The organism is Streptomyces niveiscabiei (assembly GCF_033794345.1).
GTDB classification, from domain to species: domain Bacteria; phylum Actinomycetota; class Actinomycetes; order Streptomycetales; family Streptomycetaceae; genus Streptomyces; species Streptomyces niveiscabiei.
The window spans coordinates 112,548-162,050 of sequence record NZ_JARAYJ010000019.1 but is presented as its reverse complement, the minus strand read 5'-3'; the positions used below and the strand labels follow the sequence as shown (position 1 = coordinate 162,050).

At 73.2% G+C, this 49,503-nt stretch carries 43 protein-coding genes and 2 pseudogenes (1 of these 45 cut by a window edge); 16 read left to right on the top strand and 29 right to left on the bottom strand.

The features are described from left to right. Positions 1-181 precede the first annotated feature (181 nt). Positions 182-1,591 (top strand): aspartate ammonia-lyase, encoded by a 1,410-nt coding sequence (gene aspA, locus PV682_RS25410; RefSeq protein ID WP_055723722.1) that lies wholly within the window; start codon positions 182-184, stop codon positions 1,589-1,591. A gap of 133 nt (positions 1,592-1,724) precedes the next feature. Further along, complete coding sequence (locus PV682_RS25405; protein ID WP_319733687.1) at positions 1,725-3,347, top strand: alpha/beta hydrolase; 1,623 nt, start codon at positions 1,725-1,727, stop codon at positions 3,345-3,347. On the opposite strand, the gene PV682_RS25400 is transcribed toward PV682_RS25405, so the two are convergent. Beyond that, on the bottom strand, positions 3,344-4,438 hold the full coding sequence (locus PV682_RS25400) for a hypothetical protein (RefSeq protein ID WP_319733685.1): 1,095 nt from the start codon (positions 4,436-4,438) through the stop codon (positions 3,344-3,346). The genes PV682_RS25405 and PV682_RS25400 overlap by 4 nt on opposite strands. Positions 4,439-4,549: 111 nt before the next feature. On the opposite strand from PV682_RS25400, the gene PV682_RS25395 reads away from it, so the two are divergent. The 3 genes from PV682_RS25395 (at position 4,550) to PV682_RS25385 (ending at position 8,875) form a co-directional block, all read left to right on the top strand. Continuing rightward, positions 4,550-5,869 (top strand): tetratricopeptide repeat protein, encoded by a 1,320-nt coding sequence (locus tag PV682_RS25395; protein WP_319733683.1) that lies wholly within the window; start codon positions 4,550-4,552, stop codon positions 5,867-5,869. 109 nt (positions 5,870-5,978) lie between these two features. Next, a complete protein-coding gene (mptB, locus tag PV682_RS25390) occupies positions 5,979-7,508 on the top strand; it encodes a polyprenol phosphomannose-dependent alpha 1,6 mannosyltransferase MptB (RefSeq protein ID WP_319733681.1) in 1,530 nt (509 codons plus the stop codon). A 29-nt stretch (positions 7,509-7,537) separates the two neighbouring features. Next, complete coding sequence (locus PV682_RS25385; protein ID WP_319733679.1) at positions 7,538-8,875, top strand: glycosyltransferase family 87 protein; 1,338 nt, start codon at positions 7,538-7,540, stop codon at positions 8,873-8,875. Between the two features lie 83 nt (positions 8,876-8,958). Here PV682_RS25385 and PV682_RS25380 read toward each other — a convergent pair. The 4 genes and pseudogenes from PV682_RS25380 to PV682_RS25365 form a co-directional block, all read right to left on the bottom strand. Then, a pseudogene (locus PV682_RS25380) lies at positions 8,959-9,813 on the bottom strand (D-alanyl-D-alanine carboxypeptidase family protein); the annotation flags it as partial. Positions 9,814-9,981: 168 nt separating this feature from the next. Beyond that, the gene (gene rho, locus PV682_RS25375) at positions 9,982-11,121 is read right to left on the bottom strand and encodes a transcription termination factor Rho (RefSeq protein ID WP_319733677.1); all 1,140 of its coding nucleotides are present in this window, start codon (positions 11,119-11,121) and stop codon (positions 9,982-9,984) included. A 254-nt stretch (positions 11,122-11,375) separates the two neighbouring features. Continuing rightward, a pseudogene (locus PV682_RS25370) lies at positions 11,376-11,718 on the bottom strand (kinase); the annotation flags it as partial. Next, entirely contained in the window at positions 11,715-12,098 is a 384-nt protein-coding gene (locus PV682_RS25365) for a nuclear transport factor 2 family protein (RefSeq protein ID WP_319733675.1), read from the bottom strand. The gene PV682_RS25365 and the pseudogene PV682_RS25370, both read right to left, overlap by 4 nt. A 54-nt stretch (positions 12,099-12,152) precedes the next feature. Here PV682_RS25365 and PV682_RS25360 point away from each other — a divergent pair, with 54 nt between their 5' ends. Then, a complete protein-coding gene (locus PV682_RS25360; protein WP_319733673.1) occupies positions 12,153-12,908 on the top strand; it encodes a class I SAM-dependent DNA methyltransferase in 756 nt (251 codons plus the stop codon). Here the strand turns inward: PV682_RS25360 and PV682_RS25355 are convergent. Beyond that, positions 12,893-14,032 carry a serine hydrolase domain-containing protein gene (locus PV682_RS25355; RefSeq protein WP_319733671.1) on the bottom strand — a complete coding sequence of 380 codons (1,140 nt, stop codon included), beginning with the start codon at positions 14,030-14,032 and terminating at the stop codon, positions 12,893-12,895. The two genes, PV682_RS25360 and PV682_RS25355, sit on opposite strands and share 16 nt — an antisense overlap. A gap of 248 nt (positions 14,033-14,280) precedes the next feature. Here PV682_RS25355 and PV682_RS25350 point away from each other — a divergent pair, with 248 nt between their 5' ends. The 3 genes from PV682_RS25350 (at position 14,281) to PV682_RS25340 (ending at position 19,419) form a co-directional block, all read left to right on the top strand. Then, on the top strand, positions 14,281-17,892 hold the full coding sequence (locus tag PV682_RS25350; RefSeq protein ID WP_319733669.1) for an nSTAND1 domain-containing NTPase: 3,612 nt from the start codon (positions 14,281-14,283) through the stop codon (positions 17,890-17,892). 154 nt (positions 17,893-18,046) lie between these two features. After that, on the top strand, positions 18,047-18,727 hold the full coding sequence (locus PV682_RS25345) for a hypothetical protein (RefSeq protein WP_319733667.1): 681 nt from the start codon (positions 18,047-18,049) through the stop codon (positions 18,725-18,727). Positions 18,728-18,810: 83 nt separating this feature from the next. Further along, positions 18,811-19,419: a hypothetical protein gene (locus tag PV682_RS25340; protein ID WP_319733665.1), complete on the top strand. Its 609-nt coding sequence runs from the start codon at positions 18,811-18,813 to the stop codon at positions 19,417-19,419. Here PV682_RS25340 and PV682_RS25335 read toward each other — a convergent pair. The 3 genes from PV682_RS25335 to PV682_RS25325 all read right to left on the bottom strand — a co-directional run bounded on the left by PV682_RS25335 (position 19,406) and on the right by PV682_RS25325 (position 21,837). Beyond that, entirely contained in the window at positions 19,406-20,380 is a 975-nt protein-coding gene (locus tag PV682_RS25335; protein WP_319733663.1) for an acetylxylan esterase, read from the bottom strand. The two genes, PV682_RS25340 and PV682_RS25335, sit on opposite strands and share 14 nt — an antisense overlap. A gap of 132 nt (positions 20,381-20,512) precedes the next feature. Next, a complete protein-coding gene (locus PV682_RS25330; protein ID WP_319733661.1) occupies positions 20,513-21,106 on the bottom strand; it encodes an Rv1733c family protein in 594 nt (197 codons plus the stop codon). Between the two features lie 59 nt (positions 21,107-21,165). Beyond that, a complete protein-coding gene (locus tag PV682_RS25325; RefSeq protein WP_319733659.1) occupies positions 21,166-21,837 on the bottom strand; it encodes an NUDIX domain-containing protein in 672 nt (223 codons plus the stop codon). Between the two features lie 49 nt (positions 21,838-21,886). Here PV682_RS25325 and PV682_RS25320 point away from each other — a divergent pair, with 49 nt between their 5' ends. Then, positions 21,887-22,651: a DeoR/GlpR family DNA-binding transcription regulator gene (locus PV682_RS25320; protein ID WP_319733657.1), complete on the top strand. Its 765-nt coding sequence runs from the start codon at positions 21,887-21,889 to the stop codon at positions 22,649-22,651. Positions 22,652-22,673: 22 nt separating this feature from the next. Here PV682_RS25320 and PV682_RS25315 read toward each other — a convergent pair whose 3' ends face one another. From PV682_RS25315 to PV682_RS25275, 9 genes are all read right to left on the bottom strand, one after another. Then, positions 22,674-23,585 (bottom strand): squalene/phytoene synthase family protein, encoded by a 912-nt coding sequence (locus PV682_RS25315; protein ID WP_319733655.1) that lies wholly within the window; start codon positions 23,583-23,585, stop codon positions 22,674-22,676. Between the two features lie 57 nt (positions 23,586-23,642). Then, positions 23,643-24,173 (bottom strand): hypothetical protein, encoded by a 531-nt coding sequence (locus tag PV682_RS25310; RefSeq protein WP_319733653.1) that lies wholly within the window; start codon positions 24,171-24,173, stop codon positions 23,643-23,645. Positions 24,174-24,251: 78 nt separating this feature from the next. Beyond that, positions 24,252-24,938: a response regulator transcription factor gene (locus tag PV682_RS25305; protein ID WP_319733651.1), complete on the bottom strand. Its 687-nt coding sequence runs from the start codon at positions 24,936-24,938 to the stop codon at positions 24,252-24,254. Between the two features lie 32 nt (positions 24,939-24,970). After that, positions 24,971-25,369 carry a barstar family protein gene (locus PV682_RS25300; protein WP_319733649.1) on the bottom strand — a complete coding sequence of 133 codons (399 nt, stop codon included), beginning with the start codon at positions 25,367-25,369 and terminating at the stop codon, positions 24,971-24,973. A gap of 164 nt (positions 25,370-25,533) precedes the next feature. Next, positions 25,534-26,214 carry a DsbA family oxidoreductase gene (locus PV682_RS25295; protein ID WP_319733647.1) on the bottom strand — a complete coding sequence of 227 codons (681 nt, stop codon included), beginning with the start codon at positions 26,212-26,214 and terminating at the stop codon, positions 25,534-25,536. 161 nt (positions 26,215-26,375) lie between these two features. After that, complete coding sequence (locus tag PV682_RS25290; RefSeq protein ID WP_319733645.1) at positions 26,376-28,013, bottom strand: S53 family peptidase; 1,638 nt, start codon at positions 28,011-28,013, stop codon at positions 26,376-26,378. A gap of 119 nt (positions 28,014-28,132) precedes the next feature. Next, complete coding sequence (locus PV682_RS25285; protein WP_319733643.1) at positions 28,133-30,898, bottom strand: AAA family ATPase; 2,766 nt, start codon at positions 30,896-30,898, stop codon at positions 28,133-28,135. 109 nt (positions 30,899-31,007) lie between these two features. Then, a complete protein-coding gene (locus PV682_RS25280; protein ID WP_319733641.1) occupies positions 31,008-32,006 on the bottom strand; it encodes a S66 peptidase family protein in 999 nt (332 codons plus the stop codon). 137 nt (positions 32,007-32,143) lie between these two features. Continuing rightward, entirely contained in the window at positions 32,144-32,803 is a 660-nt protein-coding gene (locus PV682_RS25275; protein WP_319733639.1) for a helix-turn-helix transcriptional regulator, read from the bottom strand. A 180-nt stretch (positions 32,804-32,983) separates the two neighbouring features. On the opposite strand from PV682_RS25275, the gene PV682_RS25270 reads away from it, so the two are divergent. After that, positions 32,984-33,337, top strand: coding sequence for a hypothetical protein (locus tag PV682_RS25270; RefSeq protein WP_055719776.1), 354 nt, complete (start codon positions 32,984-32,986; stop codon positions 33,335-33,337). A 6-nt stretch (positions 33,338-33,343) separates the two neighbouring features. On the opposite strand, the gene PV682_RS25265 is transcribed toward PV682_RS25270, so the two are convergent. Then, positions 33,344-34,090, bottom strand: coding sequence for a ferredoxin reductase (locus PV682_RS25265; protein ID WP_319733637.1), 747 nt, complete (start codon positions 34,088-34,090; stop codon positions 33,344-33,346). Then, on the bottom strand, positions 34,083-34,688 hold the full coding sequence (locus PV682_RS25260) for a sulfite oxidase-like oxidoreductase (RefSeq protein WP_319733635.1): 606 nt from the start codon (positions 34,686-34,688) through the stop codon (positions 34,083-34,085). Before PV682_RS25260 ends, PV682_RS25265 begins: the two co-directional genes overlap by 8 nt. A gap of 160 nt (positions 34,689-34,848) precedes the next feature. On the opposite strand from PV682_RS25260, the gene PV682_RS25255 reads away from it, so the two are divergent. Both PV682_RS25255 and PV682_RS25250 read left to right on the top strand, forming a co-directional pair. Then, a complete protein-coding gene (locus PV682_RS25255) occupies positions 34,849-35,769 on the top strand; it encodes an NADP-dependent oxidoreductase (protein WP_319733633.1) in 921 nt (306 codons plus the stop codon). Next, the gene (locus tag PV682_RS25250; RefSeq protein WP_319733632.1) at positions 35,766-36,455 is read left to right on the top strand and encodes a GNAT family N-acetyltransferase; all 690 of its coding nucleotides are present in this window, start codon (positions 35,766-35,768) and stop codon (positions 36,453-36,455) included. The genes PV682_RS25255 and PV682_RS25250 overlap by 4 nt, the downstream gene beginning before the upstream one ends. A gap of 22 nt (positions 36,456-36,477) precedes the next feature. On the opposite strand, the gene PV682_RS25245 is transcribed toward PV682_RS25250, so the two are convergent. Both PV682_RS25245 and PV682_RS25240 read right to left on the bottom strand, forming a co-directional pair. Continuing rightward, positions 36,478-37,227, bottom strand: coding sequence for a response regulator transcription factor (locus PV682_RS25245; protein ID WP_319733630.1), 750 nt, complete (start codon positions 37,225-37,227; stop codon positions 36,478-36,480). A 58-nt stretch (positions 37,228-37,285) separates the two neighbouring features. Then, complete coding sequence (locus PV682_RS25240; RefSeq protein WP_319733628.1) at positions 37,286-37,885, bottom strand: TetR/AcrR family transcriptional regulator; 600 nt, start codon at positions 37,883-37,885, stop codon at positions 37,286-37,288. 175 nt (positions 37,886-38,060) lie between these two features. Between PV682_RS25240 and PV682_RS25235 the strand changes: the two genes are divergently transcribed. Beyond that, complete coding sequence (locus PV682_RS25235; RefSeq protein WP_319733626.1) at positions 38,061-39,656, top strand: alpha/beta hydrolase; 1,596 nt, start codon at positions 38,061-38,063, stop codon at positions 39,654-39,656. Between the two features lie 56 nt (positions 39,657-39,712). Next, entirely contained in the window at positions 39,713-40,339 is a 627-nt protein-coding gene (locus tag PV682_RS25230) for a nucleoside/nucleotide kinase family protein (RefSeq protein WP_319733624.1), read from the top strand. Between the two features lie 3 nt (positions 40,340-40,342). Here PV682_RS25230 and PV682_RS25225 read toward each other — a convergent pair whose 3' ends face one another. The 7 genes from PV682_RS25225 to PV682_RS25195 all read right to left on the bottom strand — a co-directional run bounded on the left by PV682_RS25225 (position 40,343) and on the right by PV682_RS25195 (position 49,038). After that, positions 40,343-41,257 (bottom strand): UTP--glucose-1-phosphate uridylyltransferase, encoded by a 915-nt coding sequence (locus tag PV682_RS25225; protein ID WP_055719782.1) that lies wholly within the window; start codon positions 41,255-41,257, stop codon positions 40,343-40,345. Positions 41,258-41,311: 54 nt separating this feature from the next. Next, entirely contained in the window at positions 41,312-42,073 is a 762-nt protein-coding gene (locus tag PV682_RS25220; protein ID WP_319733621.1) for an SDR family NAD(P)-dependent oxidoreductase, read from the bottom strand. Between the two features lie 60 nt (positions 42,074-42,133). After that, positions 42,134-44,608 carry a CBM35 domain-containing protein gene (locus PV682_RS25215; RefSeq protein ID WP_319733619.1) on the bottom strand — a complete coding sequence of 825 codons (2,475 nt, stop codon included), beginning with the start codon at positions 44,606-44,608 and terminating at the stop codon, positions 42,134-42,136. Between the two features lie 88 nt (positions 44,609-44,696). Further along, entirely contained in the window at positions 44,697-45,518 is an 822-nt protein-coding gene (locus PV682_RS25210; protein ID WP_319733617.1) for a carbohydrate ABC transporter permease, read from the bottom strand. Then, positions 45,515-46,435: a carbohydrate ABC transporter permease gene (locus tag PV682_RS25205; RefSeq protein ID WP_319733615.1), complete on the bottom strand. Its 921-nt coding sequence runs from the start codon at positions 46,433-46,435 to the stop codon at positions 45,515-45,517. The genes PV682_RS25210 and PV682_RS25205 overlap by 4 nt, the downstream gene beginning before the upstream one ends. Positions 46,436-46,437: 2 nt before the next feature. Continuing rightward, the gene (locus PV682_RS25200; protein WP_319733613.1) at positions 46,438-47,619 is read right to left on the bottom strand and encodes an ABC transporter substrate-binding protein; all 1,182 of its coding nucleotides are present in this window, start codon (positions 47,617-47,619) and stop codon (positions 46,438-46,440) included. A gap of 381 nt (positions 47,620-48,000) precedes the next feature. Continuing rightward, a complete protein-coding gene (locus PV682_RS25195) occupies positions 48,001-49,038 on the bottom strand; it encodes a LacI family DNA-binding transcriptional regulator (RefSeq protein WP_319733610.1) in 1,038 nt (345 codons plus the stop codon). A gap of 47 nt (positions 49,039-49,085) precedes the next feature. Between PV682_RS25195 and PV682_RS25190 the strand changes: the two genes are divergently transcribed. After that, on the top strand, positions 49,086-49,503 hold the beginning of the coding sequence (locus PV682_RS25190) for an alpha-galactosidase (protein WP_407705740.1). The gene runs 1,688 nt beyond the window's last position; 418 of the gene's 2,106 nt are visible here — the first part of the coding sequence; the start codon lies at positions 49,086-49,088; its stop codon lies off the right edge, out of view.

Here is a 49,503-nt window from a genome sequence, read left to right as displayed (position 1 = left end):
CCCGCCTGCGCGTAGGTCCCCTCGCCCACCCGGCCCACGGGAAGGACCTGGGCATCCGGACGCCGCGCCCGCCTGTGCGGGGCGCGCGCGGCGTCGGGGCAGGGGCGCGGCGAGTGTGCGCGCCGTACCCCTGCCCCGCTCCTCCACACCCTCACCCACCCGAAAGAGGACACCCCTCACCATGACCGCCGTCACCCGCAGCGAGCACGACCTCCTCGGCTTCCGTGACATCCCCGCCGACGCCTACTGGGGCGTCCACACCCTGCGCGCCACCGAGAACTTCCCCATCACCGGTACGGCCATCTCCGCCTACCCACACCTCATCGACGCCCTCGCCGCCGTCAAGGAGGCCGCCGCCCTCGCCAACGAGGAACTCGGGCTGCTCGCCCCCGAGAAGGCCGCCGCGATCGTCGCCGCGTGCCGGGAGATCCGCGCGGGCAAGCTGCACGAGCAGTTCGTCGTCGACGTCGTCCAGGGAGGTGCCGGGACCTCCACGAACATGAACGCCAACGAGGTCATCGCCAACCGGGCGCTCGAACTGCTCGGGCACGCCAAGGGCGAGTACCAGTTCCTGCACCCCAACGAGGACGTCAACCTCGGCCAGTCGACCAATGACGTCTACCCGACGGCCGTCAAGGTCGCGACGGTCTTCGCGGTCCGTGGACTGCTCAAGGCGATGGCTGTACTCCAGGACGCGTTCGGCCGCAAAGCCGTCGAGTTCCGCGACGTGCTCAAGATGGGCCGTACACAGTTGCAGGACGCGGTTCCCATGACGCTCGGTCAAGAGTTCTCGGCCTATGCCGTCATGATTGACGAGGACCGCAGCCGTCTTGACGAGGCCGTCGAGTTGATCCATGAGATCAACCTGGGCGCCACCGCCATCGGCACGGGCCTCAACGCCCCCGCCGGGTACGCCGAGGCCGCCCGCCGCCACCTCGCCGACATCACCGGCCTGCCGCTCGTCACCGCCGCGAACCTCGTCGAGGCCACCCAGGACTGCGGCGCGTTCGTCCAGATGTCCGGCGTCCTCAAGCGGATCGCCGTCAAGCTCTCCAAGAGCTGCAACGACCTGCGCCTGCTCTCCTCCGGCCCGCGCGCGGGGCTCGGCGAGATCAACCTGCCGCCCGTCCAGGCCGGTTCGTCGATCATGCCGGGGAAGGTCAACCCGGTCATCCCCGAGGTCGTCAACCAGGTCGCCTTCGAGGTCATCGGCAACGACGTCACCATCACCATGGCGGCGGAGGCCGGACAGCTCCAGCTGAACGCCTTCGAGCCGATCATCCTGCACTCCCTCTCCGAGTCCATCACCCACCTGCGCGCGGCCTGCCTCACCCTCGCCGAACGCTGCGTGGACGGCATCACCGCGAACACCGAGCGACTGCGCGAGACCGTCGAGAACTCCATCGGCCTCGTCACCGCCCTCAACCCCCACATCGGCTACGAAGCGGCCACCGACATCGCCAAGGAGGCCCTGGAGACCGGCCGGGGCGTCGCCGAACTCGTCCTGGAGAAGGGCCTGTTGCCGGCGGAGTCCCTCGCCGCGCTGCTGCGCCCCGAAGCGGTCGCGGGAAGCGGATCGCCGCTCGCGTGAGGCGGGGCGCGGACGCGGGGGTGGTACTGGTACCACCCCCAAGTCGGGCCCCAGCATGATCGATCCGGCACGGTGCCGGGCCCGAACATCGAGTCGTACGCCGCGCCGCCTCGCGCGGCAGTGAGGGGATTCGATGTCCAGGTTCTCGGTGTTCTCGGCCTTCCCGGCGGGCTCGCAGTTCTCGGCGTGTGCGCCGTCGACGTCCGGTGTCCGCAAGGGAGCCGCTGTCTTTGGCACGGTGGCCGCAGTGCTGGCGCTGACGGCAGCAGGCCCGACCACGGCCCAGGCCGCCGCGCGGACCGCGGCACACCCCGCCCCGACGGCCGCCCCCCGCGCGCCGATCCCACCCCGCTACACCGCCCAGCGCCTCGACTGGCAGCCTTGCCCCGGCACCCCGGCCCTGGAGTGCGCCCCGATGGCCGTCCCCCGCGACTGGCACCACCCGGGCACCGGCGCCGACCTCACCGTCGAGGTGTCCCGCCACCGCGCGCCCGACCCCGCGAAACGTCGCGGAGTACTGGTCATGGCCGCGGGCGGACCGGGCGCGTCGGGTCTGAACCGTCCCGCCGGGTTCGTGAAGGCGTCACCGGCGGTCGGCGCCGCGTACGACGTCGTCGGTTTCGACCAGCGCGGCGTGGGCAGCAGCACGCACGCCACCTGTCAGACGGACACCGAGTTCCAGGACTTCTACGCCGGCGACTTCCGCGACCGCACACCCGCCGCCCTCCAGGGCGTGATCAACCGTTCCCGTCAATTCGTCAACAGTTGCCTTGATCGCAGCGGCGATCTCGTCAAGTACTTGACCACCGATCAAGCTGTCCACGACATCGACCTGTTGCGCACTCTGCTCGGCGTGCAGAAGATCTCGTACTACGGCCCCTCGTACGCCACCTGGCTGGGCGCGTACTACGCGACCGAGTACCCGCAGCACGTCGAACGCGCCGTCCTGGACAGCAACCTGGCCTTCGACGGCACCTGGGAGCAGGCCGGGCTGGGGCAGCCGATGAGCTTCCAGCGCCGCTTCGAGCAGGACTTCCTGCCCTGGCTCGCGCAGCACGACGCGGTCTACCACTACGGGCGTACGGCGGCCGAGGCGAAGGCCACCTGGGAGGCGCGGCGGGCCGCGCTGCACGACCGCCCGCTGACCGCCGGCGCGGTGACCGTGGGGCCCAACCAGCTCGACAACGCCACGATCCAGGGCATGTACAACGCGGGCTTGTGGCCGTCCCTGGCGTCCGTGCTGGCCTCCCTGGAGCACTGGGACACGGCGACGGCCGCCGAACGGCAGACGGCCGGGAGCACCTTCGCGAACTACCTCTCGCCCGGATTCGCCGCCACCTACTTCCCGGTCACCTGCAACGACACGCCGTGGAACCGCGACCTCGGCCACTGGCTGCGGCAGAGCGCGACGGACACGCGGAAACACCCTCTCGTGGGCGCGCGGGAGCTCGCGTACGCGGCGGTCTGCGCGTTCTGGCCGGAGTCGGACGCCCCGCACGTCAAGGTCACCGGCGAGGGCCTGCCGCCGACCCTCATGCTCAACTCGGTGCACGACCCGGCGACGTACTACGAAGGCGCGCTGCGGGCGCACCGCGCACTGAAGGGCTCGCGGCTGGTCACGGTCACCGGTGCCGGCGACCACGGCCAGTACCGCAACGGCAACGCATGCGTGGACGCCGTCGTGGACGCCTACCTGCTCGACGGGAAGGTCCCGGCGCACGACCTGACCTGCGCCGCCGCACCCGCGCGCCCCTAACGCGCCGTCACCGTCAGGTACGCCGTCCTCTTCACCCGGCCGTGATGCGCGACGACCGTCACCGGATAGCGGCCGGGCGCGAGAGAGGGCCGGACGGTCGCGGTGCCGAGGAAGCGCGGGTCGTCGCCGTCGGCGCCCTTGCTGTCGTCGTGCCGCAGGCGGACCGTCCCGGTGAACGCCGGGGACGTGGCGGTCAGCCGGGTCTCCTCGCCCGGGTCCGGGTACACGTCGTGCCACATGACGGCGACCTGCCCGCCGGCGACGGCCCGGAACGTGTTGTGGGAGCCGTCGGAGTAGCCCGCGCCCGGGTCGAAGAACTCGGGGCCGGACGGCTTGCCCCGGTAGTCGCGGTCGCCCGGCCGGGACGCGCGGACCGTCAGCCGCTTCTCGGCGATACGGCGGCCGTCCGCGCCGTACAGGGTGAAGGCGTATGTGCCGTCCGCCAGGCGGGTCCTCAGCTCCGGGCGGGCCGAGAAGGCGCGCGGGTTGTAGAAGTCGGTGTCGTCGTCGTGGACCAGGCGCACGGGCGCGGGGAGGGCGGCGGACCGTACGGTGAAGCCGGTGCCCCGCTCGCCGGGGTACAGGTCGTCGAAGCCCAGCCACACGGGTTCGCCGGGGCGGGTCGCCTCCCGGGACGCGGAGAGGGTGAACGAGGGCCGCTGGGAGGCGACGACCTTGACGGTGTCGTGGGCCACGTCGCGGCCGTGGACCGCGACCGTCAGGGGGTACGAGCCGGGCTTGTTCGTCATCTTGAGGGTCCCCACGGCCCAGTAGTGGTCGTCCTCCCAGCTCAGCCGCACCGGCCCGGTCAACGCGGCCGACCGCGCGGTCACCGCGTCGCCGCCCCGCGCGCGCGTGACGCCGTAGAGCATCATGTGGACGCGCTCCCCGGGGCGGGCGTCGGTCTGGCCGTTGAGGATCAGCGAGGGCGCGGGAGACGCCGAGGGCGCGGGGGACGCGGGGGACGCGGGCTTGCCCACCGCGCGCGCGGACGGGGCCGTGCTCGGCGCCGTACCGCCGCCGCCCGTGCCGGTGCACCCGCACAGAATGAGGCCGGCAGCCGCCGCGGCCACGGTCCTGGACCACTTCATCGTTCCCCCACTAGGTCGGTCACAGGGGAAGAGGGAGAAATCGCACCATCGGTCACAGCCCGCCGGAAATCCGGTTGAGGACCATCGCCGGCCTCGGGGAGAATCGCACGCATGTTCTCCCGCAGGCCGCGCCGCCCCCAGTCCCCCGACACCCTGAAGGCATGGGAATGCCTGGACCAGGGCGACATCCCCGGCGCGCTGAGGCTCCTGCGGGCCGCCGCCGAGCGCGCGCCGCTCGCCGAGGTCGCCCTGGTCGCCGGACGGGCGGCCGAAGGAGCCGGGTTCGACGACCTGCGCGAGGCCGCGAAGGCGGTCACGGCCGACCCCGGACAGCCGCGCGCGCTCTACGACTTCGGGTACGCGTGCATCGAGCGCGGCGTCGCCGACCTGGCGATCCCCGCGCTGCGCGAGGCCCTGCGGCTGGCGCCCGGCGCGAAGCCCCTGCTGCGCGAACTGGTCGCCGCCTACGAGGACCGCTCGCGCCACCGCGAGGCGGCGGACGTCCTGCTCGCGCACGAGACGCGGCTGGACGACTGGCCCGACCGCTACCTCCTCGTGTTCAACGCCGTCCTCGCCGGCGACCTGCCCCTGGCCCGCCGTCAGCACGCGCTCCTCGGCGACCCCGAGGACGAGATGTGGACCTCCGCGCAGGCGCGCCAGCGCAGGGTCCTGGAGCGCGCCGACGCCGTCGCGGCGGCGAGCCCGCTGGACCGCGGCGACCTGCGCGGCTGGCAGTACGTGATGGGCGGGACCGTCCTCGGCACGCTCTCGCCGTACGGCTACGACGCGGGCATGACCGGGCGGTACGCGTGGCTCCAGGACACCTACGGCCAGTGCCTGCGCGGCCTGCTGCGGCTCAGGGCGGTCCTGGAGGCGGCACAGGTGCGCCCGGCGTCCGTGTCGCTGCTCCCGGACCGGTCGAGCCGCGTCCTCGGGCTCGCCGCGGCACAGGTGCTGGGGCTGCCCGCGCTGCCGTTTGAGGCGGGGCGCGAGGACACCGTCGTGATCGCGTACGACCTGAACGAGACCGCCGAGGCCGAGCGGGGCCCGGAGATCCTGGGCGAGCTGTTCGGCCGCACGGCGGGACAGGTCCTCCATGAGCACGCGAGCTGCTGGACCGACCCGCCCGCCGTCACCCCGGACAGCGTGACCCTGCTGCACCAGTCGGTCGTCGCGCCCTGGGGCGACACCCTGCGCGTGGGCGAGGACGGCGAGGTCGAGCGCGGCGGCCCCGACCCGCGCGCGGAGACCGAGCTCGCCGCCGAGATCGTCGCCGCCGACCCCACACCCGACGAGGGCGACGGCGCGACCCCGGACGACCCGCAGGAGCGGCTCACCGGGTTCGCGGCGGCGATCTGCGGCACCTGGCTGACAGGTGACCGCGCGCGGGTACGGAGCACGGGCCCCGTACCGAGCACCCGGTTCGCCTGAGCCCCGGCGCCAAGGACCGCGCGGGCCGTCGTGAGCCCCGTCGCGGACCTGACGGCACACGGCCGGACCGACGAGGACCCCCCGAACCCGGGGTGAACTCCCGGCTCCCGTGCGGCTCTCCGCGCCGCGATCACGCTCCGGTCACGCACAGACCACCGCCCCGCAGGCGGAACGTCGCTCACCGGCCACCCGGCGTCGCCACGCTGACAGGGTGCTGGCCAAGGCTTTCCCCGTCGCTCTCCGTCGCTGCCAGGTGCTCGGCCTGGCCGGCACCTCCTGCCTGGCGCTCGGCGGCGAGAGTGCCGGCGCCCTGCCCGCGCGCGAACTGCTCGCCCCCTCCTCGCCGCACGCCGTGCTCGGCCTGGTCGGCGTCTACTTCGGGCTGGTGCTGCTGACCGCCGCCTGGGTGCTCCTGGGCCGCAGGGTGCGCGGCGACGAACCGCCCTCCCCGCGCGCGCTGGTCCTTGTCCTCGCCGTCTGGGCGGCCCCCCTGATCGTCGCGCCGCCCCTGTTCAGCCGGGACGTCTACAGCTACCTCGCGCAAGGCGCGATGGTCGACGCCCACATCGACGTCTACTCCTACGGCCCCTCCAGCCTCGGCGGCCCGCTCGCCGACGAGGTCGCGCCCCTGTGGCGGCACACCGGGGCGCCGTACGGACCGGCCTTCATGGGCCTCGCCGGTGTCCTCGCGGGCCTCACGCGCGGGGAGCTGCCCGCCGGGCTGTACGGGATGCGGTGCGTGGCCCTCCTCGGCGTCGCCCTGATGGCCGCCGCCCTGCCCCGCCTCGCCCGGCACTGCGGCGCCGACCCGGCACGCGCGCTCTGGCTGGGGGCACTGAACCCGCTGGTGCTGCTGCACCTCGTCGCGGGCGCCCACAACGACGCGATCATGCTGGGCCTGCTCGGCATCGGCCTGGTCGCCGCCCTCGGCGGACGCTTCGCCCTCGGCGCCGTCCTGGTCACCCTCGCCGCCCTCGTCAAGGCCCCGGCGGCCCTCGGCCTGGCGGCGATCGTGCTGCTCCACTACCGGGAGCACGGCCGGTCCGGCCCGTACGGCGCCCTGCGCGCGGGCGCGAACACCCTCGCCCCGGCCGCCGCCACGACCGTCGCCGTCACCGCCGCCACCGGCACCGGATACGGCTGGATCAGCGCCCTCAGCACCCCCGTCTCCCCCCAGAACTGGGCCCTCACGAGCCTGCTGGGCCGCGCCACCGGCGCCCTCCTCGAACACGCCGGCAGCGATCTCGCACCGCTCGCCGTGCCCGCCTGGCACGCCCTGGGCCTCGCGATCACCGCGGGGCTCGTCGCGGCCATTTGGTGGCGCCTGCGCCCCCGCCCGGTGTACGCGCTCGGCCTCAGCCTCGCCGCCGTCGCCGCCTTCGGCCCCGCGATCCGCCCCTGGTACGCGCTGTGGGGCCTCTTCCTGATCGCCGCCGCCGCACCCGACACGTCGGTACGGCACCGTACCGCCGTCGCCGTGGCCGGCGTGCTCGCCCTCGCCGTCCTGCCCGACGGCGGGCCCGCCGACGCCGGACAGGTCCTGCTGGCCGTCTCCGGTGGCGCCCTCGCCGTCGTCGTCCTGTGGCAGGCCCGCCTCGCCACCCGCGCCACCGGCCTCCAGCACGGCCGCACGGCATGACCCCCCGCATCCCACGAGCCCCGAGGACCATGAGACTCCCCGAGACCGACCGCGGCCGGCTGTTCCTGCTGATCGCGCTCGCCACCGCCGTGACGGCGTTCACCGCGACCGTGCCGCTCCTGCGGGACTGGTTCGACCTGCGCGTCTACTGGGGCACGATCGACCACTGGGTCCACCACGGCGGACGCGTCTACGACTACCGCGTCCCCGGCACCCCGTACGGCTTCACCTACCCGCCCTTCGCGGCCGTCGCGATGCTCCCGATGGCACTGGTGAGCCTGCATACGGCGATCGCCGCCGCCCTCCTGCTCAACCTCGCCGCCCTCGCCCTGGTCCTGCGCCTGCTCGCGGGCCGCGAGTGGAAGCGGCACGGCTGGTACGGCGTCGGCCTCGCCCTGTGCGTCCTGGCCCTCTTCGAACCCCTGCGGGACACCATCAGCTTCGGTCAGGTCAACATCCTGCTGCTCGCGCTCGTCCTGGTCGACGCCCGCCTCCTCGCGACCGGCCGCGACCGCTGGGCGGGCATCGGCATCGGCCTCGCGGCGGCCGTCAAACTCACGCCCGCGCTGTTCATCGGACTGCTCCTGGTCACCCGCCGCCGGCGCGAGGCCGGGATCGCCACGGCCGTCGCCGCCGGTGCCACCGCCCTCGCCGCGCTGGTCGCCCCCGGCGCGTCACGGTTCTACTGGACGACCGCCCTGTGGGACACCACGCGCGTGGGGCGCCTCGACTACGTCTCCAACCAGTCCCTGCAAGGGGTTCTCGCGCGCCTGGGGATCGAGAGCAAGGCCGTGTGGGCGCTGGCCGTGCTGGTGGTGCTCGCCGTGTGGGTGTGGCGGGTGCGGGGCGCGGGGGAGTGGCGAACGGCGTTCGCATTGACCGGGTTGACCGCTTGTCTGGTCAGTCCGGTGACATGGGTGCATCACTTGATCTGGTTGATTCCATCGTTCGTTGTGTTGATTCGATCCGGATATGTACGGATCGCGTCAACTCTGTACGCCGTCATGTGCACCAGTGTTGTATGGATCTGGTTCCACGACGCGTCCGGCCTCGACGGGTTCCTCGGCAGCAACATGTACGTGTGGATCACCCTCGGCCTCCTCCTGTGGCTGCCGACCGGTCAACGCCGCCTCCCCGCGCGCAGCACGAACGACATCCCGCCCGCCCCCAGCGCCGCCGCCCCGGCGACCATCGCCGCCTCCGGCCAGCCCGGCCCGTCGTCCCCCGCCGGGACGGACGCCGCGACCGCCGGACGCACGTCGGGACCCGGCCGGGGCCGCACCCGCAGCGCGTCCAGCGAACCCACCGGATCCACCCGCCCCGCCGCAGCGAACCCCCAGTCGAGCAGGTCGCGCGCCTCCTCATAGACCGCGAACCCCCCGCCGGCCTGCGGGTTCATCACCGTCACCACCAGCGTCCGGCCCCCCTTGCGGGCCGCGGCGACCAGCGTGTTGCCGGCGTTGGAGGTGTAGCCGTTCTTCACGCCGACGAGCCCCGGGTACTGTGCGACCCCGTCCTCGCCGGTCAGCAGCCGGTTCGTGTTCTCGATCTCGTACGACCAGCCGCCGCCCCCGGGGAACCGGGCCCGCGCGAGCCCGCAGTACCGCGCGAAGTCCGCGTTGCGCAGCCCCGCGCGGCCGAACACGGCGAGGTCGTACGCCGACGACACCTGGCCCGGCGTGTCGTACCCGTCCGGGGACAGCACGTGCGTGTCCAGCGCGCCCAGCGCCCGCGCCTTGGCCCGCATGCGCTTCGCCGTCGTCTCCCAGCCGCCGTTCAGGGCGGCCAGGACGTGCACGGCGTCGTTGCCCGAGTTCAGGAACACGCCGCGCCACAGGTCGGCGACCGTGTACGTACGGCCCTCCGCGACGCCGACCAGGCTGCTGCCGGGGCCGATGCCCTCCAGTTCCCGGGGGCCGACCCGGTGCCGGATGCCGGCGGGCAGGACCGGCAGGACGGTCAGCGCGAACAGGGTCTTCAGGGTGCTCGCCGGGGGGAGCTTGCGGTGCGCGTCGGAGGCGGCGAGGACGGCGCCGCTGTCCGCGTCGGCGACGACCCAGGACAGCGCCGAGACGCCGGGGAGCGCGGGGGCGCCGGGACGCAGGCGGACGTGGGTGCCGGGGCGGTGCAGGAGAGCGGGGGAGGGGGCGCCGGACGCCTGGGGACGATCGGGGGACGACGTCCGGTGCGGGTCGGGGGCGCTCGGTCCGGCCGACGCGAACGCCACGGGCCCCGCGGCCAGGGACACCACGGCACACAGCGCGCAGGCCGACACGGCGGCGCGGGAGGAAAATCCGATCGTCATACGGTCAACGTAGAAACGATCATGCGCATCGGCGTGCTGCCCGTGCCGATGGGAGGCCGCCGAGCACTCGGATGCCGTACGCGTGCACGCGCGGGGCGGCGCGAACGTCTCGCGCGTGCGTGCGGCGATCCTGTGCGGCACCCCTGTGCAGCGACCCGTGCGGCCCGCCTACTCGCCCGGCAGCGTCGGCTGTACCTGCCGCAGGAACGTCGCGTTGTCCGGCGTCTTGCGCATCCGCTCCAGCAGGGTCTCCAGGCCCGTGCTGGTGTCCCGGGAGGCCAGTGCCCGGCGCAGGCCGCGGGTCGCCGTCAACTCGGCCGGGGTCAGGAGGAGTTCCTCGCGGCGGGTGCCGGAGGCGTACAGGTCGACGGCGGGGAACAGGCGCCGGGCCGCGGGCTCGCGGTCGAGGCGCAGCTCCATGTTGCCGGTGCCCTTCAGCTCCTCGAAGTAGTAGTCGTCGGCCCGCGACCCCGTCTCGACCAGCGCGGTCGCCAGGATCGTCAGGGAGCCGCCCTCCTCCAGGGCGCGCGCGGCGCCGAAGAACCGCTTCGGGCCGAGCAGGGCGGCTGCGTCGACGCCGCCGCTGAGGGTACGGCCGTTGCCGGGGGCCGCGTTGTTGTGCGCGCGGCACAGGCGGGTCAGGGAGTCGAGGAGGATCACGACGTCCTCGCCGGCCTCGACGAGCCGCTTCGCGCGTTCGACGACCAGGTCGGCGAGCGCCGTGTGCTGGCGGGCCGCGCGGTCGAACGTCGAGGCGTACACCTCGCCGCGCACCGAGCGGCGCATGTCGGTGACCTCCTCGGGGCGCTCGTCGAGCAGGAGGACCATCAGGCGGGCGTCCGGGTGGTTGCCGGCGACGGCCGCGGCGAGCTGCTGGAGCAGGACCGTCTTGCCGGTCTTCGGCGGGGCGACGAGCAGGCCGCGCTGGCCCTTGCCGACCGGGGCGAACAGGTCGGTGACCCGGCCCGCGAGCCCCGACGCGGGGTGCTCCAGGCGCAGGCGCTCGTACGGGTGCAGCGGCGTCAGCTCGGCGAACGTGCGGCGCCGGAGCGCCTCTTCGGGCCTGCGGCCCTCCACCGAGGTGACCTCGGTCAGGCCGCGCCGGTCGCGCAGGCCCTCCACGAGGTCGCCGCGGCGCAGGCCGTGACGGCGGATCAGCGCCGCCGGGACCTGCGGGTCGTCCGGTTCGGCCAGCAGGCCCGGGCCGCGCAGGTGGCCCTTCCCGCCGCCGTCGACGTCGAGGACGCCGGCCACGAGCCGGGCCGGGGGCTGCTGCTGGATCGGGGGGTGTTCGAGAGTGGTGGTCATGGGGGTCGGTCCTTTCGCGGACGGACGGGCATGTGGCATGCGGTGGGGAAGGAGAACGCCGCGAAGAGTTCGGGAGGCGACACGCGCTCCCGGCGGCTGAGAGACACCCCGGCTTTCACGGGGCGGAGAAGAAGGGAATTCGCACCGGCGTCCACGACGGGACGTACACGAGTGCTCTCCGCAATGTAACACCGGGAGTACCCGGGTCTGTCAACCCCGAATGGTTCCCGGGTATTCCCCGACCCCCACGAGTTCGGCTTCGCCGGATGCCCTACGAGGGTCTCTTCGAACGGCACGCCGTGGTAGCGGCAGTACCGGTGGTCCGCGACGGGCTGCCCCAGCGCATCCCCGTAGTGCGCGGCATACAGGACGCCCTCGACGACGGTGTGGAAGCCGGAGTCGAGGGCGTGACGGGTGACAGTGTCGATGAGGCCGATGTTCGCGGAGCATCACGCGGCGGAGGTTGTCCTGGGCGACCAGCGCGATGCCTCGGCCGAAGCGCTCGCGGATGCCCGCCGCGACGGATGATTTCCCCGACGCGGAGTTGCCCCGCAGGACGATGAGGCGTGTCGCGGGGGTGCCGGTTCGCGCGGTCAGCGTGCCGCGTCCGCCGCGATTTCTGCGAACTTGGCCTCCATGGCGACCTGGAGGGCCTGGGCCGCCGACAACGGCCGTACCATCACCATGAGTTCGTCGATCCGGCCCGACTCGTCGACGTGGATGAAGTCGCAGCCGGTCAGCTCGCGGTCGCCGACGCGGGCCGTGAAGATCAGGGCGTGGTCGGGCCCGTCGGTCAACTCCCGCTGGTAGCTGAGCCCTTGGAAGACCTGGGCGACGGCGCGGAGGATCGCGGCGGTGATGGGCTTGCCCCGGTAGGGCTTGTGGACGACCGGGCTGGTGAAGACGACGTCCTCGGACAGCAGCGCGACGGCGGCGTCCATGTCGCCGGACTCGACTGCCTCACGAAACGCGCGCACGGGCATCTCCCTCAGGTCAGGACAAGGACCGCCAGGATAGCTAGGGTGATCCGGATGTTCAGTCCCGAGGGCCCCCGTCTGCGTGAACTCGCCGTCCAGGCGCTGTCGTCCGTCGAGCACGGCTACGACCTGCTCGCGCCGAAGTTCGACCACACCCCGTTCCGTACGCCCGACTCCGTGCTCGACGCGACGGCCGAGGCGCTGAGGGGGATGGGCCCGTACGGCGACGGGCTCGACCTGTGCTGCGGCACGGGCGCGGGGCTCGGGGTGCTCGGCGAGGTGTGCGGGAGCGTGACCGGCGTCGACTTCAGCGCGGGGATGCTGGAGCGGGCGAAGGGGCGGGGCGCGCGGCTCGTGCGGGCCGACGCCAGGGCGCTGCCGTTCGTCGCGGGTTTCGATCTCGTCGTCAGTTTCGGGGCGTTCGGGCATTTCCTGCCCGGCGAGCTGCCGGGCCTGTTCCGCCAGGTGCACACCGCGCTGCGGCCCGGCGGAACGTTCGCGTTCCCCGTCGGCGCCCCGCCGAAGGCGTCGACTCCCGCGTACTGGGCGCTCCTTGGCTTCGACGGCGTCATGCGGGTCCGCAACGCGCTGTGGCGTCCCCCGTTCGTGATGTACTACCGGACCTTCCGACTCGCCGACGTACGGCGGGAGTTGGAGCGCGCCGGGTTCGCGGTGAGCCTGCGCGCGCTGCCGGAGTTCGGGACGAGGGACGACGGGAGCCCGAGGGCGCGACTGGTCGTCGGCCGCAAAGGCAGCCGCAAAGGCAGCCACGAAGGCAGCCACGAAGGCACCGGTCACAGCGACGCGTAGACCGCCTCCACCAGCGCCAGCTTCCGCGGATCGTCCACGATGTGCGGCCCCATCCGGTTCATCACGTACCCCATCGACACGCCGGCCTCCGGATCCGCCAGCCCGCAGGACCCCCCGAACCCGTCGTGCCCGAACGCCCGCGGGTTCGGCCCGTACGACTGCCGCTCGCCGCTCAGCCACAGCCCGAGCCCGACCTCCGTGTCCCGTCCGAGCTGGGCTCCGAGGACCAGGTCGCGGCAGGCGCCCTGCCCCTCGCGGACCCGTTCGACGGCCGCGGGGGAGAGGAGCCCCCGGTCGCCCGCGAGCAGCCCGTACAGCTCGGCGACGGCCCGCGCGGTGCCGTGGCCCCCGGCCGCCGGGATCTCGGCGGCGCGCCAGGCGGGGGAGTTGGCGGCGGGCGCGCCGACGGGCGGGTTGGCGAGCGCGGCGAGGGCGACCGGGGTCAACGAGGCGAGCATGGCGGCCTGTTGGGTGCTGGTCAGGGCGGGCGGCGCGACGAGTTCGGCGGCCCGGTCGGCGTCCTTCTCGGGCAGGCCGATGGTGAAGTCGATGGAGAGGGGGCCGGTGATCTCCTGTGCCAGGAAGGCGCTGGGGAGCCGGCCGGTGACGCGCCGGACGACCTCGCCGATCAAGTGGCCGAAGAGCAGGGCGTGATAGCCGGAGACGGTGCCGGGCTCCCACAGCGGGGAGGCCGCCGCGAGCCGGGAGACGGTCAGCTCCCAGTCGTACAACTCGGCGACGCTGTGCGGGACATGGAGGCCGGCGAGGCCCGAACGGTGGGACAGCAGGTGCCGTACGAGGACCCCCTCCTTGCCGTTCGCGGCGAACTCGGGCCAGTAGCGGGCGACTTCGGCGTCGAGGTCGAGAAGCCCGCGCTCGGCGAGGAGGTGGGCGCACAGGGAGGTCACGCCCTTGGTGGTGGACCAGACGTTGACGACCGTGTCCCGCTCCCAGGGCCGGGTGCGGGCGGCGTCGGCCCAGCCGCCCCAGAGGTCGGCGACCGGCTGCCCGGCCACGAACACGGTGACGGCGGCGCCGAGTTCGCCCCGCTCGCGGAAGTTCTCCTCGAACGCGGCCCGCACCGCGGCGAACCGGTCGTCGCAGTGGCCGTGCACCTCGGTCATGGGTCCTCCGCAGGGGTTCGGGAAGCCGGGCACCCAGAACGTACCGACCGGTCGGACGGAGGGGAAGGGGCGGCTCCGGGAAAGATCCGGCCGGTAGAGCGCGTCACCCGGTGACCACCACGGAAGAGCCCCGCCCCCTCGATCGCGTCGCACAGATGTCATCCCCCCGTCACCCCGCAGTCCCCCCTCCCCTCGTATCGTCATCGCGCCCGATGTCGCTTTCGCCGGGCGTATGGAGGTATGAGCGCATGGGGCGCCCCGAGAGGCCGCTGGACCCGCAGGACGGCCCTGTCCAGCGGCTCGCGCACGGGCTGCGGGAGCTGCGCCGGGAGGCGGGCGGACCGTCGTACCGGACGATGGCGGAGGCGGCGGGCTTCTCGACGAGCACGTTGTCGCAGGCGGCGGCGGGGGAGCGGCTGCCGACGCTCGCCGTCCTGCGCGGCTACGTGACCGCCTGCGGCGGTGACCCCGCCGAGTGGGAGGCGCGCTGGAAGGAGGCCGAGGGCGAGACCAGCCGCGCGCCCGAGGCGGCGTGGGCGCCGTACCGGGGCCTCGCCCGGTTCGAGCCGGACGACGAGCACCTGTTCTTCGGCCGGGACCGGATGGCCGACGAGGTGACGGAGCTGGTCCGGGAGAAGCGCCTCGCCGTGCTCCTCGGCCCCTCAGGGAGCGGCAAGTCGTCCCTGCTGCGGGCCGGTGTGATCCCCCGCCTGCGCACGGAGATCGCGGCCCGCGAGCGCCGGGCGGACCTGCGCATCCTGACCCCGGGCCCGACCCCGGCGACGACGTACGGCCACCTGTTCGCGGCCGTCGGGGAAGACCCCGCTCCCGACGAACAGTGGCTCCTCGTCGACCAGTTCGAGGAACTCTTCACCCTCTGCCGGGACCCCCGGGAACGCTCCGCCTTCATCACCCGCCTCCTCACCGCCCACCCGCGACGCCACCTCCTCATAGCCGTCCGCGCCGACTTCCGGGCCCGCTGCGCCGAACACCCCGCCCTCGCCGAAGCCCTGCGCACCGCGAGCCTCTCCCTGGGCCCCCTGACCCCCGAGGAACTCCGCGAGGCCGTGGTCGGCCCCGCCCAGCGCGCCGGCCTCGTCGTCGAGCGCGCCCTCACCGCCCGCCTCGTCGCGGAGGTCCAGGGCGAACCCGGCGCACTGCCCGCCCTCTCGCACGCCCTCCTGGAGACCTGGCGCCGCCGCAAGGGCCGCATCCTGACCCTCGCCGGGCACGAGGAGGCCGGCGGCGTCGGCGGCGCGCTCGTCGCCACCGCCGAGGACGTGTACGGCGCCCTGTCCCCGGCACAGGCCCGCGCCGCCCGCCACCTGCTCCAGCGGATGGTCGTACCGGGCGAGGGCACCCCGGACACCCGCCGCCCCCTCACCCGCGCCGAACTCGCGCAGTGGGCCTGTCCCGACGTACCCGCCGTGGTGGAGCGTCTCACCCGGGCGCGCCTGCTGACCGCCGACGAGGACGGGGTGCACCTCGCGCACGAGGCGCTGATCGGCGGCTGGCCGCGCCTGCACGGGTGGATCGAGGACGACCGCGAACGCCTCCTCCAGCACCGGGCGCTCGCCGAGGCCGCCCGCACCTGGCGCGAGCACGACCACGACCCCGGCGTCCTGTACCGGGGCACCCGGCTGGCCCGCGCCGAGGAACTCTTCCCCGACCACCTGGCCGACCCCGCGCTCACCGCCCCCGAGCGGACCTTCCTCATCGCCGCCCTCGACGCCCGCGCGGCCGAGCGGCGGGCCGCCGCCGGGGCCGTACGGCGTCACCGCGTGCTGACGGTGTCGCTGGCGGCCGTCCTCGCGGTCGCGGTGATGACGGGCGTCCTGGTGTGCCGCGCGCAGGACGAGAACCGGCTCCAGCGGACCCGGGACGCGGCCCGCAGGGTCGCCGCCGTGGCCGACGCGCTGCGCACCACCGACCCGCGCACGGCGCTCCTCCTCGGCGCCGCCGCCTGGAGCGTCGCCCGGCTCCCGGAGACCCGCCGCGCCCTGCTCGGCTCCCTCGACCAGACGGAGACCGACACCTTCACCGACCCGGACCCCGGCGACAGCCGCAGCCGCGCCCTCCTCGACGACGGCCGCACCCTGCTCAGCGCCGCCGGCCGCACCTGGCGCACCTGGGACGTCACCGACCACCGGCCCACCGGCTCGGGCCGCGTCCCCTCGGGCACGGTCACCGCCGCCGGGCCGCTCCTCGCCGTCACCGGCGCAGGCCAGCGCGTACGCCTGTGGAACCCGGCCACCGGACACTGGGCGGGCGGCCCCCTGGCCGACGTCTCCGACCTGCGCTTCACCCGCGACGGCGGCGCCGTCCTCGTCACCGAGGGCGACCGGGTGCGGCTGCGGTCGGCGGCCGACGGGCGCGTGCTGTTCGCGAGCGCGGCCGTGGAGACGCCACTCACCGCGCTGAGCACGGACGGCAGGCTCGCGGCCATCTGCCCGTCCGGCGGGACCCCGCAGGTGTGGGACACCGCGACCGGGCGCGCCCTGCCCGGCGCCTGGCGGCAGGACCGCGTCTGCGACGGCGACGTCCTCGCCGTCGACGGCGACCGGCTGGCCGCCGCCACCGACGGCGGCCTCCGCGTCTGGGACACCAGGACCGGCCGCCGTATCGCCGACGCCGACGACCCGGGCGTGCGGTACGCCGCCTTCAGCCCCGACGGCACCTTCCTCGCCACCGCCGACGCCGCCGAACTGCGCGTGTGGCGCCTCACCGACCCGGACGCGCCCGTCTTCCGCCACCCCCTCGACAACCAGCACCTCTACGGCGGCCTCTCCTGGCACGGCCGGAACCTGCGCTACCTGGAGGGCGGCACCGTCCACACCCTCGACCTCGCGGCGGCCGTCACCACCGGCCGGCAGCCGCCCGCCGACACCCGCCTCAGCCCCGACGGCCGCACCTACGCCACCGCCCGCCGCACCGGCGACCAGTACACCGTCACCCTCCACACCACCTCCGACGGCCGCCCCCCGCACACCCTCCCGCCCCTCCCCGCCCCGGCGGACACCCTCCCCCTGCTCGCGTTCAGCCCCGACGGCACCCGCTTCGCGTACGGCGTCTCCGCCCCCGGCCACCAGGCCGCCACCCAGCCCGTGACCGTCTGGGACGTCCGCCGCGCCCGCCCCCTCACCACCCTCGACCTCCCCGGCGACCCGCTGCTCCAGCTCGCGCTGGGCCCCGACCTGTACGTCGCCAGATCCGCGCCCACCGGCGCCGTACGCGACGAGGTGTGGGACCTCACCCGCAGGCGCCGCACCCAGGTGCTGGCCGGGGTGACCGCGAGCCACCTCGGGGCGCGGCCCGACGGCGGGCTGCTCCTCGGCGACGGCCAGGTGGCGGAGCTGCCCTCGGGCCCGACGGCCGCCCGCGACCTCGTGCAGGGCGACCAGGTCGGCGCGTTCGGGTTCACCGCCGACGGCACCCTGCTCGCCGTCGGCGACCAGACGGGCCGGGTCTTCCTGTGGGACGGGGAGGCGCGCCGCCGCGAGGGCATCCTGCGCAACGTCGGTTCCCAGGGGGTCACCGCGCTCGCGTTCAGCCCCGACGGCCGCACCCTCGCCGTCGCCGGGGACGCGGGCGGACTCCAGCTGTGGGACGTCGCCACCCAGCAGCCCCTCGGCGGCCCCGTCACCACCCCCGGCGAGGAGATCGACTCCGTCGCGTTCGGCACCGACGGCACGACCCTGTACGCGAGCAGCGCCCACGTACCCCTCCAGCGGTACGACGTCGACCCCGGGCGGGCGGCCCGGCGGGTCTGCGAGCGAGCGGGGGGCGTCGGCCTCACCCGGGCCCAGTGGCGGACGTACGTACCCGACGCGCCGTACCGGCGGATCTGCGGCCGAGCGTGACGCGTACGGCTGGTGTCCGGCGCGTTAAGGATCGCGTACGCGCAGGTCAAGCCGGTTGTTCAGGCCCGGAGGGGGCTTCTCGAACAACTCCTCGACGCGGAAACGTCGTTCCCGGACAGCGAATCCGCAAGCAGACGCAAGAGGAGAACCAAGGGTGAAGACCGATCTCGGGACCGGGCGCAGGAAGAGGCTGGCCGGGCTGATGACGCTGGGCCTGGCGCCCCTGGTGGTGCTGGCGTCCCCCGGCGTCGCCTCGGCGGGCGGCCAGGAGTGCCTGGGCAACCACTACACCGAGCCGAACGCCGACATCGCCGGGAACTGGTCGACGAAGTACCGGACGCGGACCGTGGCCGTGCAGCAGGCCAGCAAGCCCTGGCAGGACTGGGTGTGGCGCGGCGACCGGCAGCACCTCACGTACCGCTGCCCGACCAACGTCCCCAGCTGCACCTACGCCTGGTCGAAGTCGAAGACGACCGGCTGGAAGTACTCGACGGGCCTCAGCCTCAAGGTCCCCAAGGTCTTCAGCAAGGCGCTCAGCGAGCTGGCCTCCATCACCCCGAACTACGAGCGCAACGGCTCCACCACCACCTCGTTCACCTGGCAGATCACCATGCGGCCCGGCCAGTACGCCGCGCCGATCCAGGTCGTCGAGCGCCGCTGGACGCAGGGCGTGTACGTCGGGATCTACCACTCGACCGGCAGGTCCTGCCTGCCGAGCCCGGGCGACGTCACGGCCAGGCCGCACTTCTACACCTGGTCGCCGAACGAGCGGTGGGGCTCCTGGACCAGCAACATCGCCGTCAACGACTACGGGACGTACCACGTCTGGTCCTGACCGGCCCGCACCTGGGCACCCCGCCGCCCCCCTCCGGCGGGGTGCCTCACCCCGTCACCGCTCCCCACCCAGGATCTGAACCCATGCGCCGTTTCTCCCGGGCCGCCGCAGGCGTGCTCGCCGTACTCGCCTGCGCGCTGCTGAGCGCCTGCGACTCCGCGTCTCCGGCGTCCTCCTCTGTGGCGTCCGCGCCTTCGCCCGCACCTTCGCCCGCGCCTTCACCTTCGCCGTCGATGAAGACGCTGCCGCCGTCCCGTCTGTGCGCGGTGCTGTCGGCCGATGCCGCCCGGCGGCTGGTCCCCGGTGCCCGCTTCACCGCCCAGGTCGCCCCCGACCAGGGCAGCGCCCCGGACGTCTGCACCTACGCCTCCGCCGACGCTTCCGTCTCCCTCACCCCGGCCACCCGCCCCTACGCCGCCGAACTGGCCGCCGCGCACTCCCTGCGCGCCGACCCGGCGCCCGCTCAGATGAGTGGTGTGACGGTCGACGAGGTGACCGGGCTCGGGAAGCGGGCGTTCCGGGAGACCGCGTTCCAGACGGAGACCCGGCAGCGGGTCACCTTCACGGTGTGGGAGGCCGGTGCGCGGGCCTGGGTGCTGACGTACGCGGTCGCCGTCGGCACCCCGGGGACACCGGGCGCCGTCGCCGGCGACCCGGTGGTCCGTGTCGCGAAGTCGCTCAGCGTGCGGTGAGCGCGCGCAGCCAGCGGAGCTTGGCCTCCTCCTGGTAGGGGCCGCCGCCCTCGTGGTCGTTGAAGTCGTACACCTCGATCCGCTTGTCGTCGTGCGCCCACGCGTTGAACGCGGCGAACACCGTCGACGGCGGGCACGTCTGGTCCTCCAGGGCCGCCGAGAACAGGGCGGGGGCACTCGCGCGGGCCGCGAAGTGGACGCCGTCGAAGTAGGCGAGGGTGCGCTGGACGTCGGCGCTGCGGCCCCGGTGCGTCTTCAGGAAGAGGCCGATCTCGCGGTACGGGTGCCGGTCCGTGAGGATCGCGGCGCGCGGGAAGTCGCACAGGAACGGGACGTCCGGGGCGGCGCCCGCGAGGTCCGGTACGAGCCCGGAGACCGCGATGCTGATGCCGCCGCCCTGGCTGCCGCCGAGGACCACCGTGCGGGACGCGTCGGCCAGCGGGTGCGAGCGGGCCGCCTCCACCGCGCGCACGCCGTCCGTGAACACCCGCCGGTAGTAGTAGTTCTCCGGCGCGTCGATCCCGCGTGTCATGAACCCCGGGTAGGCGGGCGCGGCGCCCACCGGGTCCGGGGTACCGCCACCGCCGCCCCAGGCGCTGCCCTGGCCCCGGGTGTCCATGATCAGGTGGGCGCGGCCCGTCGACGCCCACAGGAGGTGCTCGTGCGGGAGGCCACGGCCGCCGCCGTAGCCCACGAACTCCACGACCAGCGGCAGGGGTCCGGTCGCGCCGGACGGGACGGTGAACCACGCCTTCACCGGGTGGCCGCCGAAGCCGGCGAACGTCACGTCGTACACGTCGACCGTCGTCAGGCCCGTGTCGACCGGCTCGAAACGGGCGTCCAGGTCGTGCTCCCGCGCTTCCTGGAGGGTCTTCGTCCAGAACGCGTCGAAGTCCTCCGGGGCCACCGACTCGCTGCGGTACTCGTGGAGTTCTTCGAGGGACAGGTCGAACAGGGGCATCGGGAAACCGCCTTCGGGGAAGTGGCCGGACGCCCTCACCGTACGTGGCGCGGAGGAGGGCCACCAGAGGCCGAAAGTTTTCGGTTCCCGCAGGTCACGCGGGGGGCGGGGGTTTCCGGCGGCGGGGCCGGTTCAGGCCCGGCGGCGCGTCCAGCGGGGTTCCGTCAGGGCCCAGTCGCGCTCCCACTCCGCGAGGCGGTGCCGTAGCGCCGTGCGGCGGAAGACGACGTACCCGACGGCGACCGCGCCGGCCGTGGCGCCGCCCGCGCAGAAGGCGACCGAGAGGGACTGCTGCCACACCATCGCCGAGTTCGGCGGCGGGCGCACGCCGCGGCCCCGGGCGTCGAGCCAGACGTCGACCACGTCGCCGGTGCGCGTGCCCGCGTCGACGGGGGCCGTCGTCGTACGGGGCTGCCCGCCCGGCGGGGTCCAGCGGACGGCGACCCGGTACGACTGCTCGCGACCGCCCGCCGACGCCGGGGTCTCCGGGATGCGGCCGACGACCTCGGCCCGCACCTCGTGCCGCTCGGCGCGCAGCCGGTCGGCGACCGCCCGCCCCTCCCGCTGCGCCCACACCCCCGCCAGCACGCCGACCAGCGGCGCGGCCACCAGCAGCAGGACGGCCAGCGCCAGCACCGTCCACCCCTCGACGACGTCCGACGGACGGCGCAGCGGGTTGCTCCGCCACCGCCAGCCGCGCACCCGGGTCCGTGTACGAGCGCCCATACCTCTCTCGTACCCCGTTCGGGGGGTCTTCCCGCACGAAACGGGCTGTATGGCGCGAATCAACTGCCGAAGGGTCCGTCGAGGGCGGCCCACTGGAGCAGCATGATCGTCTTGCCGTCCGCGATCCGCCCGTCGCGGATCATGGCCAGGGCCTCGGTGAAGGGGAGTTCCAGTACGTCGATGTCCTCGCCGTCCTCCGCGAGGCCGCCGCCGGGGCCGGTGCGGTCGGCGGGGGTGTAGGGGGCGGCGTAGAAGTGCAGGCGCTCGGTGACCGAGCCGGGGCTCATGTACGCGTCGAAGACGTGGGTGAGAGGGCCGAGGGTGACGCCGAGCTCCTCCGCCGCCTCGCGGCGGATCGCGGTCAGGGGGGTGTCGTCGTCCAGGAGCCCGGCTGCGGCTTCGACGAGCATGCCGTCGGGGTGGTCGTTGACGTACGCGGGGTAGCGGAACTGGCGCACCAGCAGGACGCGTTGGCGCTCGGTGTCGTAGGGCAGGACCACGGCGCCATTGCCCCGGTCGTACGTCTCGCGCTGCTGGGTGACCCAACTGCCGTCGCGGCGGCGGTAGTCGTACGTGGTGCGGCGCAGGACGTGCCAGCCCCGGGAGGTCAACTCCACGTCACGGACGCGGACATCGGGGTTGCGGGTCAGGTCGCGTCCGGCCCGGTCGAGGTGCGTGCGGCCCCGGTGGTCGGGGGTGTCGACGCCGGGGCGGGGGAGGTCGGTGGTCATGGCGCGCTACAGTACACGCAGAAACGTGCAAGAACAGGAGAGAGTGTGCATGCTGGCTGCTGAACGGCGGGACCATCTGCTGGGTCTGCTCGCGCGGGAGGGCAAGATCGTCGCCAAGGACGTCGCCGCCGGCCTCGGGATCTCCGAGGACAGCGTGCGGCGGGACCTGCGCGACCTCGCGGCGGAAGGGCTGTGCCAGCGGGTGTACGGCGGGGCCCTGCCGGTCTCCCCGGCCGTCGTGGACTACGCCGCCCGGCAGGGCGTCACGCCCGACGGGAAGCGGAAGGTCGCCGCCGTGGCCGCGGGTCTGGTACGGCCGGGGAGCGCGGTGATCCTGGACGGCGGGACCACCGCGCTCGCCGTCGCCCGCGCGCTGCCGGCCGGCCTGGACTGCACGGTGATCACGCACAGCCCGACCGTCGCGACCGCGCTGCTGGAGCATCCCGCCGCCGAGGTGTTCCTCCTCGGGGGGCGGATCTTCAAGCACTCGGCGGTGGCCTGCGGGGCCGCGGCCGTGGAGGCGGCGCGGAACGTCTCGGCCGATCTGTGCCTGCTCGGCGTGACCGGCGTCCATCCCGAGGCGGGACTGACCACCGGGGACGCCGAAGAGGCCGCCATGAAACGGGCGTTGGCGGGGCGGGCCGCGGAGACGTACATCCTCGCGTCGTCCGAGAAGATCGGCACGGCGTCCCGGTTCCGGGTGCTGCCCTGGGAGGACGTGAGCGGGGTGGTGACCGACGCGGACCCGCGGCACGCCGTGCTCGAACACCTCGCGGCGCGGGGGGTGGAGGTGCTGGCGGCGGACGCTGCGTGAGCATCTCGGGCGGTCAGGGGAGTCAGGCGCCGGAACTCCGGCGGCTCAGGCGGGACGTGAGGAGTACTCGGAGTGCCCGTGTCGGCGATGGTTCCGCCGAGTTCTTCAGGAGCCCTGCGCCTTGGGCGAGAGCCGCGTCGGCGGTGAGGAGTTCGATGTCGATGAGGGCGAGGAGGAGGGGGCGGTAGGGGGCGGGGGCGAGGTGGGGGAGGCGGGCTGCGGCGGTGAGGTCGGCTCGCGCCCGGGTGATCTCGTGGGTCACCAACTTCCGTACCGCGTCCGTCTCCTGGCCCGACCTCAGGTCGTCCTCCGTCAGCGAGAACCGTTCCAGGGTCTGCGACGGGATGCCCGGGCGTCCCTCGCGCAGGTCCTCCGCGAGGTCGTTGGTGAAGTCGAGGCGCTGGCTGCCGTCGATGTAGGTGCGGCAGGCGGCGCGGAAGTCCTCGTCGTCCTCCTCGGGGCCGACCAGGGTGGCGATCAGCATGAAGGCGGGGAAGGTGTAGGCGTCGACGTACGCCTGGTAGTCGGCCTCGGTGGTGAAGCCGGTGAAGTCGAGTTCGGCGGTGGCGGTGGCGAGGTACGTCTCCAGGACGCCGCGCAGCCGGGGGCGGGCGGCGATCGTGTGGACCAGCGTGCGCAGGACCGCGTCCGAACTCGTTCCCGTCCGCAGGGCCTCCCGGACCCGGTGCTCCCACTCGGCCCACGCCGCCGCGCGCCGCGCGCGGGGGCCGGTGTCGAGGAGGCCGTCGCTGTGGTGCATGAACGCGGTGGCGGCCAGGACGTGCGGCAGGGCGGGGGAGGGGAGCAGGAGGCGGACGGCGGCGTACGAGGCCCGGCGGTACCGGGCCACCGTCCGCCGCTGCTCGCCGTAGTCCCGGCGCAGCCCGGGGTCCCGTACACCTGCCGCGTCCAGACTCCGCTTCCACGTGCTCACGCGGTGATCGTAGGGGCTGCCCGGTTCCGCCGTGCAGAGGGTCGGTGAGTGCGGGTTCTAGTCCCAGCCGCCGAAGACGCCCTTGTTCGCCTGGGCGTGGCAGATGTTGTAGCCGCCGGAGGCGTGGGCCTTCTCGGTGTGGCCGTTGACGGTGACGGAGCAGTTGATGTCGCCGGAGCCCTGGAGCTGGGCGGTGACGGTGTAGTAGAGGGCGTTGTCGTTGAGGGGGAGCGTGGTGGTGAACTCGCCGTTCTTGAAGGTGCCTTGGCGGGTGTCGTTGTCGGAGCCGTAGGTGATGTGCAGGGGGCCGAGGGCGCCTGCGGGGGCGGTGCCCCACACCTTGAGGACGACGTCCTTGGTCTTCTTCGTGGCCTTCGTCGGGGCGGGGTTCGCGTCGGTGGCGGGGCGTTCGACGCGGGAGGCCGTCGGGGTCGCCTTGGCGTCGGCGGACTCCTTGTCGTCGCCGGCGCCGGCCAGGGCTCCGATGACGCCGATGGCGACGACGAGACCGAACACGCCACCGCATCCGATGCCGACGGTCTTGCCGACGGACCGCTTCTTCGGCGGCTGCGGGTGCTGCTGGTTCATGTGTCCCCCAGAGTGAGATGCGAGTTACTGGTGAGGGACTGGTGGATGAGGTGTGTGGTTGCCGGAGATCGGTACAAGTCACCCGAACGGGTGATACGGGGCGGAGGCGGGGAGCGACGTGCGGAAGCCGATCCCCCGTACCGACTCGATGCGCAGCGCCCCGCCGAGCTTGCGGCGCAGGACTGACACGTGGGCGTCGAGTGTTTTTGTCGGGCCGTACCAGTTGGTGTCCCAGACCGCGGACATGATGGTCTCGCGGGGGAGGAGTTCCTCCAGGTGGTTCGTGAGGAAGGCCAGGAGGGTGAACTCCTTGGGGCGCAGGGGGACTTCGGTGCCGTCGAGGTAGACGCGGCGGGCGGGGCGGTGGATGGTGAGGCGGCCGTAGACGTCGGGTTCCGCGCGGAGCGGGGCCGGGCGGTGGCGTCTTCGGTCGACCGCCCGCATCCGGGCGACGAGTTCACGCATCCGCAGCGGCTTCACGACGTAGTCGTCCGCGCCGAGTTCCAGGCCGACGACCTTGTCGGTCTCGCTGTCGCGCCCGCTGACGATGACGATCGGCACGTCGCCGCGCGCCCGCAGCTCCTGGCAGACGTCCAGCCCGTCCATGTCGGGCAGGCCGAGGTCCAGCAGTACGAAGTCGGGTGCCGCGGCGGTCAGGGCGGCGTGCCCGGTGGGCGCCCAGGTGACGTGGTAGCCCTGCCGGGCCAGGCCGCGCCGTACGGCGTCGGCGGTGTCCGCGTCGTCCTCGACGAGCAGTACGCGCACGGGGTTCTCCTCACGGGGGGCTGCGGTGACGGTCACGGGGTGTTGAAGCCCGCCTCCGTCATCCGGTACGCCAGCTCCCGCAGCGCGTCCGGGGTGTCGTCCAGCAGGAGCAGCCCGAACGCGCCGGTGCCGAGTACGTCGAGGAGGTTGCGCAGCTGCCCCGGCTCCTCGTCGGCGAGGAGGGACGCGGCGTCGCACAGTACGAGGGTCACCGGGTCCGGGTCGGTCACCGCGTCCAGGCACGCCTCGAACGCGGCCCACGTGTACCCGAAGTCCTCCGGGAAGCCGAGGACGCCGCCCCACTCGGCGAACAGCCCGATCGTGGACCGGCAGTGCGTGCCCCGGACCTCCAGCGCCGGCGACGGAACGGCGTCCAGTGCGGGCAGGGGCCGCAGCCAGGAGGTCAGGGGGCGTTTCGTCGCGGAAGACACGGTGGTTCCTCGGAGTCGTCTCGGTGTCCGGCGCGGACCTCACGTCCACGCCCACCCGAGGACACCAACCGAGTGTGTCGACGGACCGGCGAACACATCACAGGTTGCCGAAGGAAACGACGTACGGTTGAGATGGAGCGGCCGAGGCGGTGCCGGACCCGCTCTCAGTCCTCCGCCCTCGCCCGCACCCCCTCCCACGCCTGGTCGATCGCGGCGGCGTACTGGCTCCTGCTCACCGTGCCGGGGATGCCGAGGCGCCCGCCGAGCACCGTGAACGGGACGCCGGTCGCGCCGAGCCGTACGGCCTCCGCGTGGTCCGCGCGCACCGCGTCCGTGTGACGGCCGGTGGAAAGGGTGTCGCGGATCTCCTCGCCGGGGATACCGAGCCGTTCGCCGAGCCGGACCAGCGTGGCGTGCTCGAAGGCGTCCTCGCTGCCGGTGAACACCTCGGTCTGCATCGCGCGCAGGTACTCCCACGCGAGCCCGTGCGCCTTGCCGAGGTGGACCAGCCGCAGCATGTCCGACGTGTTGCCGACCGGCCGGTCGATCTCGTACCGCAGCCCCTCGACGCCGGCCAGCTGCGCCAGCCCCGCCTCCGTGGCCCTGGCCTGCGCGGGGGAGATGCCGTACGTCCGCGACAGGTGCTCCAGGGTCCGGGAGGCGGTGGCGGGCGCGGCCGGGTCGAGTTGGAAGGTGCGGATCCGCAGGTCGATGGCGGCGGCGTGCGAGGAGGTCCGGACGGCCCTGACCAGCCGGTGTCCGCCGATGTAGCACCAGGGGCACAGGACGTCCGCCCACAGGTCGACCGTCAGCCGGGTCGTGGCGGGGGCTGTTGTCGAGTCCATCGGGGACCGCCTTCCAGTAACTTGATGTCACCCTCAAGATGTGACTCTAGCACTCAAGTTGAGGGTGGCATCAAGATCTGTCGACCCCGACGGCACAACGCAGAAGGGGCGGGCACCGGGCCCACCCCTTCTCCGTGATGATCAGCCGTCCGGCTCAGCCCTCAGCCGAGCAGCTTCGCCGCCAGCGTTCCCGCGTTGTAGGAACCCCACCCGGTCGTGAAGTCCCAGCCGGACGCCGCCGAGTAGGCGCCGTTGCTGCCGCTGGTGACGTCGTGGAAGCCGGTGCCGTTCGCGGCGTACAGGGCCGGGTTGGCGAAGCCGAGGCCGGCCTTGCCCGAGGCCGCCGCCTGCTGGTTGTAGAGGGCCGCGAAGGCCGCCCACTCGGGTGCCGCCGCGCTGGTGCCGCCGACCGAGGACCAGGAGCCCTGCGAGTAGATGGAGACACCGGGCGTCGGGTTGGCGTGCGCGGCGACGTCGGGGACCTGGCGGAAGCCGCCGCCCGCGCTCTTCTGGACGGAGGTCTGCCAGCTCGGGATCTTGAAGACGGAGGATTTGCCGCCACCGCCGCCGGACCAGGCGACCTCCTTGCTCCACGCGTTGCCGGACGTGACCGTCAGCCGGGTGCCGCCGACCCCCGTGACGTACGGGTCGCTCGCCGGGAAGTCGACGGCCGTACCGCCGTCCTTCGCGTCGTCGGAGCCGTCGTCACCGGAGGCGGCGTAGAAGCCGAGCCCCTGCGCGGCGCCCGCCTTGAAGACGGCGTCCACGGCGTTGATGTTGGACGTGGTGCGCGCCGACTCCGCCGCACCCCAGCTGATGGAGGTGGTCGGGATGCCGCTGTCGACGATCGCCTGGTACGTGTCGACCTCCCCGGCGTCGGAGTTGGGCCCCTCGAAGACCGTCACGTTCGCCTTGGGCGCGATCGCGTGCAGCACCTCGATGTCCAGCTCGACCTCGACCTGCCCGTCACCGAGCGCCCCGGACCCGCCGTCGACCTTCTGCACGGTCGGGTTGGGCGAGCCCAGGCCGTAGTTGGTGTCGTACTTCGTGATGTCGGCCTGCTGGAACCCGTCGAACTCCAGCAGCGCGATCTTCTGCCCGCTGCCGGTGTACGTGCCGGACACGTTGTACCCGCCCTTGAGCTGGGCCGGGGTGTAGCCGCCGCCGGGGCCGTCGTGCGGCGACACCGTCCGCGAGATCGCCTGGTGGTGCAGCTGGACGCGGTTGTTGAGGCCGGCGACGTCGCTCACGAGGGAGGCGATGGCGGAAGGGAGCGTGGGCGCCGAGGAGTTGGCGTAGAAGGTCCGGCCGGTGGCCGCGTCCTTGTACGTCGCCAGCTCCGTGCCGAACGCCTTCTGGAGCTGGGCGGCGGTGCCGCTCGCGTCGACGAGGAGGTTGCCCGCGTGCACCTTGCCCACGGTCAGGCCCTGCGCCCGCAGGTAGTCCTCGACCTGCTGCACTTCGGCGTCGCTGCGCCCGAAGCGGGCGGCGAACTGGGCCTTGGTGAGGTAGTGGCCGTACGAACTCGACTTCGGGTCACTGACCTCGGCGACGAACGTGTCCAGCGCCGAACCGCCTCTGGGCGTCAGGCTCACGGCCACGGATATCCGCTTGCCGGAGGCGACCCGGCCCGTGCGGGCCGCGTCGTGGCCGAGGCCCGTGAGGACGTCACCGGCGATCGCGGCACGGGCCGTGTGCGGGGCGTCGGACGCGTACGCGGCGGGGATCGCGGCGGGAATCGCGGCGGTGAGGAGAGCCGGGACGGCGACCAGACCGAGCAGTTTCAGGCGTGACTTCACCGAGTCCTCCGGGGAGTGGGGGGCTGTTCCGGAAGCGGAACGGCTTCACCGTAGGAAGACCGGGCCACCCCTCATAAGCGGGGGAACCCTTGCGTCACGTGTTAACGGCGGATGTCACGTCAACGTCCTGTGCCGGAACGGCGGTTGTGGGCCCGGCTCGGCTGACTCAGCGTCACCGCCGGGACGACCCGCCCGTCGTCCGGCGTGTCCACCGCCGCGCCCGAGGCCAGCACGGCCACCGCCATCGCGTGCGCCAGCGCCGTCCGCGACCGCACCCCGACCTTCCGGTAGACCCGCGACAGCGCCCCCTCCACGGTCTTGACGCTGATGAACAGCTTCGCGGCGACCTCCCGGTTGGTGGCCCCGCCCCCGACCAGCTCCGCGATCCGCGCCTCCGTCGGCGTCAGCCCGGGACCCTCGCCGCGCTCCCCGGCCTCCAGCCGCGCCAGCTCCGCCCCGGCGCGCGCCGCGAGCGGCGCGGCCCCGATCCGCTCCGCCGTGCCCAGCGCCTCACCGAGCACCGCCCGCGCCGCGCCGCGGTGCCGGGCCCGCCGCTCGACCGTCCCCAGCGCGATCAGCGTCCGCACCAGGTCCACCGGCAACGGCAGGTGCCGCAGCCGCTCGACGGCCGTCCGCAGCCGGACGACCCCCTCCTGCGCGGCGCCGAGCCCCGCCGCCCGCAGCCCCTCCGCCCGCTCCAGGGCCGCCAGCGCGCTCCCCGGCACGTCGCCGGAGACCGGCATCCGCGCGCGGGCCTCGCGCAGCACCGCCCCGGCCTCCTCGCACTCGCCGAGCACCACCAACGCCTCCGCCAGATCCGCGTACCAGTGCAGCAGCGGCGGATCGGCGGCGCCCATCGCGGCGCCGATGGCGCGCACCCGCTGGAGCGCCTCGACGGCCGCCGCAGCGCCGCGCGGGTCGCCGGTGAGGAGTTCGGCCTGCCCGAGGACCGCGAGCGCGCGCACCAGGAACAGCCGGTCGCCGTCGGCCTCCGAGGCGCGGACCGCCTCCCCGGCGAGCCGGCGGGCCTCGTCGGCGGTGCCGCCCGCGGTCGCCGCGAGGGCACGCGCGTACAGCACGGGCGCCGTCCCCGCGCCCGCCTCGCAGCGCGCGGCGGTCACCAGGGCCTCGCGGCAGTCACCGGCGCGCACCTGGATGCGGGTCAGCGCGACCAGGGTGGCCGTCGCCTCCTCGACGCCGGCGACGTCGCCGATCACCGCGAGGAGCCCGGTGACCTGCGCGCGGGCCTCGCCGACCCGGTCCGAGTCCAGCGCGAGGACCGCCCGCATCCGGATCAGCCCCCAGCCGTCCGGGCCGCTCCCGTGACCGCCCGTCAGCGCGAGCGCCTCCTCCAGCGCGGCCCCGGCCGCGACCGGCTCCCCGGCCAGCGACAGGACCCGGCCGAGCGTGGCGAGCGCACCGATCCGGGTGTCCGTGTCGCCGAGGGCTGCGGCCCGGCGCGCGTGCCGGGCCGCCTCGGTCAACTCCCCGCACAGCAGGCCCCGTACGGCGGCCCAGTGGTGCAGCAGGCCCTCGGCCTCCGCGTCCCCGGCCACGTCCCGCAGCCCCTCCGCGATCAGGTCGCGCGCCCCCTCCAGCGCCTGCCCGGCGTTGCGCAGCAGCACCACCCGCGCCCGCACCCGCTGCCGCGCGTCCCCCGACCCGGCCAGCACCGCCCCGGCGGCCTCGCCCGCCTCCTCCTGCCGCCCCGCGTCACAGGCGTACCCGGCGGCGGCCAACAGCCGCTCGGCGCGCGCGTGTTCCGCCGGGGTGCGGTGGGCCGCGAGCCGGGCCAGCTCGAACGCGGCGCAGGGCTCCCCGCGCCCGCGCGCGTGCTCCGCCGCCGCCTCCAGCGTGCGCGCGGTGTCCTCGTCCTCGTACGGGCGGGCGTGCGCGAGATGCCGGGCCCGCTCCACCGGGTCGGCGACCGCGCCCGCCAGCAGGGCGTGCGCCTCCCGGCGTTCGCGCACCGACGCGTCGGAGTAGACGGCGGCCCGTACGACGGGGTGCGTGAACCGTACGACCCCGTCGGCGTCGGCCGCCGCGAGGGCGCAGGCCGGGTCGTCGAGCCCGGCGGCCCGCAGCACGGTGAGGCTCGGGCTCGCGGCGGCGCTCGCGACGAGCAGCGTGCGCCGCACGCCCTCCGGCATCCCGGCCAGCAGCCGGGCACGCAGTACCCGGGGCACCTCCAACACCGGTCCCAGCACAGGGGATTCCCGCAGCTCCAGCGCGTACGACGGGTTCCCGGCGGCCGTCTCCCGAAGCGCCCGCAGCACGTCCGGCGCGAGGCCGGCCCGCACGAGCCGGGCCACCTCGCCGTCCGCCAGCGGCGGCACCCGCAGCACGGCCGTGCCCGGCGGACAGCACCCCGCCGGCCCGGGCCGCTCCCCGTCCGCGACCCGCTCGGCGGCCAGCACCCGCAGACCGGGCCCGCCCACCCGGCGCACCACGAACGCGAGCACCTCCGCGCTCCGCGCGTCGAGCCACTGCACCCCGTCGACGGCCAGCAGCACGGGACCCTCGGACGCCAGCTCCCGCAGCACGTCGAGCACTCCGAGGCGTACGGCGAGCCTGCCCCGGCCGTCCTCGGGCGCCTCGCCCCGCAGCAGCGCGCCCCGCAACGCGTCCCGGAGCGGGGGCGTGAGGGAGTCCAGGCGGCTGTCCGGCACCCGCGCGAACAGGTCCACGAGACCGGCGTACGGGAGGCCGGCGTCCTCCTCGGACGGGGAGCAGCGCAGGACCGTCGCGGCCCGGGTGGTCGTCAGGAGCGCGTCTACCAGCGTGGACTTGCCGATCCCGGCGGGCCCGTGGAACAACACGCCGGGGGCGGTGGCCAGTTCGGCCCGCGCGGTGTCGAGCAGCTCCCGGCGGCCGATCAGGAGCACAGCGGTCGGCGGTCGGGGTGGATCATGTGTTCATGACAACCCGATCGGATTCGGCTTGTCAATCACTGTTCACGGCACCGTCACGTGTGCGCGAAGGCCGTTGAGGAGGTCAGTCGGCCCCCGCCCGCACCGCCGGTTCGAGCAGCGACAGCGTCCGCGCCCCCGCGTCCAGTTCCGCCCGCACCCCCACCGGCATCGGCAGGTTCGCCCCCGCGTGCCCGAACTCGACGTTGCCGAGGACCGGGATGTCCCGGTCGCCGAGGGCGTCGAGGACGAGGTCGCGCAGGGTCGGGTCCGGCGTACCCGTGCCGAGGCCGGCGATGCCGTCCGGGACACCGACGACCATGCCCGCGATCCGGTCGAGGATGCCGCAGTGCCGCATGACCTGGAGGTACGTCCACACGTGCGCGGCGAGGCCGCCCGCCTCCTCCCAGAACAGGAGCGCGCCGTCGAACCGTTCGAGAGGCAGGGCGTACGGCGTCGCCTGGTTGAGGGCGATGCGGTTGACGACGCCGCCGACGAGGGGGCCCTCGGCGCGGCCGGGGCGCCAGCACTCCCACCCCGGGGTGGACGGCAGCGCGCCGATCGGCTCCGTGCCGGTCAGCAGCGTCGTGTACAGCCGCTCCAGCTCGGCCCGGCGGGCCGGGGACGCGCGCTGCCAGTGGCCGCCGAGGCCGGGTGTGGCCAGGTCGGTGTGGAAGCCGACCAGGCCCGTGCGGGCGTACAGGACCAGGTGCAGCAGCGAGATGTCGCTGAAGCCGAGGACCGGCTTGGGGTCGGCGGCGACCGCGTCGTAGTCGATGAGGTCGAGGTAGCCGAACGCGGTCTGGCCCCCGTCGTGCGCGACGACCGCCCGCACCTCGGGGTCCCGCAGCAGCCCGTTGAACTCCTCGGCGACCTCAGCCGGCCGCGCCGCGCTCCACCAGCGCCGCCGCCCGGCTTCGAGAAGCGGCGCCCGCCGCACCCGGAACCCCATCCCCTCCAGCACGGCCACGGCCCGGTCGAGATCGGGCGCGTACTCGGCGTACAGCGGACCGGACAGCGAGGCGACGACGACGAGGTCCCCGGGCTGGAGGGCGCGGGGACGCAGCAGTGCGGGAGTGATCATCGACGCAGTCTCACCGCCCCCGCGATCCACCGCCAGCCAATTACCGACCGGCCGTCTCCGCGCCCCCGGACGGACTCCGGGCGCGGACGGGAACGGCGGCATCCCACCCGGCGAACCCGAGCGGCCGGTGCGTACCGTCACGCCGCCTGGATCTCCAGGACGCCGAGCCAGCGCAGGATCGCGTCCGAGCGGCTGCGGGCGCCGAGCTTCTGGTAGATCCGGCTCAGGTAGTTGGTGACGGTCTTCTGCGTGAGGTTCATGCCCGCGGCGATCTCCGGGACCGTGTCACCGGACGTGAGCCGGGCCATGAGTTCGCGCTCCCGGGGCGACAGGCGGCCGGCGGCGTCGGGGCAGGGGCGCCGCCGGGCGATGCCCGTCCGGGACCGGCGGGCGGCCTTCACATGTTCGGCGACGACCGGCGCGAGGACCGTGGCGCCCTGGGAGGTCAGGTCGAGGGCCTCGGCGAGGAGTTGGGGGCTGGGGGAGGTCTCCACGAGGTAGCTGGTGGCCCCGTGGTCGAGGGCCATGGAGACGTCGTCCCAGTCCAGCCGGGGCGCGAGGACGGCGGCGGGCGGCAGTCCGGGCCCGGCCGCCAGACGGAAGCGGCGTACCGCGTGGGCCGCGCCGGGCCCGTGGAAGAGGAGGACGTCGTCGTCGGGACGGACGTCGGAACGTCTCCCGACCTGACGCGTGCGGAAGTGGGCGAGGGCGGCGGGCGGGGGTGTGCCCTGGCTGACGAGCGCGATCGACAGACCGGGTGTGGGCAGGGCCCATTCCACGCACATGTGTTGTGGCACTACGGCTCCTCGAAGTGGGGGGTTGGAGCTCGGGGGCGACCAAAGATCTTGAACTTTCTAACATATGGTGGGGGAGATCGGCAGAGGTGGTGGATTTTTTCTCTACTGGTCGGGCCGCGCGAACGTCGAGAGTGGGGCCGGGACATGGTGTCCCACCCCCCACGAAACGGCGGAAGAACCATGCAGTTGACCACACGCAAGCGCACGCTCCTGCCGACGGCGCTCGTCGCGGCGGCCTCCGCGGTCGCGCTCACCGCGGGGCCCGCCTCGGCGACCTCGATCAACATCACCGTCGGCAGCCAGCGCATCCCCGCCGGAGCGGCCTGCGTCTACGTGACCGACACCTCCACCGGCGGGACCAGCAACGGCTCCGTCCAGTTCACGCCCGGCGGCTCGGTGACGATCCGCAACGTCAACGTCGAGTCGGGCGACACCGTCCACTTCGAGTGGCACGCCGCCAACTGCGGCACCTACATCCGCGACGACACGTACCGCGTCCCCACCCCGCTGCCCACGGTCTGGAACATCAACTGACCTTGCTCAGCCGTACCGTTCGATCCTGATCCGGTCGACCGGCTGGCCCGCGGCGACCAGCAGGCGGGAGGCGTGCTCGGCGAAGGCGTTGGAGCCGCAGACGTACGCCTCCCAGGCGGTGCCGGTGGCGAAGAGGGGTTCCAGGTGGGAGGCGTCCAGCCGGCCCACCGGGAACCCCTCGGGCGCGGTGCGGGTGAACACCGGGGTCGTCTCCGCGCCGTACTCCCGCGCGTAGATCAGCTCCTCGGGACCGCGCGCGGACACCAGCAGCCGTAGCGGTACGTCGAGCCGGCGCGCCCGGTGGTGGCGGACCATCGACATCAGCGGGACGACCCCGGAGCCCGCGCCGACCAGCAGCGCGGGACGGTCGCCGGGCCAGGCGAAGAAGCCGGAGAGCGGGCCGCGCACCTCGACCTGGTCGCCGGGTTCCGCGACCGTGTGGAACCAGCCGGAGACCTCGCCGCCCGCCACGTGGTCGAGGGTCAGCTCGATGTGGCCCGAGGCGTCCGGCGCTGAGGCGATCGAGTAGTGGCGCTGCGCGGTGTAGCCGTCCTCGGCGGTGAGGCGGAGCATCAGGTGCTGGCCGGGGAGATGACCGGCCCAGGCGGGCACGGCGAACCGGAAGGTCGCCGCGTACGGCGTCTCGCGGCGGACCTCGGTCAGGGTCGCCGTCTGCCAGACGGCCGCCGCCCGGTTGGACACGGCGATCCGGCCGGGCACGGCGAACCGGGTCTCGAACGTCGCCTCAGTCACCGGAGTACCTCTGCTCCTCCCACGGGTTCCCCCGCGCGTGGTACCCGTTCTGCTCCCAGAACCCCGGCTCGTCGTGGTCGAGGAGCCGGAGGCCAGCGACCCACTTCGCGCTCTTCCAGAAGTACAGGTGCGGCACCAGCAGCCGCGCGGGCCCGCCGTGTTCCGGCGCGAGCGGCCGGCCGTCGTAGGTGAACGCGATCCACGCCTTGCCGCCGGTCAGGTCGGCGAGGGGCAGGTTCGTCGTGTAGCCGGTGTGGGAGTAGGCGACCGCGTGGGTGGCGCTCGCCGAGGGGCGTACGGCGGCGAGGAACGCGTCCAGGGAGACCCCGCCGAAGCGGACGCCGAACTTGGACCAGCTCGTCACGCAGTGGATGTCGCCCCGGTACTCGGAGCCGGGCAGCGCCCGCGCGTCCTGCCAGGTCCAGGTGCGGGGCTCGGCCACCAGGCCGTCGATCCGGAACGTCCAGTCGGCGGGCGCGAGGTCGGGGGTGACCTCGGCGGACAGGACGGGCCAGTCGTCGCCCGCGTCGTACTGGCCGGGCGGCAGCCCCGGGTTGTGGACGCGGGGACGCCCGGCGAAGCCTCGGGTGACGTTCATGGGTGCCTGTCTCGGAGAAACGTTCGTGCGGCCTCCACGATACGCGGCGCGCACGGCGGCCGTTCATGACGTCCGTGTGAACGCGCACCGGGGCCGGGAATACCCTCCCACCTGGCGTTCTTGGTGACGGATGACACAGACGAGCCGTAGAGAGGGAGCCATGTCCAAGGCGTACGTCTTCACCCGCCACGGAGGCCCGGAGACCCAGGCCCTCATCGACGTCGACCGCCCCGCCCCGGGCCCCGGCGAACTGCTGATCGCGGTCCGCGCGGCCGGCGTCAACCCCGTCGACTGGAAACTCCGCGCGGGCCTGCGCCGCCCCGGCGACCCCGCCGAGCGCGTCTTCCCGGCGGTCCTCGGCAGCGAGGCGTCCGGCGTGGTGACCGCGCTCGGCGCGGGCGTGACCGGGTTCGCCGTCGGCGACGAGGTCTTCGGCGCGACCCTGACCGGCGGCTACGCCGAGGAGACGCTCCTCCCCGTGGCCATCGCCGCCCACAAGCCCGCCGCCCTGTCCTTCGCCGACGCCGCGACCCTCCCGGTGGCCGCCGCGACCGCCTACGACGGCGTCCACCAACTCGCCCTCCCCGCAGGCGCGACCCTCCTGATCACCGGCGCGGGCGGCGGCGTCGGCGTGGCCGCCGTCCAGATCGCCCGCGCCCTGGGCCTGAGGACCGTCGGCGTCGCGAGCGCCGCCAAGAAGGAGTTCCTGGAGTCGCTGGGCGCGCTCCACGTGCCGTCCGGCCCCGACTGGGCCTCGCGGGTCCCGGTCACCGTCGACGCGGTGTACGACCTCGTCGGCGGCGAGGTGCTGGAGCAGGCGGCCGGGCTGGTGAGCGGGCCGGGCCGGCTGATCACGGCCGGGGCCTCCGAGGAGGCCGTCGCCGCGCTGGGCGGGGCACGGGTCACGCGGGCCCGGAACGCGGCCGTCCTGGAGGCGGTCGCCGGCCTCGTCGTGCGGGGCGACCTCGATCCGTACGTCACCGCGCGGTACTCCCTCGACGACGCCGGGGAAGCGCTGCGCGCCGTCGAGGAGGGGCACGCCCGCGGCAAGGTCGTGATCGAGATCGGGGGAGCGGCGTGAGTCACGTCCTGGACAATCCGGCGCTGCACTCCCTCACCGGCCCGCACGCGAGGTTCGCCGAGCGCAGAGGGCGGGTGCTGCGCTACCCCGTCGACGTCTCGCCGTGGCTCGCGCTGCCGGACGAGCCGGACGCGCGGGACTGGGCCGACCTCGCCGCGCTCGCGGGCTCCGGCGCCGAAGTGCCGTTGTCCGGCTACTGCGGAGACGTGCCCGCCGGGTGGGAGGTCACCTTCCAGGTCGACGGCGTGCAGCTCGTCGACGACGGCCTCGACCCGGCCCCGGACCCTCAGGCCGTACGGCTCGGCGCCGCCGACGTCCCCGAGATCCTGGACCTGGTGGCCCGCACCCGCCCGGGACCGTTCCTGCCGCGCACCGTCGAACTCGGCACCTACCTCGGCATCCGGCGCGAGGGCGCGCTCGTCGCGCTCGCCGGGGAACGGCTCCACCCGCCCGGGTACACCGAGATCAGCGCCGTGTGCACGGACCCGGCACACCGGGGACAGGGCCTGGCGGCGCGGCTCGTCCTCGCGGTCGCGCACGGCATCCGGGAGCGCGGCGAGGTGCCGTTCCTGCACACCGGGGCGGGCAACACGAACGCGATCCGCCTCTACGAGTCCCTCGGCTTCACCCTGCGCCGACGCACGGCGTTCCTCGCCGCGCGGCCCCTGGCGGGCGCACCGGTCTGATCGGCGGGGGCGTCGGTGCCGTTCAGGACGCCGGCTGGTGTGCGGGCGTTCCGGTCTTCACCGCCAGCCGGAAGCCGACGCCCCGTACCGCCTCGATGCACACCGCGTCCCCCAGTTTGTGCCGCAGCCCGTACACGTGCGTGTCCAGCGTCTTCGTCGGCCCGAACCAGTTGCTGTCCCACACCGCCGCCATGATGTCCTCGCGGGTCGCGAGGGTGTCCAGCCGGTCGGCGAGGTAGACGAGGAGCGCGTACTCCTTCGGGCTCAGCAGGATCTCCGTGTCGTCGAGGTACGTGCGGTGCGCCAGCCGGTCGATGGACAGGCGGCCGTAGCTGTCCCGGGAGCGGCGGGGCAGCCCGATGACGACACCGGGGACCCCGGCGGCGGCCTGCCGGGGCACGGCGGCGGCCGGCGGCGGGGCCAGCCGCCTGCGCTGCACGGCCCGCATCCGGGCGATCAACTCCCGTACGGTGAACGGCTTCACGACGTAGTCGTCCGCACCCAGCTCCAGCCCCACCACCTTGTCCGTCTCCGAACCCCGCGCGCTGATCATGATGAGGGACACCTCGCTGCGGGCCCGCAGCCGGCGGCACACGTCGAGACCCTCCATGTCCGGCAGGCCCAGGTCCAGGAGGACCATCTCCGGGTCGCCGCCCGCGAGCAGCGCCTCCTGCCCGGTGGCGACCCAGTGGACGTCGTGCCCGTAGCGGGCGAGGCCACGGGCCAGGGGTTCGGCGATCTCGGGATCGTCCTCGACGAGGAGCACATGCATGGCGTTTCTCCTGGTGACTCCCGGTGGGGGGAGGTGTGGGGGTGGCGTGCGGGGAGTCTCAGGGGCAGGCCGGGGCCGGGCACAGGCCCAGCGCCGGGAACACCAGCGCGTCCAGGTGGCGCCGCATCTCCACGACGGTCAGCGGTTCCTCGCCGAGCAGCGGCCGGGCCAGGACGACGCTCAGCAGCATCCCGGGGACGAGGCCGAGCGCCGGACAGTCGCCGGGGACCTCGCCGCGCCGCACCGCGCGCCGGAGCACCGTGGCGAGGTCGGCCAGCGCGGGCTCCAGCATCGACCGGCGCAGCGAGCGCCGCAGTTCGGGGTTGCCGAGGATCGCGCTGCCGGCCCCGAGGTGCAGGGTGGGACCGCGCGACAGGGCCTCGTCACCGACCCGGTCGACGATCTCGTACAGATCCCCGGGCAGCGAGCCCGTGTCGACCTCGGTGATCCGCAGCGGCTCGCGCTGGGCCAGCGCCGCGACGACCAGCTGGGGCTTGCCGCCCCACTGCCGGTACAGCGTGGCCTTCCCGGCCCGGACGCGGGCGGCGACCGCCTCCATCGTGAGCGCTTCGTACCCGACCTCGCGGAGCAGGGCGAGGACGGCCTCGTACACCTGGGCGGCGCGCAAGGGAGTGATCCGGGTGCGGCGGACGGCCATGGGCACCCCTCCTCGGCGTTGAACGGCCTCAGGCTAGCCCCGCCGCTAACGGAACGGGCGCGTATCACTTGTGGCATCAGTCACTTCCGGGGCCGGAGAGGTTTCCGGGAGTTCACACAACTCCCGTGTCGTGAAAGGGCCGTTGAGACGTGGGCGGCTGCGGACAATGGCCGGCATGAGCACACAGCACCCGTACAGTCACCGCACAAGAACCCGTCGTGTTCTCGCGGCCGGGGCGCTCGCCGCCGCGCTGCTGGGTCAGCTCCTCGGCGGTACCACGGCGTCGGCGGCACCGGCCGGTGAGACGCCCGCGCCGGCGGCGTACGCGGCAGGGCGAACGGCCTGGAAACCCTGTACCGCGCCGGACGGCACCGGCGGATTCGAGTGCGCCACCCTCAAGGTCCCGCTGGACCGCGCCAAGCCCAAGGGCGCGACCATCGACCTCGCTCTCAACCGGCACCGCGCCACCGACCCGGCCCGCCGCATCGGCCCGCTGCTCGTCAACCCGGGCGGACCCGGCGGCTCCGGCGTCGACTTCGTCTTCGGCGCGCGCTCCACCTTCTCGCCCGAACTCCTCGCCCGCTTCGACATCGTGGGCTTCGACCCGCGCGGCGTCGGCCGCAGCCACCCGGTCACCTGCGACTGGGACCTGATCCGCGCCCAGGACCCCCTCCTCCACCCCGGCAGCCCCCGCGACTTCGCCGCCCTGCGCGCCGCGACCGGCCGCCTCGGCAAGGACTGCCTCGCCCGGACCGGCCCCCTCCTCGGCCACATGGACACCGGCAACGTCGTCCAGGACATGGACGCGATCCGCGCCGCCCTCGGCGAGTCCAGGATCAGCTACTACGGCGTCTCCTACGGCACGGCCATCGGCCAGCAGTACGCGGCCCGTTACCCGCACCGCGTCCGCGCGCTCGCCCTCGACTCCAACATGGACCACAGCCTCGGCCGCTCGGCGTTCCAGCGGACCGAGGCCGTCGCGATGGAGGAGAGCTACGGCCAGTTCGCCGACTGGTGCGCCCGCACACCCGCCTGCGAGCTGTACGGCCGTGACGCCCGCGCCCTCTTCGACTCGCTGTACCGGCGCGCCGAGGCGGGTGGGCTCGAACTGCCGGGCGGCATCGAACTCAAGCCGCAGGACGTCCAGTTGGCTGTTTTCGGGTTCCTGTACGACCCGGCGTCCTGGTTCCAGCTCGCCGACCTGCTCAGCGACATCGACGACCCGACCGAGGAAACGGCCCGCCGCCTCGCCGCGTTCGCCGACCCGGGGCCGTACCCGTTCCCGGCGGTCATGTGCCAGGACTACGCGTTCGGCGTCCCCTCGTACGGCACGCTCGCCCGGGAGAAGAAGGCGCTCGCCCGCGTCGCCCCCGTCACCCGGCTCAGCCCGCTCGGCTGGACGGCGATGACCGGCTGCCAGAACTGGCCCACCGAGGTCACCAACCCGCCCCGGCCGATCGAGGTCGACGGGACGCCGCCGATCCTGCTCACCAACAGCCGCTTCGACCCGGCGACTCCGTACGCGTGGGGCGCCAACGCCGCGCGGCAGATCGGACGGGAGGCCGTCCTGCTGACGTACGACGGGGCCGGGCACGGGGACTACTGGCTCAGCCCGTGCGCGCGGGCCGCCATCGACACATACCTGCTGACGCTGAGGACGCCGCCGCCCGGGACGCACTGCCCGGCCGTCTGGCCGGTGGAACCCGCGCCCGAACGCAAGGGCGCGCTCGTCAACCCGCTGCCCGATCTCGTCGGCACACCGGCGTACTGATCACAAGAGGGCCGGTTCCGGACGGAATCGGGACCGGCCCCCGGGACACTGGTCCCATGACTTTCGACGATCTTCTGCGCCGGGCCGCCGCCCTCGTCCGCCCCGACCGCCGGGCGGTCCTCGGCATCGCGGGGAGCCCGGGCGCGGGGAAGACCACGCTCGCCGAGCGCCTGGTGCGGGAACTCGGGCCGGTCGCGGCGCACGTGCCCATGGACGGCTTCCACCTCGCGGACGTCGAGCTGGACCGGCTGGGGCTGCGGGACCGGAAGGGGGCGCCGGAGACGTTCGACGCGGCGGGATACGCCGCGCTGCTGAAGCGGCTCCGGACGTCCGGGGAGCTGGTGTACGCGCCCGGGTTCGAGCGGGTACTCGAACAGCCCATCGCCGGGGCGATCCCGGTGCCGCCGAGTGCGCGGCTCGTCGTGACCGAGGGCAACTACCTTCTGCTGGACACCGGTTCATGGGTACGGGTCCGGGCCGCCCTCGACGAGGTGTGGTTCTGCGCGCCGGACGAGGAGGAGCGGGTACGGCGGCTCATCGCCCGGCACGAGGAGTTCGGGAAGAGCCATGACGCCGCTGTGGCCTGGGTGTCGAGAAGCGACGAGCGCAACGCCGAGCTGGTCGCGAAGACGCGGGAGCGGGCGGATCTGGTGCTGACGTCCGCCCAACTCCCGGCGCCGTGACGGCTATTCGCCTGCTTCCTGGGTGCCGTCGAGCTTGCGGACCAGGCCGCGCAGGACCGGTCCGTACTCCGGGTGCGCGAGCGCGTGCGCCATCTGGGCGACCAGGTAGTCCGCCGGGTTGCCGGTGTCGTACCACTCGCCCTGGATCACCTGGCCGTACACGGCGCGGGTCGCGGCGTACGCGTTGATCGCGTCCGTCAAGTAGATCTCGCCCGTGCGGTGTTCGTGCCAGCGGCGGGTCTGCTCGCGGAGTTCGTCGACGATGCCGGGGGTGATGACGTAGCCGCCGATCGCCGCGTACGACGAGGGGGCGTCCTGCGGCTTCGGCTTCTCCACCAGGCCCGTGATACGGAGCTGGCCCTCGCCGAGATCCTCCTTCACGATCGGGACGCCGTAGCGCTGCGAGTCCTTCGGGTCCATCGGGAGCAGGGCCAGGACCGGGCAGCCCGTCTGCTCGTACGCCCGGATGAGCTGCTGGGCGCGGGGGACCTCGGCCACGAACACGTCGTCCGGCCACAGGACGAGCACCGGCTCGTCGTTGAAGGAGCGCGCCGCGTTCAGCACGGGGGTGCCGTTGCCGTACGGGCCGCGCTGGTCCAGGTAGGTGATGTGGCCGCGCCGGGCCAGCTCGGCGACCTCCTCCACCGCGTCCGCGTACGCCGTCTTGCCGTCCGCCCGCAACTGGTCCACCAGCGCCGGGTTCGGCCGGAAGTGGTCCTGGATCAGGGACTTGCCGCCCGACACGACGATCGTGATGTCCGTGATGCCGGAGTCCACGAGCTCCCGCACCGTGTGCTCGACAACCGGTTTGTCACCGACCGGCAGCATCTCCTTCGGAATCGCCTTGGTGAGGGGCAACAGGCGCGAACCGAGCCCGGCGGCGGGAATGACGGCCCTGCGGATCGTGGGGGAGGACATCTGCTCTCTCTCGTACGTGTGGCTGCGCTGGTCGGCTGACGCTATCAACGCGGGCTATGCCTTGAGCGCGTCCGAGATCGACTTCACGCCGCCGTGGGCCGTCAGGCCGCCGTCCACCGGGATCTCCGTGCCGGTGATGAACGACGACTCGTCGGAGAGGAGGAACACGACGAGCGGGGCGATGTCGTCGACCGTGCCGGGGCGGCCCAGGGGGGTCTCGCCGATCGTCGCGTCGCGGAACGCCTGCGAGGCGGCGGCCGTCATCTCCGTCTCGATGTAGCCGGGAAGGACGGAGTTGACGCGGATGCCCTTCGGGCCCAGCTCGGTCGCGGCGATCTTCGAGACCGCGCGCAACGCCCACTTGCTGGCCGTGTACGCGACGGGGTAGTAGCCGGTGAGCGCGGTCGCCGAGCCGATGTTGACGATGGACGAGCCGGGCGGCATCAGCGGGGACAGCTTCTGGATGCCGAGCAGCGGCCCGGTCGTGTTGACGGCCTGCACACGGGCCATGTCCTCGGGCCGCACGGAGTCGATCCGGTGCCGCTCGATGATCCCCGCGTTGTTGACGAGCCCGTGGATCTGGCCGTACGACTCGCGCAGCCCGCCGGCCAGCGCGTCCCAGTCGGCCTCGCAGCTGATGTCGAGTTTCAGGCACCCGTCGTCCTGGGGCCGCGCGTCGGTCGCGACGACGGTCGCCCCCGCCCGGGTCAGGGCGTGGGCCTCGGCCAGCCCCTGCCCCCGGGCCGCGCCCGTGACGACGATGACCTTGCCTGCGAGACGGCCCGTGGGCTGCCCGTTCTGCGTGATCGCGCTCATGCCGGACAAGTTACCGCCCCGGCTGCGGGCAGCCCTCGGGAGGCTGCCCGCAGGCGCGGGTCAGTGGGTGCCGTTGATCCGGCCCAGCTCGATCCCCGCGATGTCGGGGGCGGCGGCGCCCGCGTTGCCGAACGTCACCGTGTTGGCCCCCTTCCGCAGCTCGACCGGGACCCCGACCGTCCAGTAGTCGTCGGTGCTCCACGTGTTCTTGAACGTGACCGTGTGCGGTGCGCCCGCACCGACCCTGACGTCCGCCGTGCGGGACATGATGTCGGTGTTGTAGGCGTGCCCGTTGTCGCGCCGGTCGTTGTGCGCATACGTCACGACGAGCAGATACCGCCCGGCCTTCGGCGCGTTCACCCTGAACTCGGCCGTGCTGTCAGGGCTGTTGCCGAGACTGCCGATGTACGCCCCACCGGGCGCGTACCCGGACTCGACCAGCTTCGCGCCGCCCGCGAGGATGGCATCGGCGGCACTGTATGACAGGACGTTCTTGGTGGATCCGTCCCCCGACACGTCGAGCGAGCGCAGCGACGCGTGACCCGACGTCACCGTGACCCGGTTGTTCCCGGCGACCAGGTACAGCCGCAGCGCATGGTTCGGTACGGCGGCCAACTTCTCCCCGTGCAGGGCGAGTTGGACCGGCCCGGACCCCTTCGGTGTGACCGTGTAGTAGCCGTCGCGCGGCGCGTACACGTCGAACACCGCCTTGTCGCCGCCGCGCAGCACGAGCGAACCCGTCCCGGTGCCGGCCGACGAGGAGTAGTCGAACGCCGGACGCCCGCTGACGTCCGCGAGGGTGGCTTCGTACGAGGCCGTTGTCCTGCTGCGGCGGGTCAGGTCGATCCGGTCCAGCGTGACCTCGGCGTCGCCCTTCGCGAGGCTCAACACATGGGTGCCCGCAGAGAGTTGAAGGGTGACGTCCTGCTTGGCGCGGTAGGTCCAGTTCTGGGTGGAGGGGTACGTCACGGTGACCGGGGCGGCGCCGTCCACGGACAGCCTCTGCGTGGCCGGGCGGCCGGACTGGTTGCCGTACAGGACCGCCAGGTCGTACGCCCCGTCCTCGGGGACGGTCACCGTGAAGTCGACCTTGCTGGCAGGGGTGTTGAGCGAGCCGACGTCCTTGGTGCCGGACGCCGCGTAGCCGTTGGCGTTCTGGACCGTGCCGTGCGTGTAGACCGTGCCGCCGGTGATCGCCGCGTCCTCGGCCTCGTACGAGGCGGACCAGGGGACCGAGGGCGTGGCCGGGGTGCCGGTGCCGGACGGGGTGAGGACGATCCGGTACGCCGACATCTTGTGCAGGCCGCGCAGGGGGACGGTGACCGTGCCGTCGGTGGCCACGGTGACCTTGACGCGGCTCAGGACCTGCGGCGCCGCGTGCTGACCCTCGTATCCCGACCAGGCCGCTTCGGCGACGGTCGCGGTGACCGTGCGGCCGAACAGCTTGCGCGGGACGTTGTGCACGACGACGTCCGCGTCACCCGCCGAGCCGCCCAGCAGGACCTGGGCCTGACGGCGGGAGGTGTCCAGGGACGCCAACCCCTGGAGCGTGTCTATGGTGTTGGCCTGCGGGGGCGTCACCTTGACCGTGTCGCCGGTCAGCCCGGCGTACCAACGGAACAGCCACCAGCCGCCGTTGGGGATGTTGGAGCGGACGACGTGGCCGCTGAGGTTGCCCGCCGCGTCCCAGTACGCCATGTTGGCGTACACCTTGTTCCGCTCGAACATCGAGATCCACTGCACGAGTTGGCCCGGCACGGACAGGTCGCGCCGGTTCGCGTACTCGTCGATGTTGATCTTCAGCGGGCCGATGCCCAACTCCCGCTCCAGGGCGCGGTAGTTGTCGTAGTGGCCCTGGAAGTCGCGCAGGGAGCCCGAGTTGAGTTCGTGCCAGGTCATGATCTGCGGGAGGACGTTCTCGCGCTTCGCGAAGGTGAGGAAGTCCCGCAGGAAACGCGGGTAGTAGCCGGTCTCGTTGGGCCCGGCGATCACCGCGTCGGGGTCGATCGCGCGGATCCGCTCGTACACCGTCTTCCAGTGCGTGAGGAAGCGGTCGCGCTCCACCTCGTACTCCGCCTGGGGGCCGTTGAGCTTGTACCAGATGAAGTCCGGTTCGTTGAACGGGATGTAGACGAACCGCTCGCTGTTCGGGTCGGCCGCTATACGCCGGGTGATGCTGTCGACCTTGGGGAGGTAGTCGTCGATGCCGAGGTCCTCGTACGGCCACTTGGCGTAGATGTCCTGCATCATGACGTTGATCTCGCCGCCGCCGTTGCGGAAGAACGCCTTCGACACGGCCTGCGCGTCGCCGTTCGGATGCTGGAGGCCGCCGTCCGGCTTCTGCGAGACGCTGGTGATCTTCAGGGGTTCGAGGGCCGCGTCGCTCGGCACGCCGTCGTCGCCGAGGCCGTACAGGGCGCCGTTCGCGCCGAGTTGGACGGGGCCCTCGGAGGCGGCGAGGTCCACGGAGAGGCGTTGCGGTGCTTGTGCGGTCGTTCCTGCGGTCGTTCCTGCGGCGGGGAGTGCGCCTGCCATGAGGGCGGCTCCAAGTGCGGTGGTGACAAGGGCGGTTCGTACGCGGGATCTTGTGCGGGTGGGGGCGGTCACGCTGCTGGACCTCCGGTCATTTGACGGCTCCACTGGTGATTCCGGACACGATCTTGCGCTGGCCGACGAGGAACACGGCCACCATCGGCAGGCTCATCACCACGACGTACGCGAAGACGAGATGCCAGTTGTTGAGGTAGAGCTGGGCGCTGGCCACCTGGTAGAGGTTGAGCGGCAGGGTGGCCCGCTCTCCGCCGCCGAGGACGAAGAACGCGTAGAAGACGTCGCTCCACGCATAGAGCGTCACCATGATCGTCGCGGTCGCGATCACCGGCCGCAGCAACGGCAGGACGATCCGGACGAAGATCCGCGCCGGGCGCGCCCCGTCGATCCGCGCCGCCTCCTCCAGCTCGAAGGGGATCGCGCGGATGAACCCCGTCATGAAGAAGATGGACGTCGACAGATACATGCCGGTGTACACGGCGATCATCCCGGGCCGCGTGTTCGCCAGCCCCAGCTGCCGCAGCTCCATCACGACGGTCACGACGGCCGGCGGCAGCAGCAGCCCGCTGATGCACAGCGCGTAAGCCGCCGACACCAGACGGGACTTGCGCCGCGCGAACACCCACGCGGCACCCGCGCCGAGCACCAGTACGAGCACCACCGAAGGGACCACGACGAGCAGGGAGTTGAGCAGCCCGCGCAGCATCTCGCCTTGGCTGACGGCGTCCTGGTAGTTGCTCGCGGGCTGCCAGTGCCGCGGCAGGTCCAGGTTCGGCTTGACGGCCTCCCCCTGCGGCTTCGCGGAGGTGACCGCGACCAGCCACAGGGGCACGCCGATGGCGAGCGCGGCGATGAGGACGACGAGGGCGGGGCGGGCGACACGCCAGGTCTTCACAGGAGGTGCTCCCTTCTCCTCAGCCCGACGACCAGCGGGATCGCCACCGCGACCACGATCAGGAAGAGGACCAGGCTCATCGCCGTGGCCTGCGCGTACAGGCCCTGGCCGAAGATGCGGAACATGTAGATGTTGAAGACCTCCGTGGAGGCCGCCGGGCCGCCGCCGGTCGTGGCCTGCACGATGTCGAAGGTGTTCATCGAACCGATCAGCGCGGTCGTCACGTTGAAGGTCACGGCCGGCGCGAGCATGGGCCAGCGCACCGACCGGAACGTCCGCCAGGGCCCGGCGCCGTCCATCCGCGCGGCTTCGAGCATGTCACCCGGGATGCCCTTGAGCCCCGCCAAGTAGATCAGCATCGCGAGGCCCATCCACTTCCAGCCGTGGATGACACTGACGATCACCAGCGTCCAGGTCGTCGACCCCAGCCACGGAATGTCCGTGCCCAGCACGGAGTTGAGGGCGCCGTCCTGGTCCAGGAGCGCCTGGAACACGTACCCCGTGGCGAGCGCCGAGATCAGCACCGGCAGGAAGAACACGGCCCGGAAGAACCGGTTGAACCGGGTGTCCGCCTCCAGCAGCAGCGCGAGGCCGAGACCGAAGCCGTTCTGGAAGAGCGCGGCGAGGACGGCGTACAGCAGCGTCGTACGGATCGCCCGCAGCAGGGAGCCGTCCTCGGCGACCGTCCTGAAGTTGTCGAGGCCCGTGAACGCGATGTTGGAGTGGTACGACGACCAGTTCGTGAACGGGTAGTAGAAGTTGAGCAGGTTGGGGGCGAGGAAGAAGCCCGCGAAGACGAGGATCGCGGGGAGCGCGAACCACCAGGGGTGGTGGACGGCGGCGCGGGGAAGTCTTCCCGGCTTGGTCTGACGGCTTTTCGAGGGACGGGAGTTGGTTCTTACAGCGGTCTGAGTCATCGTCAGAACCCGGGCGCGCCCTGCGCTTTGGCGACCTGGGCGAACTGGTCCTGGATCGCCTGCGCGACCTGCTGCGGACTCTTCTTGCCGTAGATCATGTCGGCCAGGTAGAGGTGCGTGTCGGGGGCGACGATCGCCTTGGCCTGGAAGACGCCGATCGCCTTGGGCAGCGCGGCCACCTGGGCCTTGGACGCCTCCGGTAGCCCGGCCGGCGTCGGCACCGACGGCTGGACGGACGGGATCTTCATCGCCGCGATGTAGTCGGCGTAGTCGGGGCCGAGCCAGAACGCGAGGAACTGCCGGGCCGCGTTCTCGCGCTTCTCGTCACCGGTGCGGAAGGCGACCACGCCGTTCGTCTGGTCTGGTGAATACAGCCCTGTCGCCGAGGAGTTGGCGACCGGGAACCAGCCGATCCTGCGGTCGATCTCGGCCGTCGAGTACTTGGCCTGCAACTGGCTCTGGAACGAGGTGACGTTGAGGACCATCCCCGCCTCGCCCTTCCACAGGGCGTCCGCCTGGCCCGTGAACGTGCCGGTGCGGTAATTCTTCTGCGCGAGCCCCGCGTCGAGGAGCTGGTCCTTGTACTTCTTGATCGCGGCGACCACGACCGGGTCGGTCCACTTCTTCTCGCCCTTGTTGAGGCCGTCCCACCACGCCGCGTCCAGGTCGGTCAGCTGGAGCTGCATCTGCCACTGGAGCGGCCACTTGTCGCCTCCGGCCTCGTAGAAGCCCGCCGCGTCCGTCCTGTCGGTGACCGTCCGGCCGAGGGCGAGAAGCTGGTCGTAGGACTTCGGGAAGTCCTTCTCGCTCAGGCCGGCCTGCCGGAAGACGTCCTTGTTGTAGTAGACGCCGAGCATCGCGGGGCTGGTGACGATCGCCGCGTACCGCTTGCCGTCGATCACGCCCAGCTTCTGTTCCGTGCCGCCGAGTTTCGCCACCCACGGTTCGCCGTCCAGCGTGAGGAGGTTCTGCTTCGGCTGGACGAACGGCAGCGTCGAGATCGAGGGCTGCCAGAACATCAGGTCCGGGCGGTCGCCCGAGGCGAGCTTCGTCGGCACGTTCTGCTCGTACAGGTCCGGCACCGCCTGCGTCTCGACCCGCGCGCCGGTCGCCTTCTCGAAGGCGTCGATCACCTGCTTCGGCGCGGTGACCGTGTTCTGCGCGGTCCACATCGTCAGCTTCACGCCGTCCAGACGCGCGGTCGGGTCGACGGCTGCGCGCTGGGTGTCCTTGGCATCCGCACCGGAGTCGGCGGCGGTCGGGTCACTGCACGCGGTGGCGGCAAGGCCGAGCGCGCAGATCAGCGCGAGGGCCCTTCCGGTGGATATCCGTGGGAGAAGGAGCGGCGTTCGGTGCGTGCTCTCGGTGTGCCGCGTGGAAGTCTTCGTAGCGGAGCTACGGGGGCTTTCGCGCGGTGCGGCGAGAGTGCGTGCTGGGCGTCGCGACGCCGCGGAGATCCACCGGAAGGGCCCTAGGGCGGGGAGAGCTCTTGTCTGCATCACGTGCCTTTCGAGAACGGGTGGTTCAGGAAGCAGGATCAGAACAGCGGTGCTCGTGCGGGGAGTTCAGCGATCAGCGGGAGGTGCGGTGGTGCTCTCCCGTACCACCAGCTCCGGTACGGAGACCGGGTGCGGGGCGAGCTGGGCCGACTTCTCCAGCACCCCGTGCAGGGAGGCGAACGCGGCTCTGCCGAGGCCGGTGAAGTCGAGGCGGACGGTCGTCAGGGACGGGGTGAGGTAGGCGGCGTGGGGGGCGTCGTCGAAGCCGGCCACGCTGACCTCGCCGGGGACATCGCGGCCCGCCTCGTGCAGCGCGCGCAGGACGCCGAGCGCCAGGTCGTCGTTGCCGCACAGGATCGCGGTGACGGCGGGGTCGCGGGCCAGCTTCCGGCCCGCCGCGTGGCCGCCGGCCGGGCCCCAACTCCCTTGCAGCGGACGGGGGACGGCGGCACCGGCTTCGCGCAGGGCCTGACGCCAGCCTTCGGTGCGGGCGGCGGTGCGGCGGGTGCTGGAGGGGATCGCGACGTAGTGCACCGTGCCGTGGCCCAGCGCGAGGAGGTGGCGTGTCACCTCGTACGCGGCCTCGCGGTCGTCCGTCCACACCCAGGGGCGGTCGCCGTCCGGAGGGCTCGCCGGGGTCTCCACCACGCCCACGACCGGAAGTTCGGCGGGCACGGACGTCAACGCCCGTACGCCCGCCGGGTCATACGCGATCACGATGAGGCCGCCGCTCGCGTCCGCCGCGCGCCGCACCTCCGCGGTCACGGCCGCCTCGTCGTCGGACTCCAGGACGCCGATCCCCACCGCGTACGACGCCGCCCGGGCCGCCTCCTCGATGCCCTGGAGGATCGCCGCGTACCCGTAGTGCGTCGTGTTCGCCGTCAGCACCGTCACGCTGCGGCTGCGCCCGCTCGCCAGGGCCAGCGCCGTCGCGTTGCGGCGGAAGCCCAGCTCGCCGATTGCCGCGAGCACCCTGTCGCGGGTCTCCTGGCGCACGCTGGGGTGGTCGTTGATCACCCGCGACACGGTCTGGTACGAGACGCCCGCGGCGCTCGCCACATCCCTGATGCTCGCCGGGCGCCTTGTGTGACCGGTCACATCCATGCCAGGATTGTGACCGGTCACACAAGGGTCGTCAAGAGACCGTAACGATGGATTCACACGACGGATTCACGCGGACGGGAGGTGCCGTGACCGGCACGGTGGACGGGCTTGTCTGGGGTTCTGATGCTGTCGAGGTGGAGTTCGGGGTCGCTTCCGACGGGACTCCGAGGGTGGTGCGGGTCGGGGCCGACGGGAAGCGGGTCGATCCTGATGTCGCGCTTCCGCTGGTCGAGTTGACCGCGTTCGGGTGGGGGAGCGGGTGGTCGGGGCCGAGGTTCACGGGGACCGCTCTCGGTAACCGGCTGCGGTATCAAGGGCATTCGGCGGGCGGTGACGGGATGACCGTGGAACTCCACGACGCCGGGACCGGGTTGACCGCCTTCGTCGAGTACTCGGCCTTCCCCGGGGTGCCGGTGCTGCGGTCCCGGGTGCGGCTGCGGAACGACGGGCCCGAGCCGCTCGTCG

Bases quoted from the DNA above. Each gene is read 5' to 3' on its own strand.
- aspA (WP_055723722.1), top strand. From the start codon at position 182: ATGACCGCCGTCACCCGCAGCGAGCACGACCTCCTCGGCTTCCGTGAC.
- PV682_RS25405 (WP_319733687.1), top strand. From the start codon at position 1,725: ATGTCCAGGTTCTCGGTGTTCTCGGCCTTCCCGGCGGGCTCGCAGTTC.
- PV682_RS25400 (WP_319733685.1), bottom strand. From the start codon at position 4,438: ATGAAGTGGTCCAGGACCGTGGCCGCGGCGGCTGCCGGCCTCATTCTG.
- PV682_RS25395 (WP_319733683.1), top strand. From the start codon at position 4,550: ATGTTCTCCCGCAGGCCGCGCCGCCCCCAGTCCCCCGACACCCTGAAG.
- PV682_RS25385 (WP_319733679.1), top strand. From the start codon at position 7,538: ATGAGACTCCCCGAGACCGACCGCGGCCGGCTGTTCCTGCTGATCGCG.
- rho (WP_319733677.1), bottom strand. From the start codon at position 11,121: ATGACCACCACTCTCGAACACCCCCCGATCCAGCAGCAGCCCCCGGCC.
- PV682_RS25360 (WP_319733673.1), top strand. From the start codon at position 12,153: ATGTTCAGTCCCGAGGGCCCCCGTCTGCGTGAACTCGCCGTCCAGGCG.
- PV682_RS25355 (WP_319733671.1), bottom strand. From the start codon at position 14,032: ATGACCGAGGTGCACGGCCACTGCGACGACCGGTTCGCCGCGGTGCGG.
- PV682_RS25350 (WP_319733669.1), top strand. From the start codon at position 14,281: ATGGGGCGCCCCGAGAGGCCGCTGGACCCGCAGGACGGCCCTGTCCAG.
- PV682_RS25340 (WP_319733665.1), top strand. From the start codon at position 18,811: ATGCGCCGTTTCTCCCGGGCCGCCGCAGGCGTGCTCGCCGTACTCGCC.
- PV682_RS25335 (WP_319733663.1), bottom strand. From the start codon at position 20,380: ATGCCCCTGTTCGACCTGTCCCTCGAAGAACTCCACGAGTACCGCAGC.
- PV682_RS25330 (WP_319733661.1), bottom strand. From the start codon at position 21,106: ATGGGCGCTCGTACACGGACCCGGGTGCGCGGCTGGCGGTGGCGGAGC.
- PV682_RS25325 (WP_319733659.1), bottom strand. From the start codon at position 21,837: ATGACCACCGACCTCCCCCGCCCCGGCGTCGACACCCCCGACCACCGG.
- PV682_RS25320 (WP_319733657.1), top strand. From the start codon at position 21,887: ATGCTGGCTGCTGAACGGCGGGACCATCTGCTGGGTCTGCTCGCGCGG.
- PV682_RS25310 (WP_319733653.1), bottom strand. From the start codon at position 24,173: ATGAACCAGCAGCACCCGCAGCCGCCGAAGAAGCGGTCCGTCGGCAAG.
- PV682_RS25295 (WP_319733647.1), bottom strand. From the start codon at position 26,214: ATGGACTCGACAACAGCCCCCGCCACGACCCGGCTGACGGTCGACCTG.
- PV682_RS25280 (WP_319733641.1), bottom strand. From the start codon at position 32,006: ATGATCACTCCCGCACTGCTGCGTCCCCGCGCCCTCCAGCCCGGGGAC.
- PV682_RS25270 (WP_055719776.1), top strand. From the start codon at position 32,984: ATGCAGTTGACCACACGCAAGCGCACGCTCCTGCCGACGGCGCTCGTC.
- PV682_RS25260 (WP_319733635.1), bottom strand. From the start codon at position 34,688: ATGAACGTCACCCGAGGCTTCGCCGGGCGTCCCCGCGTCCACAACCCG.
- PV682_RS25255 (WP_319733633.1), top strand. From the start codon at position 34,849: ATGTCCAAGGCGTACGTCTTCACCCGCCACGGAGGCCCGGAGACCCAG.
- PV682_RS25245 (WP_319733630.1), bottom strand. From the start codon at position 37,227: ATGCATGTGCTCCTCGTCGAGGACGATCCCGAGATCGCCGAACCCCTG.
- PV682_RS25240 (WP_319733628.1), bottom strand. From the start codon at position 37,885: ATGGCCGTCCGCCGCACCCGGATCACTCCCTTGCGCGCCGCCCAGGTG.
- PV682_RS25235 (WP_319733626.1), top strand. From the start codon at position 38,061: ATGAGCACACAGCACCCGTACAGTCACCGCACAAGAACCCGTCGTGTT.
- PV682_RS25230 (WP_319733624.1), top strand. From the start codon at position 39,713: ATGACTTTCGACGATCTTCTGCGCCGGGCCGCCGCCCTCGTCCGCCCC.
- PV682_RS25225 (WP_055719782.1), bottom strand. From the start codon at position 41,257: ATGTCCTCCCCCACGATCCGCAGGGCCGTCATTCCCGCCGCCGGGCTC.
- PV682_RS25220 (WP_319733621.1), bottom strand. From the start codon at position 42,073: ATGAGCGCGATCACGCAGAACGGGCAGCCCACGGGCCGTCTCGCAGGC.
- PV682_RS25215 (WP_319733619.1), bottom strand. From the start codon at position 44,608: ATGGCAGGCGCACTCCCCGCCGCAGGAACGACCGCAGGAACGACCGCA.
- PV682_RS25205 (WP_319733615.1), bottom strand. From the start codon at position 46,435: ATGACTCAGACCGCTGTAAGAACCAACTCCCGTCCCTCGAAAAGCCGT.
- PV682_RS25195 (WP_319733610.1), bottom strand. From the start codon at position 49,038: ATGGATGTGACCGGTCACACAAGGCGCCCGGCGAGCATCAGGGATGTG.